Consider the following 57,671-nt stretch of genomic DNA (forward strand, 5'->3'; position numbering starts at 1 on the left):
CGCCTGCGACGGGCTGGTCGCCGGATCCGCCGTGGCCGTAGATGAACTGGTAGTCGGTGGTGGTGGTGCCGTTGGTGAGGTACCAGGTGGAGTTTGTGGGGCGGAACACGCCGATGGTGTCCTTGCCGTCGTTGTTCCAGTCGCCTGCGACGGGCTGGTCGCCGGATCCGCCGTGGCCGTAGATGAACTGGTAGTCGGTGGTGGTGGTGCCGTTGGTGAGGTACCAGGTGGAGTTTGCGGGGCGGAACACGCCGACGGTGTCCTTGCCGTCGTTGTTCCAGTCGCCGGCCACCGGAATGTCACCGGACGGGCCGTGGCCGAACTTGAAGACTCTGGTCGCGGCTCCGCTGTTGGTGTCGCGCAGGTAGAACGTCGATTCGCTCGGGCGGAAGACGCCGACGGTGTCGACACCGTCACCGTTCCAGTCACCCGAGACCGGAACGTCCTCGAGGCGAGCGCCCGCAGAGTTCCAGAGGGCGTCGACGATGATCTGTGCGTCCGGCGCCTGAACCTGGTACCTGCTGGGGTAGGCCGACACCTGCACCTTCTGGCAGACATCGCCGATCGCGGCGGTGGCCCAGGTGCCGTTGGGGTACTTGTCCTCCATCGCGTTGAGGAACGCATTCGTGGCCCAGGTCGGGTTGAGCCGTTGAGCGCGGGTGCCCCACCATTCCTGCTGTTGGAACAGACCAAGACTGGTGTGGTCCACCTCCTCGCTGATGTTCTGCAGATGAGTTTCGACGATCACGGTGGTGACCGCGATGACAGCGGCGCGCGAGGCGAGGCCCCGTGCTCGTACCGCCTCGACGACCTCCCGTGCGCAGGAGACGCGGTAGGCCGTCAGGTTGTTCCGCATATCGGAACTCAGCTGCGGATTCAGCTGGGTGGCGAGGGCCGCATCGGTTGCGGTGGGGCCGTCGGGATCACAAGGGGCCGTCACGTACAGCGCGTTGACCGAGGCGAGGGCCGGCGGCAGGTCCGACTGCTCGCCGACTTCGGCGCCGAGTGCGGGGGACGCTCCCAACAGAGCGGTCGTGGCCAGCGCGACCGTGGCACAGAGGGGCGCTACTTTCAAGAGCGCGTTGTTCACCGGTGGTAATCCATTCGCCGAGGACCTCCAACTACAGACCCGGGTCCCACTGACCGGGCTGGTGTCCTAGAGGCTCGTGCACGCCCCTTACGGGCGGCTGAAGCGGGACTTTCAGGACCGATCCCGTACCTGGCCGGCACAGCCCGCTAGCAGAGACCAGAGGCGGCGGAGCGTGCGCCGCCCGCCCCGATGAGTCAGGATGACCTTCGAGAGGCCGTCGCCGGGCTGCGCCGCGGCTGAGCACGGTCGACGGAAGGAGAACCGTTGTCGTCGTCCACCCTGCTGTCCCGTCGTGACCTGGCGTTCCTGCTCCACGACTGGCTGGAGGTCAGCCGGCTGACCGAGCGACCCCGCTACGCCGAGCACTCGCGGGAGACCTTCGACGCGGTGCTGGACCTCGCCGCGCAGGTCGCCGCCGAGCAGTTCGCCCCGCACAACCGGGCCGCCGACGCCAGCGAACCGACCTTCGACGGGCAGCGGGTCCGCACCATCCCCCAGGTCAAGGCCGCTCTGGACGCGTACGCCCGCACCGGGCTGCTGGCCGCCACCATGGACGAGTCGGTCGGCGGCATGCAACTGCCGCACGCGGTGGCCGCCGCCTGCTCCGCCTGGTTCCAGGCCGCCAACGTGGCCACCGCCGCCTACCCGTTCCTCACCCTCGGCAACGCCAACCTGCTGCTCGCCCACGGCAGCGCCGAGCAGATCGACACCTGGGTCCGGCCGATGGTGCAGGGGCGGTTCTTCGGCACCATGTGCCTGTCCGAACCCCAGGCCGGCAGCTCGCTCGCCGACATCACCACTCGGGCCGAGCCGCAGGACGACGGGACGTACCGGCTGGTCGGCACCAAGATGTGGATCTCCGGCGGGGAGCACGACCTGGCCGAGAACATCGTCCACCTGGTGCTCGCCCGGATCCCCGGCGGGCCGCCCGGCGTGAAGGGCATCTCGCTGTTCATCGTGCCGAAGGTGCTCCTCGACGCCGACGGCGCGCTCGGCCCCCGCAACGACGTGGTGCTGGTCGGCCTCAACCACAAGCTCGGCTACCGGGGCACCACCAACACCCTGCTCAACTTCGGCGAGGGCGTGCACCGCCCGCACGGGCGGCCCGGCGCGGTCGGCTACCTGGTGGGGGAGCCGCACCAGGGGTTGGCGCAGATGTTCCACATGATGAACGAGGCGCGCATCGGGGTGGGCGCCGGCGCCACGGCGCTCGGCTACACCGCCCACCTGAAGTCCGTGGCGTACGCCCGGCAGCGCCCGCAGGGCCGGCCGGCCGGTGACAAGGATCCCACCGCGCCCCAGGTGCCGATCATGGCGCACGCCGACGTCCGCCGGATGCTGCTGGCGCAGAAGAGCTACGTGGAGGGCGCCCTCGCCCTGATCCTCTACTGCGGGCGGCTGCTCGACGAGGAGAAGACCGCCCCGGCCGAGGCCGACCGCAGTCGTGCCCACCTGCTGCTGGACCTGCTCACCCCGGTCGCGAAGAGTTGGCCGTCCCAGTGGTGCCTGGCCGCCAACGACCTGGCCATCCAGGTGCACGGCGGCTACGGCTACACCCGCGACTACGACGTCGAGCAGCACTGGCGGGACAACCGGCTCAACCCCATCCACGAGGGCACCCACGGCATCCAGGCTCTGGACCTGCTGGGCCGCAAGGTCACCATGCGCGACGGCGCCGGCCTGGAGCTGCTGCTGGAGACCATCCGGGCCACCGTGACCCGGGCCTGGAAGACCGACGGCGAGGCGGCTGAACTGGCCGGCCGGCTCGGGGCGGCGGTCGACCGGATCGCCGTGGTCACCCGGCGGCTGCACGGCGCCGGCGATCCCGAGGTGACGTTGGCCAACGCGTCGCTCTACCTGGAGGCCGTCGGGCACGTGGTGATCGCCTGGATGTGGCTGGAGCAGCTGCTCACCGTCGAGGCGCTGGGCTCGCCGGACGGCCCGGAGGGGGACTTCCTCGCCGGCAAGCGGCAGGCGGCGCGGTACTTCTTCCGCTACGAGCTGCCCCGGACCGGGCCGCAGTTCGACCTGCTGGAGAGCCTGGACCGGACCACGCTGGACACCCGGGACAGCTGGTTCTGACCGGGGCCCGGTCCGGTCGCCGGGCAGCCGGCGCCGAGCTGCCTACGACCTGCGGCGAGCGAGCAGGGTGGAGTCGTCGATGTCGACCGTCACGCCGTCCCGGGTGACCGTCCGGGGCCGCTGCTCGACCACAAGGGCCTCGAAGTCGTCCGGCAGCCCGGGCAGCAGGTCCTCGGCGAGGAACATGGCCCTGCGCTGGCTCGCGGTCAGGTGGGTGAACACCTCGTGCGGTGCGTGGCCGACGACCAGCAGGTGGCCGCCCGGCGCGACGGCCTCGGCCAGCCGCCGGGTCACCGCCACCATCCCGCCGTCCGGCGGGTGCAGGAAGTGGCTGGTGACGAGGTCGTAGGACCGGCCGTCCGCCGCGAAGGTCCGCGCGTCGACCTGCCACCAGTCGGTGCGGTCGGCGACCCCGGCCTGCTCGGCGTGCCGGGCGGCCCGGGCCAGGCCGTTGGCGGAGAAGTCGGCGCCGGTGACCCGCCAGCCCTGCCGGGCGAGCCAGATCGCGTCGCCGCCCTCGCCGCAGCCGACGTCGAGCGCCGTGCCGGGGGTCAGCCCGGTCACCTCGGCGACGAGCTGCGCGTTGGGGTTCCCGCTCCAGATCTTCTCCGCGCCGGAGTATCGCTCCTCCCAGGCCGGTGGCTCGAAGATGTCGGCACCGTCCGCCTCGGCGTGCCGGTGTCCGTGTCCACTCATGCGGCGGTGTCCTTCCGCGTCGGGCTCGTTGCTGTCCACGCCACCAGCATCCGGAACGCCGCCTGCGTTGACAAACTTTCTTGCTGTTTCGGCAAACTCCCGCTGTCTGGTGCGGCCGTCCGAGGATGTCGGCGCCGGGGGCCGTGAACACCTCGTGGAGCGGTGGTAGGGCCTTCTCCGCGTCAGCGCGGCTGAGCAGCGGCATGATCGGATCGGGCCACAGCGGTCGGGCGCGGCCGGGGTTCCCCGGGCCAGTCTTGACGTCGAAGGGAGGCCTCGTGATCTCGGCACTCAACCGGCTCGTCGATTTCGTCGAAGAGCACCTGACCGAGGATTTCGACGTCGTCGGACTGGCCAGGACGCTCGGCACGACCGAATATCACCTGCGTCGCATGTTCTCGTCACTGGCCGGCATGCCGCTGTCGGAGTACGTGCGCCGGCGCCGCATGACCGTCGCCGCCGCGGACGTCGTTCGCGGCCGGGACGACCTGCTGAGCATCGCCGTCCGGCACGGATACGGCTCGACGGAGGCGTTCGGGCGTGCGTTCCGGGCGGTCCACGGCGCCGGCCCCGGTGAGGTTCGCCGCGACGGAGGCCCCCTTCGCACGCAACCGCAGCTCAGGTTCCGCCTGAGCGTCGAAGGGAGCAGACCCATGCACACCCGCATCGTTGACCGCCCCGCGTTCCGGCTCGTCGGACACGCGGTGCGGGTCCCGCTGATCCACCACGGCATCAACCCGCACATCCAGCGGCACATCGCCGCACTGCCGATGGAGGAGCACCTCCGGCTGAAGAGCCTCGGCGACGCCGAGCCGCCGGGCCTCCTGCAGGTCTGCGACGACCTCGACCCCGACGGCGCCGAGGGCAGTGAACTGACCTACCTGCACGGGGTCGCTGTCGCACCGGACACGTCGGCCCCGGACGACCTCGACGCCATCGAGGTCCCGGGCGGCAGGTGGGCGGTGTTCCGCACCACCGGGCCGCACCCGCAGGTCCTGCAGGAAACCTGGGCCGCCACCGCGACGGACTGGTTCCCCTCCAACCCGTGGCGTCTCCGGCCCGGACCCTCGATCGTCGCGGTGCTCGACCGCGCGGCCGATTTCAGCACGGCGACCTGCGAACTGTGGCTGCCCGTCGAACCGACGTGACGATCCCTGGGGGCGCCCCGGCCCGCGTGGGACCATGCGTCCATGAACAGCGACGTCGCCATCGAGGTCAGCGCCCTGGCCATCAACGTCACGATCCCCGACGGGCTCCGCTGGACCGACACCCGACGCGGTGAGGAGTTCACGCTGACCACGCTCAACGTCCGGCTCCTGCCGGACGGGCGGCTCGCGGCGAAGGCGTACGGCCGACCGACGGCCGGCGGCCGCGGCACCTACGTCTCGTTCCCGGTGCCCGACCGGTCCGAGCTGGTGGCCCTGGTCAACAGGGCCGCCGGCCGGGCCGGCGAGCTGTGGGCCGCGCACCGCGGCCTCACCTGAGTCGGTACCGCGGCGGGCGCGGGGGCGCACAGGCCGGATGCACGATCGAGGCGCAAGGGTGGATGGTCATGGCAGAGAGCCGGCAGGTCCTGTTCGTGCAGGGCGGCGGCGCGGGCACGCACGACGAATGGGACGACAAGCTGGTCGACAGCCTGCGGCGGGAGCTCGGGGACGGGTACGAGGTCCGCTACCCGCGCATGCCCGACGAGGACGACCCGAGCCACGCCCGGTGGAGTGTGGCCATCCGGCGTGAGCTGGCCGCCCTGGACGACGGTGCGGTCGTCGCCGGCCATTCGGTGGGCGCGACGATCCTCGTCAACGCGCTCGCCGAGCGGCCACCGGAGCGGGAACTCGGCGCGATCGTGCTGATCGCCGCCCCGTTCGTCGGTGCGGGCGGCTGGCCCGGCGAGGAGTTCGAGCTGCCGCACGACCTCGGTGCGAGGCTGCCGCGCGGAGTTCCCGTGCACGTGTTCCACGGGCTTCGGGACGAGACCGCCCCGCCGTCGCACGCCGACCTGTACGCCCGCGCCGTCCCGCAGGCGCGGCTGCACCGGCTGCCCGGGCGCGATCACCAGCTGGACAACGACCTGAGCGAGGTGGCGAGGACGATCCGTTCCGGCGACCTCGGACCCGGCACCCCGGGACAGCCAGGAACCTCGTATCTGTAACACCCGCGCCCGGCCGTACGAAGAAGGGGTGTAACGGCTACGAGAGAGGACGGCCCGGTGCATGATCCTGGCGCAGTGGAGGGTGACCTCTCCGGCATCGGAGCCGATCCGGTGGCCTTCGAGATCTTCTACCGGCGGCACGTGGAGGCGGTGGGCCGGTTCGTGGCCCGGCGGGTCGACGACCCCCACCTCGCCGCCGACCTGACCGCCGACGTGTTCCTGGCGGTGATCGAGTCGTCGGCCGGCTACCGGCCGGACCGGGGCAGCCAGATCGCCTGGCTGTTCGGGGTCGCCCGCAACGTCATCGCCGACGAGCGTCGCCGGGCGGCACAACGGCTGCGGGTGACCGGCCGACTGGCCGGACGACGGGACCTGGACGCCGACGACATCGCCCGCATCGAGGAGCGGATCGACGCCGAGTCGGCGGCGCGCCGCACCTGCCGGGCGCTGAGCGGGCTGCCCGAGCACACCCGGGCGTTGGTCGAGAGCGTCGCCGTCGACGGCCTCACCGTCGCGGAGGCGGCGACCGCGCTCGGGATGTCCCCGGTCGCCGCGCGCGTCCGCCTGCACCGCGCCCGTCGCGTCGTCCGCGCCGTGCTCGCCCGCCCCGCCGCCACCCTCGCCTGATCGAACGGAGACGACGCCATGACGAGGACCGAGCAGTCAGCGCACGGCTTCGAGGAGCAGCTCCTCACGGATCTGAAGGCACACATCGTCCAGCGGTCGGAGCCCGCTCCGGCGGGCCGTCCGGTCGGACGCCGGAGCGGGTTCCGGCGCGGTTGGCGCCTCGCCGGAGCAGTCGGGCTGGCGGTCGCGCTGACCGCCGGTGTCCTGGCGGCCCAGGCCATGGGACTGGGCAGCCAGCGACCGCCCACGGCCAGCGCGTCGGAGATCCTCCGCCTGGCCGCCGACGCCGCCCGGCAGCAGCCGGAGCTCAGCGCCAGACCCGACCAGTACGTCTTCACGGAGGCGCTGGCGACGAGGCGGGATCGGCCGGACAGCGGCCCGTACCTCACCACGCGGGTGCAGATGTGGCAGTCCGCCGGGGGAGTCGCGCACCCGCAGGCGCGGTACCGGCCGGAGGCGGAACCGAACGGGTGGGGCGAGCTGCGCGTGCTCCGACCTCTCGACCCCGCGGATCCCACGAAGGAGCTCGACGAGCTCCCGTCGCCCGCCTACCACGGCGACCTGCCCACCGACCCGGACCGGCTGCTCCGATACCTCCGGGATCACCCCGTCGACCTGCATCTCCCCGAGGGAGCCGACGAGAAGGCCGTGTACGGGGGCGAGAGCATGCCGTACACGACCGCGCGGTCGGTGCTCGACGGCTACGTGCCGCCCCGGGCGCTGGCGGCGCTGTTCGAACTGCTGGCGCGGGAACCCGGAGCGGTCGTCGTCCCGGGCGACGTGGTCGACGCCGCGGGCCGGCACGGCGTGGCGATCCGCATGCCCGGTGTCATCGGGGGCAACATCGACTTCCTCTTCGACCGGGACACCCACGTCTACCTGGGCACCCGCGGGTCGGTGGTGCGCGACGGCAGGGAGTCGCCCGAATCGGCCGTCGCGCGGCTGCGGGTCGCGATCGTCGACCGGCCGGGTCAACTGCCCTGACCGGTGGCGGCCCCGCCCTCAGCCGTCGGCGAGCAGGCGGTCGCGGACCTCGCGGCGGAGGACCTTGCCGATCTGCGAGCGGGGCAGTTCGTCGACCACCACGACGCGGCGCGGCACCTTGTAGCCGGCGAGGTGCTGGCGGCAGGCCGAGCGGACCGAGTCCGGGCCGGCGCCCACCCCCGGGTCCAGCACGACGGCGGCCACCACCTCCTCGCCGTCCCCGGTGGGCAGGCCGACCGCGGCGGCCTCGCGGACGCCGGGGATCCGGAGCAGCGCCTCCTCCACCTCGGACGGGTAGACGTTGAACCCGCCCGTGATGATCAGTTCCTTGATCCGGTCGACGACGGTGACGAAGCCGTCGGCGTCCATGGTGACCACGTCGCCGGTGCGCAGCCAACCGCCGGGCAGCAGGACCCGGGCCGTCTCGTCGGGGCGGTTCCAGTAACCGGCGAACACCTGCGGGCCGCGGACCAGCAGCTCGCCGGCCTCGCCGGGGGCGCGGTCCCGGGTCGGGTCCTCCGGGTCGACGAGGCGCACCTCGGTGGACGGGAACGGCACGCCGACGGTGCCCGGGCGGCGGGTCGGGGCGACCGGGTTGCCCAGCGTGATGGGCGAGGTCTCGGTCATCCCGTAGCCCTCGACCAGCAGCCCGCCGGTCACCGACTCCCAGAGGTCCACGGTGGCCGGCGGGAGGGCCATCGCGCCGGAGATCGCGTACCGGATGGAGGTGAGGTCGACGCCGCGTTCCCGGGCCGCGGTGGCGAGGCGCGCGTAGACCGGCGGGACGGCGGGCAGGAAGGTCGGCGGGCGGCGGCGCGCCGCGTCGAGTACCTGGTCGGGGTCGAAGCGGGGGAAGAGCACCAGGGTGGCGCCGATGCTCACCGCGAAGGTGAGACAGAGGGTCAGGCCGTAGGCGTGGAACAGCGGCAGCACCGCGTACACCGTCTCGGCGCCGTCGCGCAGGCCGGGCACCCAGGCCCGGCCCTGCGCGGCGTTGGCCCGCAGGTTGCGGTGGGTCAGCACGGCGCCCTTGGGCACGCCGGTGGTGCCGCCGGTGTACTGGAGCAGCGCGGTGTCGGTGGGCCGGGGCGCGGGGTGGTCGGCGGCCAGCGGGGTGGCGTCGGCGACCAGCGCCGGCCAGGAGAGCGCGTCGGGGGCCGGGGCGGTCATCGCGGCCCGGGCGGCGCGGACCTTGGGCAGCGGCAGCCGCAGCGCCCAGCGCTTGAGGCGCGGCAGCGCCCCGGGCAGGTCCACGGCCACCACGGTCTCGACCGCGCCGCGGCCGGCGACCAGCGCCGCCACCTTGTCCCACACCACGGCGACCCGGGCGCCGTGGTCGGTGAGCTGGTGGGCCAGCTCGTCGGCCGTGTAGAGCGGGTTGTGCTCGACCACCACGGCGCCGAGGCGCAGCACCGCGTAGAAGGCGACCACGTGCTGCGGGCAGTTCGGCAGCACCAGCGCGACCCGGTCGCCGGGGCCGACGCCGAGCCGGCGCAGCGCCTCGGCGGCCCGGGCCACCTGGTCAGCCAGCTCGGCGTAGGTGGTGGTGGCGCCGTAGAAGTCGAGGGCGACCCGGGGGCCGAACCGGCGGGCGGCGTCGGTGATCAGGTCCACCAGCGAGCCGGCCGGCTCCGCGATCTCGGCCGGTACGCCCGGGGCGTAGCTGCGTGTCCAGGGCCGCTGCGCGGTCGCGTCCATCGCCGTCTCTCCTCGCTGCCGGATGACGGCCCTCAGCCTAACTTAACCACCCGGTAACTTACCCCGCGGTAACTTTGCTGGGTTCGTCACACGGCCGCGCAGCGGCGAGGTGGGGTGCGCCCGATCAGCGGCGGCCGGCGGGCCGGTTCCGCACCCGTCGGGTCTTCACGGCGCCCAGCACGATGACCACGACCAGCGCGACCAGACCGATGATGATCAGCCAGCGGACCGCCTCCAGCAGCAGCCCGAGCAGGATGAGCACGCCGGCCACGACGCCGACGATCCAGAGCAACGCCCGCATGGCACCCTCCCGGGAGTACGGTGGGCCGCCCGCTTTCCCGCTCCGGCTCCCGCCATGCCTGCCCGGGGCCCGTCAGTGCCGGGCCACGTACACGGTGTTCGCGGCCTCCCGGCCCTGCAACGGGTTCGGGAAGCGCACGACGTGCGCCACCGAGGTCGGGAACACCTCGGTCAGCGTCCGCTGGAAGGCCGCGTCGGGCGGGTCGTTCGACCAGAGCGCGAACACCCCGTCCGGGTGCAGCAGCGCGGCCAGCCGGCGCAGCCCGTCCACCGTGTAGAAGTCGGCGTGACTGGGGTGCAGCACCTGGCGTGGGGAGTGGTCCACGTCGAGCAGCACCGCGTGGAACCGGCGCCCCGGCGCCTCCGGATCGAACCCGGCGCCGCCCGCGACCGCCGCGAAGAAGTCCGCCCGGACGAACCGGGTCCGCGCGTCGGCGGCCAGCCCGGCGGCGAACGGGAGCAGGTCCCGGCGGTGCCAGTCGATCACGTCCTCGATCGCCTCCACCACCAGCAGCGAGCGCACCCGGGGATCCTCCAGCGCGGTACGCGCCGTGTAGCCGAGGCCCAGCCCGCCCACCACCACGTCCAGGGCCCCGCCGGCCAGCGGGGCCAGCCCGAGCCGGGCGAGTTCGATCTCCGCGACCGGGAAGAGGCTCGACATCAGGAACTCGTCGTCGAGCTTCACCTCGTACACGTCGACGTCGAGCGACGGGTCGCGGCGCCGGCGCAGACTGATCTCGCCGATCGGCGTCTCCCGCCAAGCCAGTTCCTCGAAGCGTGCGCCCACGGGTGTCCTCTCCACCGGTCCGTGACCGGTCCACCGGTCCGTGACCGGATGCTACCGACCGGTCGGCCGACGGCCCGAGGATACGGGCGGCGCGGCCGTTTTTCCGCGTCGGCCGGCATCGGCGGGCCGGCGACGGGTACGCCGCCGACGACTCCGGCTCGGCGCGGGGGTCGAGGACGCCGGAGAGGGGAGCGGACGTGGCGGAGATGCTGGCCGGACGGCTGCACGTGGCCGATCGGGCCCTGCGGATGGAATCGGTGCCGGTGCCCGAGCCGGGGCGCGGGCAGGTGCGGATCAGGGTCGCCGCCGCCGGCGTGTGCCTGTCGGACGTGCACCTGATCGACGGCACCCTCACCCCGCTGTACCTGGGCGGGGACGCGGTGACCCTCGGCCACGAGGTCGCGGGCACGGTGGATGCCCTCGGTGACGGGGTGACGGGCTGGCAGCCCGGCCAGCGGGTGCTGCTCCAGGCGGGGGAGCGGGACCGGTTCGGCCTGGTCCTCACCCGCGGTGTCGACTACGACGGCGGCTGGGCCGAATACGCCGTGGCCCGCGAGGACACCCTGGTCCCCGTCCCGGACCTGCTCCCGTTCGAGCAGGCCTGCATCATCCCCGACGCGGTCTCCACGCCCTGGGCGGCGGTGACCGAGACCGCCCGGGTCCGGCCGGCGGAGGCGGTCGCCGTGTGGGGCGTCGGTGGCCTCGGCGCGCACGCGGTGCAGTTGCTGCTGCTGGTCGGCGCGGCCCCGGTGATCGCCGTGGACCCGCTGCCCGCGGCCCGGGACCGGGCGGTCGCCCTCGGCGCCGACGTGGCCCTCGACCCGGCGGACGACGGCTTCAAGGACGCGGTGCTCGAACTCGTCGGCACCCGGGGGCTCGACGTGGCGTTCGACTTCGCCGGCGTCAACGCGGTCCGCGAGCAGGCCATGACCGTGCTCGGCCGACACGGCCGGCTGGTGCTCGCCGGCATCGCCAACAAGCCGATCAGCATCCCGTCGGACAGCCGCTTCACCTACAACCGGCAGGCGGTGCTCGGCCACTACGGCTCCGAGGCCGAGCACGTCGGGCAGTTGGTCACCCTCACCGGGCTCGGCCGGCTCGACCTGTCCGCGTCGGTCAGCGACGTGCTGCCGCTGGCGGACGCGCCGGAGGCGGTGCGCAGGGTGCACGAGAAGGAGGGCAACCCGATCCGGCTGATCCTGCGGCCCTGACGGTCGCGGCGCCGGTCAGTCGGGGCGGCTCGCCACGACCACCGTGTCGAGGGCGTCGACGGTGCCGCCGTCGGTGGTGGGCACCGGGCGGCGGGCCGTCTCGGCGCGCCGGATGTGCAGCCCGGCCAACCCGTCGACCACCGCCTCCGGGGTGAGCAGCACGGCCGGGTCCTGCGGCCCGCCGGTGCCGCCGGTCAGGTTCGCCAGGTCGTGGCCGACCACCACGAGGCTCCCGCCGGGGCGCAGCGCCTGCTTGGCCGCGGCCAGCACCCGGGCGAGGTCGCCGGCGGGCAGGTGCAGGTAGCTGATCAGCACGAGGTCGTAGCTGCCCGGCACCGGCCGGTACGCGGTCACGTCGGCGATCCGCCACTCCACCTGGACGTCCCGGCCGGCGGCCAGCTCACGCCCCCGGCCGACGGCGACGGGCGAGAAGTCCACCGCGGTGACCCGCCAGCCCTGCTCCGCCAGCCAGACCGCGTTGCGCCCCTCACCCGCGGCCAGGTCCAGCGCGGCGCCGGGGGTGAGCCCGGTGACCGACTCGACCACGAAGCGGTTCGGCTCAGCGCTCCACACCAGACCCGGCGTGCTCGCGTACCGGGTGTCCCAGGCGCTGCTGTCCACTGTGTCTCCTCCTTCGGCGGCCCCACACCGCCATGGTGACCGTACCGGCTCCGGCAAGCGCTCCCACGACGAGTCCCGTCGTCACCGGCGGTCGCCGGCCGACACGGAGGGTCCCCGGGAGATCGACGGAGCGCTTATCCTGTGCGCCGACGATCCTTCTCGGAAGGGACCCGATGCCGTCCCGGCAGGACCAGCTCCACTCCTACCAGTTCACCGTCCAGCGGGCGGTCGCCGCGCTGGTGATGCGGGAGACCGACCCCGCGCAGTCGCCGTTCCGCCGGCTGGCCGGCGCCGGCCTGGCCAGCGTGCTGGTCGCGGTGATCGCGCTCGGCGGGGTCGCCCTCTACGGCCTGTTCGCCGGCGGCGGCAGCGCCTGGCGCGACGCGGGCGCCGTGATCGTGGAGAAGGAGTCCGGCGCGCGGTTCGTCTATCGGGAGGAGAAGCTGCACCCGGTCCTCAACTACGCCTCGGCACTGCTGGTCATCGGCGCGGAACGGCCGAAGACCGTGCTGGTGTCGCGCCGCTCCATCGAGGGGGTGCCGCGCGGGCTGCCGCTGGGCATCGCCGACGCCCCCGACTCGCTGCCCGCGCCGGGGCGGCTCACCGGCGGGCCGTGGACGGTCTGCTCGGTCACCGCCGCCGAGGCGGGCCGCACCGAGGTCCGTTCGGCGCTGCTGATCGGGCGGGACGCCACCGGCGGCCGGCCCCTCGGCGACCAGGGCCTGCTGCTGCGCCACCCGGACGGCAGCCTGCACCTGCTCTGGCACGAGCGGCGCTACCTGCTCCGCGACACCGACCGGGTGCTCGCCGCGCTGGCCGCCACCCGGGAACGCGCGGTGCCGGTGGCCCCGGCGCTGCTCAACACGGTGCCGGCCGGCGCCGACCTGGCACCGCCCCCGCTGCGCGACCTGGGCGCCCCGTCCGAGCGGGTCACCGGCGCGACCGTCGGCGACGTCTACCTGGTTCGCAACTCCGGCGGCGGCCGGCAGTACGCGGTGGCCGGGCGCACCGGCCTCGCCGGCATCACCGAGTTGCAGGCGGCCCTGCTGCTCGCCCGCACCGGCCAGGGCGAGCCGGAACCGATCACCCTCGGCCGGTTCGCCGCCCTCCCGAAGCTCCGACCTGGTGCCCACCGGGCCGACCGCCCCGCCCGCCGTCCCGCCCGCGCTGGCCACGGTCGAGGCCGGCGCGCTCTGCGCCCGGGCCGGCGACGACACCGGCGTACGCGAGGTCCGGATCGGCGCCACCCCGCCGGACCTCTCCGCCGCCGCACGGACGCCGCCCGGGGGGTGGGCCGACCAGGTGGTGGTCGAGCCGGGGCGGGGCGCGCTCGTCGAGTCGGTCGCCGCCCCCGGCGCCACCGGCGGGGCGGTCTGCGTGGTCACCGACCTGGGCCGGCGCTACGTGCTGGCCGGCGCCGACGTGCCGGGCATGCTGGGCTACGCCGGCGTGCGGCCGGTGCGGCTGCCGGCGGGCCTGGTCAGCCTGGTGCCGGCCGGCAGCCCGCTCGACCCGGCCGCCGCCCGCACGGTCGCCGCCCCGGCCTGACCGGGCCGCCCCGCCGCCCGGCCGGACGGCTCAGGCGGCGGCTGGACGGCTCAGGCGGCCGGCTTGCGGAACACGCTCACCGCGAACTCCGCGTCGTCGTGCCAGGGGCGGAGGTCCCAGGTGGCGAAGCGGTGTTCGAGGCGCAGCCCGGCGGCCACCGCGTCGGCGTCCAGCCCGGTGACCGGGTAGCCGCGGTCGGTGGCGAAGCCGACCACCACGACGCCGTCCGGCCGGACGTGCGCGGCGACGTCGGTCAGCACGGCGCGCTCGGTGCCGGGGGCGACGAACGCCATCACGTTGCCGGCCACCACGGCGGCGTCGAACGGCTCGGGCTCGCCCTGCGCGGCCAGGTCCAGCTCGGCGAGGTCGCCGACCAGGAAGCGCGGGCCGGGGTGGTCGGTGCGGGCGGCGTCGATCAGCACCGGGTCGGCGTCGACGCCCACCGCGGTGTGGCCCCGGGCGGCCAGCGCGGCGGCCACCCGGCCGGTGCCGCAGCCGGCGTCCAGGATCCGCGCGCCCGGCGCGACGAGCGCGTCCAGCAGCCGGGCCTCGCCGGCCAGGTCCGCCCCTTCGGCGGCGAGCCGGCGGAACCGGTCGACGTACCACTGCGAGTGTCCTGGCTTCGTGTCGGTCACCCAGCGGGTCGGCTTGCCCATGCCGCCACGGTAGCTGATCTTGTTCGGCGCGGCTCGGGAACCTCAGCCGAGAGCCAGGAAGGCGCCGATGGCGAGCGGGGCGCCGGTGACCGCGCCGGCCACCACCTGCGGCCAGGTGTGGTCCCGCAGCACCACCCGGGACCAGCCGACCGCCGCCACCAGCAGCCAGCCGACGTGCAGCGCCGGGCCGAACAGCAGCACCAGGACGGCCGTGGTGGCGGCCGCGACCGCGGCGTGGATGCTCAGCTTCCACCAGTGGTTCACCAGGGTGCACGCGGCGCCGACCACGAAGATCACCACGATGACGGCGAACAGTTCGGCGGGCGCGCCCAGCGCGGCCAGCAGGGCCATGCCGACCGCCACCGAGGCCAGGCCGGTCAGCAGGGGACGGGCCCGCTGGGTACGGTCGCCGACGTGCCGGTCGGTGAGCCGGCCGCGGCGTACGCCGTGGACGATCACGCCGAGCGGGATCACCGCGCAGAACAGCAGCGCGGTGCCGCCCCAGAGCAGGAGCTGCTGCGGGGACCGGCTGACCCGGGCGGCCGCCACCAGCGGCAGGGCGGTCACCAGGACGCCCGGTGCGAGCACTTCGGTGATCAGCCGGGCCAGCCGCCCGTTGACCGTCCGTTCCCGGGTCGCCCGCACCGGACCATCCTGCTGGAGCCGTCCGCCATGGTCAACTAACCCTTCTCCGCGCCGCTGGTGAGGCCCTCGGTGAGCAGCCGCTCGCTGGCGAAGAAGAGGATCACGATCGGCAGGGTGAGGATCACCGAGCCGGCCATCAGCACCGTCTTCGGCACCTCGACGCCGTCGGCGAGCAGCGACAGGCCCAGCGAGACGGTCCACCGGTTGGGCCGGTCGACCAGGAAGAGCAGCGCGAAGAGGAACTCGTTCCAGGCGATCATGAAGTCGTAGAGCGCGACCGCCATCACCGACGGCGCGGCGAGCGGCAGGCTGACCCGGCGGATGATGCCGAGCCGGCCGGCCCCGTCGATCGCCGCGGACTCCTCCAGGCTGACCGGGATCGTCTCGAAGTAGTTCTTCAGCATGTAGACCGAGACCGGCAGGGTCTGCGAGATGTAGACCAGCACCAGCCCGACCAGCGACCCGCGCAGCCCGGCCCGGGTGAAGACCACGAAGAGCGGGATCGCGATGACGATCGACGGGAACAGGTAGACCGCCAGGAACAGCGCGCTGACCTGCCGCCGGCCGAAGAACCGCAGCCGGGACACCGCGTACGCGCCGGGGATGGCGATCACCAGGGTGAGCGCGGTGGCGGCCAGCGCCACGATGCCGCTGTTGCGGATGAAGGCGAGGAAGCCCTGCCCGCCGTCCTCCACGGACTTCAGCACCTCGGCGTAGGTGGCGACCGTCAGCTCGCCGAACGGCACGAGCAGCGAGCCGGGGTCGAGCAGCAGCCGCTCGATGGGGCGTACCGAGAGCACCAGCATGTACCAGAACGGCAGCAGGGTGACCACCAGGAAGGCGGCGATCACCAGCCGGCGCAGCCAGCGCAGGCTCACCGTCTCGATCCGGTCCCGGTCCATCACGCCTCCGCCCGTCGGCCGCCGAAGAAACGCAGGTAGATCGCGACGAAGACGATCAGCACGACCGCCAGCACGACCGCCTGCGCCGCCGCCGCGCCGATGTCGGTCCGCGCGGTGAGGAACTGGTAGACCCGGACGCTGACCACCTCGGTGCCGGCCGAGCCCCCGGTGAGCAGGTAGACGTCGTCGAACTTGTTGAAGGTCATGATGAACCGGAGCACGCCGATCAGCGCGATCACCGGCATGAGCTGGGGGAGCAGGATGTGGCGGAAGCGCTGGGTCGGGGTGGCCCCGTCGACCCGGGCGGCCTCCTCCAGCTCGGCCGGCACGGCCTGGAGCCGGGCCAGCAGGAACAGGAAGGCGAACGGGAAGTAGCGCCACGCCTCGAACGCGATGACCGTCCAGAGCGCGGTGGACTCCTGGGACAGGAACGGGACCGGCGCGTCCCAACCGAGGAACCGCCGGCCCCAGTCGTTGACGAAGCCGAGCTGGGGGTCGAGCATCATCTGCCAGACGAACGTCATGGCGACCACCGGCGCCACGTACGGCAGCAGCATCGACGCGCGGACGACGGTGCGGCCCCGGAACGGCCGGCGGACCACCAGCGCCGCCACCAGGCCGACCAGGATGGAGCCGACGGTCCCGCCGGCGCTGTAGACGACGGTGGTCCAGAGCGTGTCGGCGAAGCCGGGGGTGTGCAGCACCCGGTCGACGTTGTCCAGGGTGAATTCGCCGAAGAGGCCGGTCCGGCGCAGGGTCGCCAGGCGTACCCGTTGGAAGGCCAGCACCACGGTCCAGACGATGGGGATGCCGATCACCGCGACCACGACGAGCAGGGTCGGGGTGACCAGCGCGAGCCCGGCACGGGACTCGCGGCGGCGCAGGGTGAGCGGGCGTCGGCCGGGCCGGCGGGGCCGCTCCCCGGTGGGGGAGCGGCCGGCCTCCGGCGCGGTGGTGGTCAATTCACGCCCTTGGCGATCGCGTCGACGTCCTTCTTCGCCCGCTCGGCGGCGGCCCGGGCGTCGGACTTCCCGCCGATCACGTCGGCGAGCGCCTTGGGCACCGGCAGCTCGCCGAGGATCGCCCCGACGAGCTTGCCCTGGCCCTGGGGCAGCCCCCACCGCTGGAAGGTGTCCGGGCTCTTGCGCAGCGTGGCGAGCACGTCGGAGCCGTAGACCGCCGACAGCGGCTGCTTGCGGTCCACCCCGGCCTGGCTGGTGTTCCAGGCGGTGAGGAACTTCTGCTTGTCCTCCGCCGTGCCGGTGCGCACCGGGAAGCGCCCCTCGGGGGACATGCCGAACCAGCGCGGGTAGCCGTCGGAGAGCATGTACTCCACGAAGGACGACGCGGGGTCGCTCGCGCCGTCGAGCACCGCCCACGAGCTGATCTCGCCGTACTGGGCCGGCTCGGCGCCGTTCGGACCCTTGATCGCGGTGACGAAGCCGCTGTTCTTCGCGAGCCAGGCCGGGTCGGACTGGCACTGCGGGCAGGTAGGCTTGGCGTCGTTGCGCAGCCCGGCCAGCTCGTCGAGGATGAACGGCGACCAGATCAGCATGGCCGCCCTGCCGGCGAAGTAGGTGGCCCGGGTGGTGTCCACGTCCTGCGCGCCCTTGACCGAGTTGTTCCGCATCAGGTCGCCGTAGAAGCGGAACGCCTCGACGCACTCGGCGGAGTCCAGCGTGACCTTGCCGGCGTCGTCGGTGAGCTGGCAGTTGTTGGCCAGCGCGAGGTGTTCGAAGGTCTGCTGGGTGAAGACGTCACCGGGGGCGGTCGCGGCGGTGATGCCGGCGACGCCGCCGGTGTTCAGCTTCGCCGCCGCGGCGGCGATCTTCTCGTACGTGTCGGGGGCCGACAGGCCCGCCGCGGCGAACAGGTCCTTGCGGTAGACCAGCAGCTGGCCCCACCCGTCGCTGGGCACGGCGAGCTGCTTGCCGTCCTCGCTGGTCAGCTCCAGGGCGCGCGGGGAGAACGTGTCCCGGCCGAGCTTCTCGACGACCTTCTTGTTGGCGTCCGGCTCGAGCAGGTCGTTGCCGGACAGCGTGCGCACCCCGGCCAGGGAGACCGAGCCGACCACGTCGGGCAGGTCGCCGGCGGCGGCGCTGGAGGCGATGAGGGAGGGGAACTGGTCCTCGTTGACGGTGACCAGGTTGACCTTGACGCCGGTCTTGGCGGTGTAGTCCGCGATGATGGCCTTGGTGGCGTTCACCCGGTCCGCCACGTCTTCCAGGCTCCACACGGTTATCTGAGAACTGTCGGATTTCGGCTCGTCGTCACCGCAGGCCAGCAGGGTTGTCCCGGCAAGTGCCAGGATCAGGGTGGGGGCGAGGATCCGCATCGAGGGTGATGGCATCGGTGGCACTCCTCTCGAAGGGTACATGAGGGATTTAACGCTCTCGATTGATCAATTACAAGACAATTACCAATATTTCGGTTTAGAATTGGCTCCGGCACTTTCCTCGGAGCGACGCCATGGCCAACTGGGTTGTCTCTCTGGCCGGGCCCCGGCGGGTCAGCCTGGAGCCCTGCCCCCCGGACCCGCTCGGCCCGGGCCAGGTCCGCGTCCGCACCTGCTACTCCGGGATCTCCGCCGGCACCGAGCTGACCCTCTACCGGGGCAGCAACCCCCGCCTCAGCAAGGACTGGGACGACGCCACCCGGATGTTCGTGCCCCGGCAGGCCGCGCCCGCGTACCCCGTGGTGGGCTTCGGCTACGAGGAGGTCGGCGAGGTCGTCGAGGTGGCGCCCGACGTCGCCGACCGCCGGCCCGGCCAGGTCGTCTGGGGCATCTGGGGGCACCGCGCCGAGGCCGTGCTGGCCGCCGGCGCGGTCACCCCGCTCGCCCCCGGGCTCGACCCCCTGGTCGCCGTCTTCGCCCGCCCCGGCGCCATCGCCCTGACCGCCGTGCTCGCCGGCGACCTGCACCTCGGCGACTGGGTGGGTGTCTTCGGCCAGGGCGTGATCGGGCTGCTCGGCACCCGGCTCGCCGTCCTCTCCGGAGCCCGGGTGGTGGCCGTCGACCGAGTGCCGGACCGGCTCGCGCACGCCACCCGGCTCGGCGCCCGCCGGGTGGTCGACGCCACCGTCCACTCCGCCGCCGCCGCGCTGCACGCGGCGACCGACGGCCGCGGCGCGGACGTCTGCCTGGAGCTGTCCGGGTCGTACCCGGCACTGCACGAGGCCATCCGCGCCACCACCCACGCCGGCCGCGTCGTGGCCGCCGGCTTCTACCAGGGGTACGCCCACGGGCTGGGACTCGGCGAGGAGTTCCACCACAACCGGATCCAGCTGGTGGCGGCCCAGGTCTCCGGACCCGCCCCGGCACCCGGCACGGCCGGCCGGTGGACCGGGACCAGGATCGCCCACACCTTCATGGACCTGGTGGCCGAGGGCAGCGTCGACCCGCTGCCACTGGTGAGCCACGTCGTCGACGCGGGCGCGGTGGCCGACGCGCTGGCGTTGCTCGACCGCGGTGACGGTGACGCCCTCCAAGTGGTGCTGAGGTTCCCATGACCATCCCCCTCGCCTGCCAGGAGCAGTTGCTCCCCGGCACCGGCCTGTCCGAGAAGTACGCCCTCGCCGTCTCCCTCGGCTACCAGGGCATCGAGCTGCGCGGCCGGGGCGACCTGGGCCTCGCCCGGCGGCTGCCGGAGCTGCGCCGCGCCCGCGCCGAGGGCGTCGTCATGCCGACCGTCTGCGTCGAGATGGACCACTTCATCGGCGACTTCGATCCCGAGCGGTCCCGGGACGCCGTGCGCAACCTGCGCTCCCAGCTCTCGGTGATCGCCGAGCTCGGCGGCCTCGGCGCCATGACCCCGGCCGCCTGGGGGATGTTCTCCCGCCGGCTGCCGCCGTTCGAGCCGCCCCGCCCGCCCGAGGGCGACCGGCAGGTCCTCGTCGACGCGCTGGGCGAGCTGGGCGAGCACGCCCGCGCCGAGGGGGTCACCCTCTTCCTGGAACCCCTCAACCGGTACGAGGACCACATGGTCAACCGGCTCGACGAGGCGGTGGCCCTGTGCCGTGCCGTGGCCCTGCCCTCGGTCCAGGTGGTCGCCGACACCTACCACATGAACATCGAGGAGGACGACGCCTGCGCGGCGCTGCGCGCGGCCGCGCCCTACCTGGGGCACGTGCAGGTCAGCGACTCCAACCGGCACCAGCCGGGCGCCGGGCACCTGGACTGGCCGGCGCTGCTGGCCACCCTGGACGAGATCGGCTACCCCGGCTGGCTGGCCCTGGAGTGCCGGCTGCGCGGCGATCCCGTCGCCGCCCTGCGTCAGGCTGCCACCGTCCTGGGTCAGGCCCGGCCGCGGCGGGTGGCGGCGTGAGCGCCCCCGGCGAGGCCACCGGGGTACGGTTCGGCCGCACCGGCGCAGCCGAGCGCGCCGCCCGGCTGCGCCGGCTGGCGCTGGCCACACTCGACGCCAACTGGGAGCACGACCACACCGTCCCGTCCCGCACCCTCTATCCACACCAGTGGAGCTGGGACTCGGCGTTCATCGCGGTCGGGCTGGCGCACGTCCGTCCCGACCGGGCCTGGCGCGAGTTGCGCAGCCTGTTCGCCGCGCAGTGGGCCGACGGCCGGGTGCCGCACATCGTGTTCAACCCGGCGCTGCGGGTCGGCGCGTACTTTCCCGGGCCCGAGTTCTGGGACTCGGGCCGGGCCGAGGGCGCCCCGGCGGCGGCCACCTCGGGGATCGTCCAGCCGCCGGTGCACGCCCCGGCCGCCTGGCTGGTGCACCGCCGCGCCCCCTCCGAGGCGTCCGTGGCCGCGTTGCGCTGGCTCTATCCGCGGCTGGTCGCCCAGCAGCGCTACCTGACGGGCCGGCGGGACGTCGGCGGGGGCGGGCTGGCCGCCGTGGTGCACCCGTGGGAGTCCGGTCTGGACAACAGCCCCGCCTGGGACGCCCCGCTGGCCGCGGTGCCCGCCGACGAGGCGGTGATGCGGGCGTACCGCCGGCACGACACCGCGCACGCCGACTCGGCGCACCGCCCCACCGACCTGGACTACGCGCGCTACGTCACGCTCGTCGACGCGTACCGGGCGGGCCGCTACCGGGACGACGGGCTGCTCGGGCGGCATCCGTTCCTCGTGGAGTGCCCGCTGGTCAACGCGGCGCTCGGGGTCTCCGAGCAGGCCCTCGCCCGGATCGCCACGGTGGTCGGCGCCGACCCGGGGCCGCACCGGGACCGCGCGGCCGGGATCACACAGGCCCTCGTCGACCGGCTCTACGACCCGGTGACCGGCACGTTCCGCCCGCGCGACGTCCGGGCGGACCGGCTCGTCCCGGCCCGCACCGTGCTGGGGCTCCTGCCGCTGATCCTGCCCGACCTGCCGGCCCACCAGGTGCGGGCGGTGCTCGCCGAGGCGTGCTCGCCCCGGTTCGGCCTGGCCGCCCGGATGGACCGCCCGCTGCCCACGCACGACCGCACCGCGCCGGACTTCGAGCCGCTGCGTTACTGGCGCGGCCCGAGCTGGGTGAACACCGGCTGGCTGGTGTGGCGGGGGCTGCGCGCCCACCACCGCCCCGACCTGGCCGCCGGGCTGCGCGAGTCCCTGCTCGGCCTGGTCGACGGGGCCGGCTGCCACGAGTACTTCCACCCGGACACCGGGGCCGGGCTCGGGTCACCGGCGTTCAGCTGGACGGCCGCGCTCGTGCTAGACGCCCTCGCCGAGGGGTGAGCCGCCGGCTCAGCCGGCCGGCACCGGGGCCGGGTCGGCCGGCGCCGGCACGGCCGCCGCGTCGGCGGGCGGCTCCGGGATCAGCAGCTCGGCCGGCACCGGCTCGACCTCGACGCGGCAGTCGTGGAAGGTCGGCGCCTCGCCCAGGTCCGTGTCGCGCACCGCGGTGACCGCGTTCACCGTGGCCCGCCCGGGGCTGAGCCGCGCCCAGTACGCCTTGTAGGTGAACGCCAGGCCCGGCCGGGTCGCCTCGTCCACGGCGACCGCCGCGAGGAAGGCACCCCGGTCGTTGTGCACCCGCACGGCGTCGCCGTCGGCGAGACCGCGCGCCGCCGCGTCGTCCGGGTGCAGGTGCATCCGGGGCGGCCCGGTGCGCCGGGCGTGCCAGGGCAGTGAGGCGAAGGTGGAGTTCATGAAGAACCGGCCCGCCGGGGCGAGCAGCACCAGCGGGAACCGGCGGGCCAGCTCGGGGTCGGCCGCCTCCACGGGCGGGGTGTGCCCGGGCAGCGGGTCCACCCCGAGCCGGGCCAGCGACGGGTCGTGCAGCCGGGCCCGGCCGTCCGCGGTGGGGAAGCCGCCCGCGGCGAAGGGTGCGGAGCCGACCGGCACCCCGGTGGTCCGGGCGTACGTCTTCTGCCGCAGCTCCTCGAAGCTGACCGGCGTGCCGGCCAGCAGCTGCCGGGCCAGGTCCTCGTCGCTGTCGCGGAACCGGGGGTGGTCGATGCCGAGCGCGGCGGCGATCCGCCGGAAGATCTCGGTGTTCGGCAGCGCCTCGCCGGGCGCCCGGGTGACGGGCAGGTTCAACGTCGTGTAGTGGTGGCCGTAGGACGAGTGCAGGTCCAGGTGCTCGGGCTGCATGGTGGCCGGCAGCACCACGTCGGCGTAGTCGCAGGTGTCGGTCCAGCGCTGCTCCAGCACCACGGTGAACAGGTCGGCGCGGCGCAGGCCGGCGAGCAGCCGGTTCTGGTCCGGTGCGGTGGCGGCCGGGTTGGAGTTGAACACCACCAGCGACGTCACCGGCGGGTCCGCCTCGCCGGTGAGCACGGTCGCCAGCCGGCTCATGTTCAGCTTCCGGGCCGGCGGGGCCGGCATGCCGGGCGGCCGGACCACCCGGCCCTCGTCGATCGGGTGGTGTCCGCTGGTCGACACCAGCGCGCCGCCGCCCGGGTGCCGGAAGTCGCCGGTGACCAGCGGCAGCGCGCAGATGGCCCGGATCGCCTGGCCGGCGCCGTGGTGCCGTTGCAGGCCCAGGCCGACCCGGACGGCGGTGGGCCGGGTGGTGGCGATCCGGTCGCCGAGGCGGCGGACCACCTCGACGGGCAGGCCGCACTCGGCGGCGGCCCGCTGCACCGGCCACTCGTCGAGCCGGGCGGCCAGCTCGGGCCAGCCGACGGTGTGCGCGGCCAGCCACTGCTCGTCGGCGGCACCGGCGTCGCGTACATGCCGCATGAGGCCGAGGGCCAGGGCCGCGTCGGTGCCGGGCAGCGGGGCGACGTGCTCGTCGCTGCGGGCCGCGGTGTCGGTGCGCAGCGGGTCGACGGTGACCACGTACGCGCCGCGCTCCCGGGCCTGCTGCACGAACGGCCACAGGTGCAGGTTGGTGGCGAGCGGGTTGGCGCCCCAGAGCAGGACGAGCTTCGCCGCCACGATCGACTCCGGCTCGAAGCCGACCGAGCCGCCGTAGATCGAGTGCAGCGCCGCCCGGGCCGCGCCCGTGCAGATGGTGGTGTCCAGCCGCGACGCGCCCAGGTGGGCGAAGAGCCGCTGGCCCATGGTCCAGCCCTGCACGTGCCCCATGGTGCCGGCGAAGTAGTAGGGCAACATCGACTCCGGGCCGTCGCGGTCGATGCTCGCGCGCAGCCCGGCGGCCACTCGCTCGACCGCCTCCGCCCAGCTCGCCGGCCGGTAGGCGACCCGCCCGGCGCCCTTCGGGCCGGTGCGCACGTAGGGCGTGGTCAGCCGGTCGGGGCCGTTGACCGCGTCGAGGTAGCGGTTGACCTTGCCGCAGAGCGCGCCCCGGGTGAACGGGTGGTCGCGGTCGCCGCGCAGGGCGACGGCCCGGCCGTCGGAGACCGTGAGCTGCCAGACGCAGGTGTCGGGGCAGTCCAGCGGGCAGGCGCCGGGGTGGGTGGTGCGGGCCATGCGGCGAGCCTACCGAGCGGCGGCGCCCGCCCGGTTCCCGCACGGATGGCCGGCCGGGTCAGACGATCGGCCGCCAGTCCGGCCCGTCGGGCCGTCCGGTCGAGGTGAGCGCGGCGAGCATCACGGCCTCGACCTGCTCGGGCGTCAGGTGCTCCCGGCGGTCGGCGCCCGGCACGTAGGCGCCCCACGCCCGGCCGTCCGGCTCCCGCACGACGGCGCCGACCGGGTCGCGGTGGTCGCTCACGGCGGCGATCACGCCCCACGGCCGGCGGATGTGCACCTGCTGCTGGAGATCCGGGTCGAGTTCCCGCAGCCACCGCCGGACGGCCTCGCGGTCGTCCAACTCGACCGTCTCCGTCCCGGTCCGGAAGAGGCCGTACGTGCTCAGCCGCTCCGCGACGTCCTGCCGTGCCGGATCCGCTCCACCCAGGAGTCTGCTCAGCCACCCCATCCGGATGCTCCGTCCCGCGTCGGTGCCCGGCGTCCCGGGCGTCACGGCGGATGTGCCCCGCCGTGCGACGGCGGCAAACCCAGCACCCTGGCGCGCAGCGCTGATCTCCGCTCAGCGCGTACCGGTGGCCGATCCGCAGTTTGCGGCGGCCGGGCGCGGGTAACCGCGGGCGCGACGCTCCGGAAGTCCGGGCCGGGGCTTGTCGGATACCCGGCAGCGGCCGGCGACGACAGGAGTGCGGCTGTGCGGTTTCCCCGATTCGTCGAGGCGGTGTCCCGCCGGGCCGAGCTGCCCACCGGCCAGGCCGCGACGATCTCGCGGGCGGTGTTGCAGACCCTCGCCGAGCGGATCACCGCCACCGAGTCGGCGGACCTGGCCGCGCAGCTGCCGGACGAGGTCGGCAGCTATCTCGCCGCTCCGGGCGAGGGCGGCACGACGGGGGGCGCGGTCGCCTTCCTGTACCGGGTCGCGGAGCGGGCCGGAGTGGACCCGGCGGTCGCCGAGGTGGGCTCCCGCGCGGTGCTCGCCACCCTGCGCGAGACGGTCACGGTCGGCGAGTTCCAGGACCTCGTGGCGCAGCTTCCCAAGGGATTCGACGCGATGGTCGACCCGATCCCGCGACCACCGTACGATGTGTAGTCAGGTACCCCGAGACGCGTGTTGAGCTGCGGCGACGAGGCCGCTCACGGTGGAAATTCCACGGTCCGGAAGTATTTTCCCCGTAAAATAACTCGTGAGTAGACGCCTACGCGGTAAATCGTCTACGCGCTAGAGGGATGATCGGTCGAATTCCGCCGTCCGAGCTTCCACGGGTCGTCATCCCTTCGGCTTGACCTGCATCGATGCCATCCCCATCGAGAGATTGAGCTTTATTCTGCTCCCAGTGTGAAGTCCTGGGGGGGATCATGATCACATTCACCGAACGCTGCGCGCCTGCCGTCCACGGGGAACAAACAGCCCGCTGACATGGCACAGCCGATGATCATCAATCGTTTCGGCGAGGTCGCGGCGCATCACGGTGATCGGCCGGCCCTTCTCGGTGAGACCCACGAGGTCGACTACGCCGGGTTGGCCGGGATGGCCGGGGGACACGCGGCCGCGCTCGCCGCCGCCGGCGTCCGACCCGGTGACCGCGTCGCCCTGCTCACCGCGCACGGCGCGCCGACCGTCGCGGCGCTGCTCGGCGCCCTCGCCGCGGGATGCGCCTACGTGCCGCTGGACCCGGGCTTCCCGGTCGACCGGCTGCGCCACATGCTCGCCGCCGCCGGGGTCACCGCCCTCGCCTGCGCCGCCGAACACCGCGAGCTGGCCCGGGACCTCGCCGACGGGCGGACCGTCGTGCCGCTGGACGAGGTGCCGCCGGCCCCGCTGCGGCCCGTGCCGGTCGACCCGGACGCGCTGGCGTACGTGCTGTTCACCTCGGGTTCCACCGGGGTGCCCAAGGCCGTCGGGCAGACCCACCGCAACCTGGCGCACGTCGTCGACAACCAGATCGCCGCGCTGGCGATCGGCCCGGCCGACCGGCTCAGCCTGCTCGCCTCGTTCAGCTTCGACGCCGCCATCCCCGACCTCTACCCGGCGCTGCTCACCGGCGCCGCCGTGGTCCCGGTCGACCTGCGCCGGCACGGCCTCGCCCACGCCGTCGGGCAGCTCGACCGGCACCGGGCCACCGTGCTGCACTGCACGCCCACCGTCTACCGCTACCTGCTCGACACCCTCGGCGACCGGCGCCTCGACGCGGTCCGGGTGGTGCTGCTCGGCGGCGAGCAGGCCACGTACGCCGACGCCCTCCGCGGCCGGGACCGGTTCGCCCCCGACTGCCGGCTGGTCAACGGCTACGGCGCCACCGAGATGACGTTCGTGGCCCGGCACGCGCTGCCGCTGTCCACGGTGGACCCGGCCGCCACCGGCCCGCTGCCGATCGGCACCGGGTTCCCCGGCTACCAGGTCGACCTCGCCCCGGACACCGGCGAGCTGGTGGTCCGCAGCCGGCACCTCGCACCGGGCTACCTCAACCAGGACAGCGACCGGTTCACCGTGGACGCCGACGGGCTGCGGGCGTACCGCACCGGCGACCTCGGCCGGCGGCTGCCCGGCGGCGAGCTGGTCTGCCTCGGCCGGCTCGACCGGCAGGTCAAGGTGCGCGGGCACCGGGTCGAGCTGACCGAGATCGAGGCCGTGCTGGCCGCCCAGCCGGGCGTGGCCGGCGTGCGCGCCATCGCCCGGAACGGCGAGCTGCTGGCGTACGCCCGGCCGGCCGGCGACCGCCCCGACCCGGCCGCGCTGCGCGCCGCGCTCGCCGCCGCGCTGCCCGGGTACGCGCTGCCCCGCGCGGTCGTGCTGCTCGACGAGTTCCCGCTCACCGTCACCGGCAAGGTCGACGAGCGGGCGCTGCCCGACCCGGCGGCCGAGGTGCCGGCCGGTGCGGCGCCCGTCACCGACACCGAGCGGGCCGTGCACGACATCTGGTGCGCCGTGCTCGGCCGGCCGGCGGTGGGCCGCACCGACAGCTTCTTCGACGTCGGCGGGCAGTCCCTGCTGCTGGGCCAGGTGCAGCAGCGGCTCGCCGACCGGTTCGGCGTTCGCGTGCCGATGCTGCGCCTCTTCGACCACCCCACGGTCGCCGCCCAGGCGGCGCTGCTCGACGCCCCGCCCGAGGCGGTCCGCGCCCCGGTGCTGCCCGCTCCCGCCTCGCCGGCCGCCGCGGCCCGCGACTACACCGGCGACGAGATCGCCGTGGTCGGCCTCGCCGGCCGCTTCCCGGGCGCGCCGGACGTGGCCACCTTCTGGTGGAACCTGTGCACCGGGGTCGACTCGATCCACGAGCACACCGACGAGGAGCTGGCCGCCCTGGGCGTCGGGCCGGGGCTGCGCGCCGACCCCCGGCACGTGCGGGCCGTCGGCCGGCTCGACGGGGTCGCCGACTTCGACGCCGGGTTCTTCTCCTTCGCCGCCGACGAGGCGGCCCGGACCGACCCGCAGCACCGGCTCTTCCTGGAGACCGCCTGGGAGGCCCTGGAGGACGCCGGGCACGACCCGGAGCGTTTCCCCGGCCTGGTCGGGGTCTACTCGGCCACCTCCGCCAACCGGTACTTCCTGTTCCACCTCATGGACAACCCGGCCGTGGTGGGCGACGTCGACCCGGACGACTGGGAGGCCCGGCTGATCGGCCGGCAGTTCACCGACCACCTGCCCGGGCAGGTCGCCTACCGGCTCGGGCTCACCGGGCCCGCGCTGGCCGTGCAGAGCGCCTGTTCCAGCTCGCTGGTCGCGGTGTGCCTGGCCGCGCAGAGCCTCGCCGACTACCAGTGCGACCTCGCCCTGGCCGGCGGGGTGACCGTCACCTGGCCCCGGCACCGGCACACCCCGGGCGGCCTGGCCTCGCCGGACGGCCGGTGCCGTGCCTTCGACGAGGGCGCCAACGGCTCGGGCTTCGGCTCCGGCGCCGGGGTGGTGGCGCTGCGCCGGCTCGCCGACGCGCAGGCCGACGGCGACCGTATCTACGCCGTCCTGCCCGGCTGGGCGGTCACCAACGACGGGGCCGACCGTGCCGGCTTCGCCGTGCCCGGGCCGGCCGGGCAGGCCGCCGCGGTGGCCAACGCGCTGGCCACCGCCGAGGTAGCCCCCGGTGAGGTCGGCCTCGTCGAGGGGCACGGCAGCGGCACGCCGCTCGGCGACGCCATCGAGGTCGCCGCGCTGCACGAGGTGTACGGCGGTGCCGCGCCCGCCGACAGCTGCGCGCTCGGCTCGGTCAAGACCAACATCGGCCACCTCGACGCGGCCGCCGGGATCGCCGGGCTGATCAAGGCGGTGCTCGCCGTGCGGCACGGGGTGATCCCGCCGAACCTGCACTTCACCCGCCCGCACCCGGAGATCGACCTGGCCGCCGGCCCGTTCTACGTGCCCACCAAGGCGCGGGACTGGCCCGAGGGGCCGCGCCGGGTGGCCGGGGTCAGCGCCTTCGGGCTCGGCGGCACCAACGCGCACGTCGTGGTGGAACAGCCGCCGCCGGCCGACCCGGCCGACCCGCCCGGAGACGGGCCCTGGCTGCTGCCGGTGTCGGCGCGTACCCCGGCGGCGCTGCGGGCCGCGCTGGCCCGGCTGCGGGCCCACCTCGGCGGCGACGCCCCGGCGTTGCCCGAGGTGGCCGCCACCCTGGCGCTCGGCCGGCGGGCCTTCGCCCACCGGGCCGCGGTGGTCGCCGCCGACCTGGCCGGCGCGCTCGCCGGACTGGAGGCGCTGCTGGACACCGACGCCCGGGTCGCGGGCGAGGGTGGCCCGCTGCGCGAGCTGGCGGCCGACTGGGTCGCCGGGCGGGACGTCGACTGGGACGCCCTGCACCCCGAGGGCACGGTCCGGCGCACCGGCCTGCCCACCTATCCGTTCCAGCGCCGGCGGTACTGGATCGACCCCGTCCAGAAAGGACCGCGGTGAACTGGTTCGTCTCCGCCGGAAGCCGACCCCAGGCGCCGGTGCGGTTGTTCTGCCTGCCCTATGCCGGTGCCGGCGCGAGCGCGTTCCGGCGCTGGCAGGAGGGGATCGGCCCGGACGTCGAGGTGCTGCCGGTGCAGCTGCCCGGCCGGGAGAACCGGATCAGCGAGGATCCGCGCTTCGACGTCGCCGAGGTGGCCGACGCCGTGGCGGCCCGGGCCGACCGCCCGTACGCCCTCTACGGCCACTCGATGGGCGGCCGGCTCGGCTACGAGGTGGTCCGCGAACTGCGCCGGACCGGCCGGCCCCTGCCGCTGCGGCTCTACGTCGGCGGCGCCCGCGCCCCGCACGTCAACGCGCCCGGCCCCTTCGACGGGCTGTCCCGGGCCGACGACGACGAGCTGCTGCGCCGCCTCGGCGACGGCGGCGGCCTGCCCGCCGAGCTGTTCGAGCACCCCGAGCTGGTGGAGCTGCTCCTGCCGCTGCTGCGGGCCGACTTCGGCCGGGTGGACGGCTACCGGTACGTGCCCGGCGAGCCCCTGCCGCTGCCGATCGTCGCGTTCAGCGGCCGGGACGACCGGGCCGTCACCCGCGAGCAGCACGCCGCCTGGGCCGAGCACACCGCCGCCGGGTTCACCCTGCACGAGCTGGCCGGCGGCCACTTCTTCCTGCATGACCAGCTCCCCGAGCTGCTCGCGCTGATCCGCGCCGACCTGGCCGCGGCCCTCGGCGCCGAGACCACCCGCACCGGCGCGCCGGCCGCGGGCACGGACCGGGTGCACACCGCCGGCCGCGGGACCGCCGGCGGTGTGCACCGGGTGCCGCTCGGCGACACCGCCTGGTCGGTGTGGCGCGACGCCATCCTGCGCACCACCGGCTTCCCGGCCGACGGCCTGGACCTGTTCGCCGCGCCCCGGGCCGCCGCGGCGGCCGACGAGCTGCTCGCCACCGGCACCGGCGAGGACCGCTACGACAAGGAGTTCGACGAGGCGGTCCGCGCCGGCGCCCAGCGGATCAACGAGCTGGCCGCCGACCCGCTGCTGCGCGAGGCGGTCACCTGGCAGAACCGGGGCGCCCTGGTCGCGCTGGACGGGCTGGCCCGCGGCGGCGCCGACGCGGCCCGCAACGTGCGCCGCCGGGACCGGGAGCGGGCGCTGCTCAAGTACTGGCAGCGCTACGGCGGAAAGAACGAGACGGTCGGCTTCTTCGGCCCGAGCTGCTGGGTGACCGTCGACCCCGACCAGCCGGAGACCGCCCGGATCCGCCCCGGCGCCGGGCTGACCCGGCGGCGCTGGGTGTGGTTCGAGTCCTGGGCGCTGGCCGCGTACGCCGAGCGGATCGGCGCCGACCTGGCCGTCCGCCGGTGGTGGCCGCCGGTGCTGCGCCCGCACCTCGCGGTCCGGGACCGGACCGTGCTGCGCCCCGGCCGGCCCCCGCTGGCGCTGACCCCGGTGGAGGCGGCCCTGCTCGCCGCCGCCGACGGCGACCGCTGCGCCGCCGACCTGGTGGCCGACCCGGCCATCGGCCTGCGCCGCCCCGAGGACGGGTACGCCCTGCTCGACCGGCTGGTGGAGCGGGAGCTGATCAGCTGGGACGCGGCGTTGCCGGTCAGCCCGGACGCCGAGCGGGTGCTGGCCGACCGGATCGCGGCGATCGGCGACGAGGCCGCCCGCAGCGCCGCCCGGGACGGGTTCGACCGGCTCCGCACCGCCCGCGACGAGGTGGCCGGGGCGGCCGGCGATCCGGTGCGCCTGCGCGCCGCGCTGGACACCCTCGACGCCACGTTCACCGAGCTGACCGGCGCCCCGGCCGTCCGCCGGGCCGGCCAGATGTACGCCGGTCGGACCATCTGCTACGAGGACGCCGCCCGCGACCTGGACGTGGTCTTCGGCGCGCCGCTGCTCGCCGAGCTGGCCGCCCCGCTGGACGTGCTGCTGCGCGCCGCCCGGTGGATGGCGAACGCCCTGGCCGACGCGTACGACGAGGTGTTCCGGGGGCTCTACGACGAGCTGCGCACCGAGGCCGGCGGCGGTCCGGTCGCCCTCGCGGACCTGTGGTTCCTGGCCCAGGGCCTGTTCTGGGGTGGGGGCGAGCGGCCGGTCGACGGGGTCGCCGCCGACTTCGCGGCCCGCTGGGCCGGGCTGTTCGGCCTGGACGCGCTGCCGCCCGGCACCACCGATGTGCGGCTGCGGGTGGCCGACCTGGCCGACCGGGTCGACGCGGTCTTCCCGCGCGCCCGGGCGACCTGGTCCAACGCCGTGATGCACAGCCCCGACCTGCAGATCTGCGCCACCGACGCGGCGGCGCTGGCCCGGGGCGAGTACACCGTGGTGCTCGGCGAGCTGCACGCCGCCTGGTCGTCGTTCGACTGCGCGGTCTTCACCCCGTCGCACCCGGACGTGGAGCGGCTGCGCGCCGCGCTGGCCGAGGACATGGGCGCGCGGCGGATCCGGCTGCTCTTCCCCACCGAGTGGCCCCGCCGGACCAGCCGCACCTCCGAGTCGCTGACCGGGCCCACCGACCGGCACCTGGCCTTCCAGGACGCGCCGGGCGGGGAACCTGCCCGGGTGCTGCCCACCGTGGACCTCACCGTCGGCGAGGTCGACGGCCGGCTCGTCGCCACCGCCTCGGACGGGCAGCGGTGGCCGCTCACCGAGGTCTTCGCCGAGCTGTTCAGCGCGCACGCGGTGGACGGCTTCAAGCTGGTCGCCGCCGCGCCGTACACGCCCCGGATCACGCTGGACCGGCTGGTGGTGGCCCGGCAGACCTGGCGGACCACGGTGGGGGAGAGCGGCCTGGCCCAGGCCACCGGCGAGCGGCAGCGCTTCCTGGCCGTGCGGGACTGGCGGCGCCGGCTCGGCCTGCCCGAGCAGGTCTACGTCAAGCTCGGCACCGAGACCAAGCCGTGCTTCGTGGACCTGTCCAGCCCGGCCTTCGCCAACATGTTCTGCGCGATGGTGCGGGCCGCCCGGGTCGACGGCGGCGACGACGCCTCGCTCACCGTCAGCGAGATGCTGCCGACCACGGACCAGGCCTGGGTGCCCGACGGCGCCGGCCGCCGCTACTTCAGCGAGCTGCGCCTGCACATCGTGGACACCGAGGGGACGGAGAACCGATGAGCCACCTGCTGCCGCTGGGGGAGACCGGCTGGTCGGTCTGGCGGGACGTGGTGTTGCGCACCGCCGGGTTCCCGGCGGAGGGGCTCGACCGGTTCGCCGCGCCGGAGGCGGCCGCCGTCGCCGACGCGGTGCTGACCGGTGCGAGCAGCCCAGACCTGCTCGACAAGGTGTTGCGCGAGGCGTTCGCCGACTCGTCCGCCGTCGTGAACGAGCTTGCCGCCGACCCGCTGCTGCGTGAGGCGGTCACCTGGCAGAACCCGGACATGCTCGTCGCGCTCGACGGTCTGCTGCGCACCGATCCCGAGGTGCGCAACGTCCGCCGGCGCAAGCGCGAGCTGAGCCTGCTGCGCTACTGGCAGCGGTACTGCGGCAAGGCCGAGACCATCGGATTCTTCGGGCCGGTCTGCTGGGGGACACTCGATCCGGCGGAGCCGGCTGTCCGGTTGTCACCCGGCCCGTCGCTGGTCCACCGGCGGCACGTGTTCTTCGAGGCGTGGGCGCTGATCGCGTACGCCGACCGGCTGGGTGACGACCTGGCGGTGCGCCGCTGGTGGGCTCCCGCGCTGCAACCGCACCTGACCGTCGAGGGGCGCCAGCTGCGCTGGCCGCTGCATCCGCCGATCGCGCTGACCCCGACCGAGGCCCGGCTGCTCTCCGCCTGCGACGGGCGGACCCCCGCGCGGGAGCTGGCGGAGCGGCTGCACGCCGACGGCGAGGTGCACGGCGTCGACGACGTCTACCTGCTGCTCGACCGGTGGGTCGATCGCGGCCAGCTCATCTGGGGCGCCAACCTGCCGGTCAGCCCGGACGCCGAGAAGGTGCTCGCCGAGCGGATCGCGCTCATCGGCGACGAGGGCGTCCGGGCCGAGGTGGCGGCCAATGTCGACCGGCTCCGCGCGGCCCGGGACGCGGTCGCCGCGGCCACCGGCGACCCGGACCGGCTCGGTGCCGCCCTGGGCGCGCTGAACACCGAGTTCACGGCGGTGACCGGCCGCCCGGCCACCCGCCACAGCGGCCAGATGTACGTCGGCCGCACCGTCTGCTACGAGGAGACCGCCCGGGACCTGGAGTTCACCGTCGGCTCGGCCGTCCTGGACGCGCTGGCCGCCCCGCTGGGGCTGGTGCTCCAGACCGCCCGCTGGTTCACCGGGGAGGTCGCCACGCGGTGCGCCGACCTCTTCGCCGAGCTGCACGGCGAGCTGGCCGCCGACGGCCCGGTGCGGCTGGCCGACCTCTGGTCGCTGGCCCAGGGGACGCTGGTCGCACCGGACGGCCCGATCGGCCGGGCCGGTGCCGCCTTCACCGAGCGGTGGGCGGAGCTGTTCGGCCTGCGCGACCTGCCCGCCGGCCAGGCCGAGCTGCTGCTGCGCGCCGACGACCTGGCCGAGCGGGTCCGGCTGATCTTCCCCGCGGAGCGCCCCGGCTGGCCGTCGGCCCGCCTGCACAACCCGGACGTCCAGCTCAGCGCGGCCTCACCGGAGGCGATCCGGCGGGGCGAGTTCCTGCTCGTCCTCGGCGAGCTGCACCCGGCCCACGTCGCCTACGACAGCGCCGTGTTCAGCCCGTTCCACCCCGACCCGGCGGCGCTGCGGGCCGCCGGTGACGCCGACCTCGGCCCGGCCCGGCTGCGGCTGCTCTGGCCGGACAGCTACCCCCGGCGGACCACCCGCACGACGTACGGGCTGACCGGGCCCGGGGACCGCCAGCTCGGCATCGACACCGCGCACGGCGCGGACCCCGACCAGCTGGTGCCGGCCACCGCGGTCACCGTGGACGGCGCCGCCGGCCAGCTCGTCGCGGTCTTCCCCGACGGCGGGCGCTGGCCGCTCATGGAGGTCTTCGCCGGCCTGCTCGACTCGCTGCTGCTGGACGCCTTCAAGCTGCTCGACCCGGCCCCGCACACGCCCCGGATCACCATCGACCGGCTGGTGGTGGCCCGCCGCACCTGGCGGAGCACGGCGGGTGGGTGCGGCCTCGCCGGGCACGCCGACGAGACCGCCCGTTACCTCGCCGTACGCCGGTGGCGGGCGGCGGCCGGCCTGCCCGAGCGGGTGTTCGTCAAGGTCGGCACCGAGATCAAGCCCTGCTACGTCGACCTGACCGGCCCGCTGTACGCGCAGTCGCTCTGCGCCATGGTCGACGCCGCCCACCGGACCAGCCCGGACGTCCCGATCGTGGTCTCCGAGCTGCTGCCCGCCCCGGCGGAGTCCTGGGTCACCGACGCGCAGGGCCGCGGCTACGTCAGCGAACTCCGCCTCCAGATCACCGACCCAGCCGAGCACCGGGGAGACCACGGGTGACCGACATCCTGACCGTCAGCGCCGCGTACGGGGCGTACCTGCCCTGGCCGGACGCCACCCTGGCCGATCTGATCACTGCGCAGGCCGTCCGCACCCCCGACGCGGTGGCGGTACGCCAGTGGGACACCCGGCTGACCTACCGGCAGCTCGTCGACCGGGCCGCCGGGGTGGCCGCCGCCCTGCGCGAGCGCGGCACCGTTCCCGGCGACCGGGTGGGGGTCTGCGGGGCGCGTACCCCCGACCTGGTGGTCACCGTGGTCGGTGTGCTGCTGGCCGGCGCCGCGTACGTGCCGCTGGAGCCGGGCGGCCCCCGCGAGCGGCTGCGCGAGATCGCCCGGGACGCCGGGATCCGGGTGGTCGTCGGCGACGCCGCGGCGGCCGAGTTCGGCGACGAGCCCGGCGTCGAGGCGGTCGGCCTGCCCGGCCCGGCTCCGCTCGTCCCCTGCCCGGCGCGTCCCGGCGACCCGGCGTACGTGCTGTTCACCTCCGGCTCCACCGGCCGGCCCAAGGGGGTGCTCACCACCCACCGCAACGCCGTCGAGTTCGTCACCGGGGTCGTCGCGCTGACCGGCGCCGACGCCTCGGTACGCAGCCTCGGCATCGCCTCGCTCGGCTTCGACGCGGCCACCATGGACCTGTTCGTGCCGCTGCTGCTCGGCGGCGCGGTGCAACTGCTCGGCGCCGAGGACCGGGCCGACCCGGTCCGGCTCGCCCGGTTCGTCGCCGCGCACGAGGTGACCTGGGGCTTCATCACCCCGACCGTGCTCGCCCTGCTCGACCCGGCGGAGCTGCCCTCCTGGCGGGTGCTGCTCTGCGGCGGCGAGGCGGTCCCGGCCGAGCTGGTCGCCCGCTGGTCGCCCGGCCGGCGGTTCCTCAACGGCTACGGCCCCACCGAGTCCACCGTGCTGGCGGTCAGCGGTGACCTCACCGCCGCCGACACCGACCCGGTGCCCATCGGCCGGCCCCTGCCCAACCACCGGGCGTACGTCGTGGACGCCGACCTGCGGCCGGTGCCGCCGGGGGAGACCGGCGAGCTGCTGATCGGCGGCCCCGGCCTGGCCGACGGCTACCTCAACCGGCCCGCGCTGACCGCCGAGCGGTTCGTCCCCGACCCGTTCGGCGACCGGCCCGGGGAGCGGCTCTACCGCACCGGCGACCTCGTCCGGCAGGCGCCGGACGGCCGGATCGTCTACCTCGGCCGGGCCGACCGGCAGGTCAAGGTGCGCGGCCAGCGGATCGAGCTGGGCGAGGTCGAGGCCGTGCTGGCCGGCCACCCCGGCGTCGACGGGGTGGCCGTGGAGGCCGTGCCCGGCCCGGCCGGCACCGAACTGGTCGCCTTCCTCACCCCCGCCGACGCGCCCGGCGACGAGGCGCTGCGGGCGTACGCCGGGCCCCGGCTGACCACCGCGATGCTGCCGGCCCGGACGGTGCGGCTGGCCGCGCTGCCGGTCAGCCCGACCAGCGGCAAGCTGGACCGGCCGGCGCTGCGCGCGCTCGCCGCGGCCGCCCCGGAGGTGGCCGAGGAGGCCGGCGGCGGTGACCCGGTGGAGGCGGCGGTCCGGCGGCTCTGGATCCGGCTGCTCGGCGCGAACCCGGAGCCGGACAGCGACTTCCTGGCGGCCGGCGGCAACTCCATCGCCGCCATGCGGCTGGTCGCCGCCCTCCGCGCCGAGCTGGGCCGGCGGGTCGACACCCGGGTGCTGTTCACCGACCGCACCTTCGGCGCGCTGATCGACCGGGTGCGGGCCGCCGCGCCCGCCGACGGCGACGGCCTGACCACCGGCAACCCGCCCACGCTGTCCCCGCCGCAGCGGCGGCTCTGGTTCATGGACCAGCTCGCCCCGTCCAGCGCGCCCTACAACATCGCCGTGGCGCACCGGCTGCGCGGGCCGCTGGACACCGCCGCGCTCGGCGCCGCGCTGCGCGCCGTGGCCGAGCGGCACGACGTGCTGCGCTGGCGGATCCCGCAGACCGGCGGGGTGCCGTACGCGGTCCGCGAGGAACCGACCGACGTGGCCGTGCCGGTGGTCGACCTGACCGGCGCCGCCGACGCCGAGGCGGAGCTGGCCACCATGCTCGCGGCCGGGGCCGGGCACTCGTTCGACCTGGCCACCGGGCCGCCCTGGCAGGTGACCGTCTACCGGCTCGCCGCCGACACCCACGTGCTCGCGATCACCGTGCACCACGCGGTCTTCGACGGCTGGTCCGAGGCGCTGCTCTACGACGAGCTGGCCGGCGCGTACGCCCGGGCGGTCGCCGGTGCGCCGCCGGCCCGGCCGGAGCTGCCCGCCACGTACGCCGACTACGCGGTCTGGCGGGCGGAGCGCGACCTCCGCCGGGGCGCGGCCGACCTGGCCTGGTGGACCGACCACCTGGCCGGCGCCCCGACCGTGCTGGACCTGCCCCGCGACCGGCCCCGCCCGGCCGTGCAGACCTACGCCGGCGTGGAGGCCGCGGTGCGGCTCACGGAGGCGGCCGACCGGGCGGTGCGCGACCTGGCCGCCCGGCGCGGCACCACCGTGGCGGCCGTGCTGCTGGCCGGCTTCGGCGAGCTGCTGCGCCGGCTCACCGGCGGCGACGACCACGTGCTCGGCGCGATCGTCGCCGACCGGCGGCTGGCCGCCTTCGACGACGTCATCGGCTTCTTCATCGACACCGTGCCGGTGCGGGTCCGCACCGGCGGGGCGACCTTCGCGGGGCTGGTCGACCGGTGCGCCGCCGAGCTGCACGCGGTCACCGAACATCCCGGCGCGCCGCTGGAACGGATCGTCGAGGCCCTCGGCGTCGGCCGGGACACCGCCCGCGCCCCGCTCGTGCAGGTGCTGTTCAACGTGCTCAACTTCGTGCCGCCCCGGCTCGCGCTGACCGGCCTGGCGGTCGAGCCGGTGCCGGTGCCGAAGCCCGGCTCGCCGTTCGACATCACCGTCTACGTGGTGGAACGCGACGGCCGGGCCGGCGTCGAGGTGGTGCACAACCCGGACCTGTTCGACGCCGACCGGATCGAGGCGCTCCTGGCCGACCTGGCCGCCCTGGTCGGCGCCCTCGCGGCCGACCCGGACGCGCCCGCCGACCGGGTCGCCACCGACCTGCCCCGGCCGGCCGTACGGGTGCCGGCGCTCGGCGCCATGACCGTGGCCGCCGCCGAGCCGGCCCGGGCCCCGCTGCCCACCGGGCCGGACGCGCTCACCGCCACCGAGGAGCTGATCGCCGGCATCTGGCGGGACGTGCTCGGCCGGGACGGCGTCGGCGTCGCCGACAACTTCTTCGACATCGGCGGCCACTCGATGGCCCTCGCCGCGGTGCACGCCCGGCTCACCGAGGCCACCGGCCGCTCCCTCACCATGCTCGACCTGTTCCGCCACCCGACCGTGCGGGCCCTCGCCGCCAGCCTCGACGGGGCCGCCGACCGCCCGGAACTCGCGCGGGCCGCGATGCGGGCCGCCGCCCGCCGTGGTCGCGCCCGCCGTACCCCACCCCGACGACCGAACCAGCCGTGACGCCCTCCCCGATGCACCGCGTGAGCTAAGGAAACCCCGATGCAGAACGACATTCCCACCACCGACGACGGCATCGAACCGATCGCGATCGTCGGGCTCGCCGCCCGCCTACCCGGCGCGGGCGATGTCGACGAGTTCTGGCGCAACCTGGTCGACGGCGTCGAGTCGGTGACCGAGCTGACCCGCGAGGAGCAGATCGCCCGCGGCGCCACCCCCGAGGAGGTCGACGATCCCGGCTGGGTGAACCGCGCCCCGCTGGTCGACGGCTACGACGAGTTCGACGCCGGCCTGTTCGGGATGACCGCCCGCGAGGCCGAGATCACCGACCCGCAGCACCGCCTCTTCCTGGAGACCTGCTTCACCGCGCTGCAGGACGGCGGCTACGACCCGGCCCGCTACGACGGCGCGGTCGGCGTCTACGCCGGCACCGGCGGCAACACCTACCTGCACCGCAACGTGCTGCGCAACAAGCGCGTCGGCGGCAGCCCGCACGGCGCGGTCTCCCTCGCCACCGGCAACTCGCCGAACTACGTGGCCACCAACGTCTCCTACCGGCTCGACCTGCGCGGGCCCAGCCTCACCGTGCACACCGCCTGTTCGACCTCGCTGGTCGCGTTCCACCTGGCCTGTGAGGCGCTGCGCAACGGCGAGTGCGACATGGCCCTGGCCGGCGGGGTCAACATCGAGCTGCCGCACATCGGCTACCTCGGCATGGACGGCTTCACCTCCCCGGACGGCCGCTGCCGCCCGTTCGACGCGGCAGCCAACGGCACGGTCTGGGGCAGCGGCGTGGGGGTCACCCTGCTCAAGCGCCTCTCCGACGCGATCGCCGACGGCGACACCATCCGCGCCGTGGTGCTGGGCAACGCCATCAACAACGACGGGGCCGGCAAGGTCGGCTTCACCGCCCCCAGCATCGACGGCCAGATGGAGGCCGTCGCCCAGGCGGTCGGCCTGGCCGGCATCGACCCGCGCACCATCAGCTACGTCGAGGCGCACGGCACCGGCACGGCGCTCGGCGACCCGATCGAGATCGCCGCCCTCTCGGCGGTGTACACCAAGGACACCGACGACCGGGGCTGGTGCGGCATCGGCTCGGTGAAGTCCAACATCGGCCACCTCAGCCAGCCGTCCGGCATCGTCAGCGTGATCAAGACGGTGCTGGCCATGGAGCACGGCCTCATCCCGCCGACCGTCAACTACGAGAACCCGAACCCGGGCATCGACTTCGCCGACACCCCGTTCTACGTGGCGAACACGCTGACCAAGTGGGACACCGACGGCGGGCCGCGGCGCGCCGGGGTCAGCTCGTTCGGCATCGGCGGCACCAACGCGCACGTGGTGCTGGAGGAGGCGCCGGCCGCGTACCGGACCGAGCGGCGGGTCCGCCCCGCGCACCTGCTCCAGGTTTCGGCGAAGACCCCGACCGCGCTGGACACCGCGGTCAAGAAGCTCGCCGACCACCTGGAGAACGGCACGGCGGGGGGTCCCGAGCTGCTCGCCGACGTCGCGCACACCCTGCGGGTCGGCCGCCAGCCGTACGCGCACCGCGTGGCCGTGGTCGCCACCGACCTGCCGTCCGCGGCGGCCGCCCTGCGGGACAAGCGCAAGGCGCATCGCGGCGCCCTCGACGGTCCCGCCCCGCGGGTGGCCCTCCTGTTCAGCGGCCAGGGCTCCCAGTACGCCGGCATGGGCGTCGAGCTGTACGCCGAGGACCCGGCGTTCGCGGCCACCGTGGACGAGTGCGCCGAGCTGCTCCGCCCCGAGCTGGGCCTGGACATCCGGGACCTGATCCTCGGCCGCGACCCGGAGGCGGGGGACAAGCTCACCGAGACCCGCTACACCCAGCCCGCCCTGTTCACCGTCGAGTACGCCCTCGCCACCGCGTGGCGGCGAGCCGGGGTCGCCCCGGCCGCGATGCTCGGCCACTCCATCGGCGAGTACGTCGCCGCCACCGTGGCCGGCGTGCTCACCCTCCCCGACGCCCTGCGGGTGGTCGCGGCCCGGGGCCGGCTCATGCACTCGCTGCCGGCCGGCTCGATGCTCGCCGTGACGCTGGACGAGTCGGCGGTCGCCGACCGGCTGCCCGAGGGACTGTCGGTGGCCACCGTCAACGGCCCGGGCACGTGCGTGGTGGCCGGCGAGACCGCGCTGGTCGAGGAGTTCGCCGCGAGCCTGGGCGGCAGGAACAAGTCCAAGGTGCTGCGCACCTCGCACGCCTTCCACTCGCCGATGATGGACCCGATCCTCGACGAGTTCACCGCGCTCATGGCGAGCGTGCCGTTGCGCCCGCCGGCCGTGCCGTTCCTGTCCAACGTGACCGGCACCTGGATCACCGAGGCGCAGGCGACGGACCCCGCGTACTGGGCCGCGCACCTGCGCCGGCCCGTCCGCTTCGGCGACTGCGTCGCCACGCTGCTGGCCGAGGGCACCTGGGCGCTGGTCGAGTGCGGTCCGGGCCGGCAGCTCGCCAACCTGGCCCGGATGCAGGTCGCCAAGGCGTCCGAGGCACAGCGGAAGCTGACCCCGCTGGGCAGCCTGCCCGGGCCGGCTGAGCCGACCGGTGACCTGGCCACCCTGCTCGGCACCGCAGGCGCGCTCTGGTGCGCCGGGGTGCCGGTGAGCCTGGCCGTCGACCCCGACGCGCGGCGGGTGCCGCTGCCCACCTACCCGTTCGAGCGGCGCCGCTACTGGGTCGACCCGGACCCGGTGGAGCAGGCCGCCGCGCCGGTCGAGACCGGGCCCCGGCCGCTGCCGGAGTGGTTCGCGGTGCCGGTGTGGCGGCAGGCCGCCCCGGCGCGGACCGTCGTCCCGCTGGGCCGGTGCCTCGTGCTGGCCGACGGCCCGCGCGGGGAGGCGCTCGTCGCCGCGCTGCGCGCCGCCGGCGACGACCCCGTCGAGGTACGCGCCGGCGACGCCTTCGCCGCCACCGCCACCGGCTTCCGGCTGCGCCCCGGCGTCCGCGAGGACCACGAGGCGCTGGTCGCCGCGCTCGGCGCCGACCTGCCCCGCCGGATCGTGCACGCGTACGCCCTGGATGGCGAGCCGGCCGGGACCGACATCGCCGCCGCCTGGGCCGCCCAGGACCGGGGCTTCTTCAGCGCCCTGCACCTGGTGCAGGCCCTCGCCGGCGCCGGGCTGACCGCCGACGAGGAGGGCATCCGCCTCGACCTGGTCACCGCCGGCATCGGCGACGTGCGCGGCGACGACCTGGTCCGGCCCGAGCACGCCACCCTCGCGGGCCTGGCCCGGGTGCTCCCGGTCGAGCTGCCCGGGCTCACCGTCCGGCTGGTCGACGCGGACACCGCCGCGCGAGGGGTCGCCGCGCTCGCCGCGGAGCTGCGCGGCCCGGTCGACCCGGAGCACCCGGAGGTGGCGCTGCGCCGCGACCGGCGCTGGGTGGCCGGCTACGAGCAGGTCACCGTGGACGCCGAGGACGCGCCGGGCGTGCTGCGCGAGGCCGGCCGCTACCTGATCACCGGCGGTCTCGGCGGCATCGGCGTGACCCTGGCCGAGGACTTCGCCCGCCGGGCCCACGCCAAGCTGGTGCTGCTGGCCCGCTCCGGCCTGCCCGAGCGGGACCGGTGGGACGACCACCTGGCGGTGCACGGCGGGGCCGACCGGGCCGGCCGGGCCATCGCGGCGATCCGCCGGATGGAGGCGGCCGGGGCCGAGGTGCTGGTGCTCGCGGCCGACGTCACCGACCCGGACGACCTGGCCCGCGTACGCGACGCTGCGGTCTCCCGGTTCGGCGGCCTGGACGGCATCGTGCACGCCGCCGGCCTGCCCGGCGGCGGCATGGCCGAGGTCAAGGACCGGGCGGAGGCGGAGCGGGTGCTCGCCCCGAAGCTCGCCGGCACCCTCGCCCTGGCCCGGGTCTTCGGCGACCTGCCGCTGGACTTCGTGGCGCTCTGCTCCTCGATCACCGCGGTGATCGGCGGCTTCGGCCAGGTCGACTACTGCGCGGCGAACGCCTTCCTGGACGCGTGGGCGCGCGCCGGCGCCGGCTTCCGCGCCCCCGTGGTCTCGCAGAACTGGGGTGGCTGGGCCGAGGTCGGCATGGCCGTGGAGACGAACGCCCCGGCCGCCTTCCGGGCCGCCGGGCGGGACACCGTCACCGCCCCGGTGGACCACCCGGTGCTCACCACCAGGGTGACCGGACCGGACGGCACCGTCCTGCACGGCCTGGTCTCCGCCGGCACCCACTGGCTGCTGGACGAGCACCGGATCGGCGGGGTGCCCGTGGTGCCGGGCACCGCCCACCTGGAGTCGGTGCGGGCCGCGGTGACCGCCGCGATGCCCGCCCCGGCGCCGGACGCCGCCGTCGAACTGCGGGACGTGGTCTTCCTGGAGCCGTTCTCGGTGCCGGACGGCACCGTCGCCCAGTACCGGGTGGAGCTGACCCCGGCCGAGGACGCGTTCGACTTCACCGTGGCCAGCCTGGCGGCCGGCCAGCTCCGCACCCACGTGCGCGGCGCGGCCGGCTGGACCACCGAGCCCGCCCCGCCGGCCGAGACGCCCGCCGTCGCCGGCCGCCGGGTCGACGACGACGCCTCGTTCGGCCGGGGCCGCACCAGCATGCTCACCTTCGGCCCCCGCTGGGCCGCGCTGGCCGAGCACCACCTGGCCGAGGGGCAGGAGCTGGCCCGGGTCGAGGCGCCCGCCGCGGCGCTGGGCGACCTGCCCTCCTGGGGCCTGCACCCGGCGCTGCTGGACGTGGCGACGGCGTTCGGCCGCGGCCAGGGCTCCGGCACCTACCTGCCGCTGTCGTACGGCCGGATCGTGGTGCGTGGGACGCTGCCGGCGACCTTCCACAGTCACCTGCGGCACCGGCCCAGCGCCACCGAGGAGGTGGTGGCCGCCGACCTGTCGCTGCGCGACACCGAGGGCCGGGAACTGGTCGCGATCAGCGACTTCGTGCTGCGCAAGGTGGACCAGGGCGCGGTGACCGGTGGCCTCGCCGACGCCCCGGCCGCCGCCGAGGTCGCGCCGGCGCCGGTCACCGAGGACATCCGGCCGGTCGACGGGGCCGAGGCGTTCCGCCGCAGCCTCACGGCCGGCCTGGGCGCGCAGGTGGTCATCACCACCCGCACCGTCGCCGACATCCGGCGGCGCTCGGCCCGGGTGACCACGGACAGCCTGGAGGCGGAGACCGACGCCCCGGCCACCGCGGCGAGCGGCACGGGCGGCGGCTCCGCCGCCCCGTCCACCGAGTTGGAGAAGACCATCGCCCAGGTGTGGCGGGACGGCCTCGGCGTGACCGACGTCGGCGTGGACGACGACTTCTTCGCCCTCGGCGGCAACTCGCTGGTCGCGGTGCAGTTGATCGCCGCGATGCGCAAGGCGACCGGCGTCCGGCTGCCCATGCGCAGCCTCTTCGAGACCCCCACGGTCGCCGGGCTGGCCGCCCGGATCGAGGAGCTGCGGGCCAACCAGCCCGCCGACGAACCGGCCGCGCCGGCGGCGATCCCGGCCATCCCGCGGCTGCCCCGCGCCTGACCCCGAGAACAAGGAGACACCGCATCATGAGCGACACGATCGCCACGCTGCCGGTGGTCGTCGAGAACGACGGCCGGGCCCTGACCGACCTGATCGCGGCCCGCCGCGCCGAGCTGCGGGCCACCCTCGTCGAGCACGGCGGGCTGCTGTTCCGCGGCTTCGACGTCGGCGGGGTGGACGGCTTCGACGGGGTGGTCCGCGCCCTGTCCGGCGAGCCGCTGACCTACACCGAGCGTTCCTCGCCCCGGCACTCCATCAAGGGCCGGGTGTACACCTCGACCGACTACCCGCCGGACGAGGAGATCTTCCTGCACAACGAGAACTCGTACCAGGCACGCTGGCCGCTCACCCTGTTCTTCTACTGCATCACCGCGCCGGAGACGCGGGGCGCCACCCCGCTCGCCGACGTCCGCCGGGTCCACGACCTGATCGACCCCGAGGTCCGTGAGGAGTTCGTCCGGCGGCGCTGGATGCTGGTGCGCAACTTCCACGGCGACTTCGGCACCCGCTGGCAGGAGGTGTTCAACACCGAGAACCGGTCCGAGGTCGAGGCGTACGCGGCGGCCAACGGGATCACCGTGGAGTGGGTCGGCAAGGACGGCCTGCGCACCCGGGCGGTGCGGGACGTGGTGCACCACCGGCCCGGCTCGGACACCCCGCGCTGGTTCAACCACGCCACCTTCTTCCACGTGAGCACCCTCCCGAAGGACTACCAGGAGGGGCTGCTGGCCATGTTCGGCGCCGACGGGCTGCCGTCGAACACCTACTACGGCGACGGCGGCGAGATCCCCGCCGACGTCATGGACCACCTGCGCGCCGCCTACCGGGCGGCCACGGTCCGCTTCGACTACCAGCGCGACGACGTGCTGGTGGTGGACAACATGACCGCCGCACACGGCCGGGAGCCGTTCACCGGCCCCCGCAAGATCGCCGTGGCGATGGCCGAGCCGCACACCCCCGACACCCCTGGAGCGAACTGAGATGGCCGAACCCCGATTCCTGGTCGTCCGCAACGACGAGGAGCAGTACTCGATCTGGTCGGCCGACCGGGACCTCCCCGCGGGCTGGCACGACGCCGGCTTCGCCGGCACCCGCGAGGAGTGCCTGGCCCACGTCGACACGGTCTGGACCGACATGCGTCCCCGCTCCGTCCGCGAGGCCCACTCATGACGCAGGAGTGGACGTTCCCGGCCTCCTTCGCGCAGGAGCGGGTGTGGATGGCCAACCAGCTCGACGCCGGCTCGCCGGTGTTCAACGTGTCCATCCCGTGGCGCTTCCCCGCCGACCTCGACGCCGCCGCCGCCGGCGACGTGGTCAACCGGGTGGTGGCCCGGCACGAGGCGCTCCGCACCCACCTGCGGGTCGACGACGGCACGCTGGTGCAGGTGGTCCGGGCGCACGAGCCGGTCCCGCTGCCCACCACCGACCTGAGCCACCTGCCGGAGTCCGAGCGGCTGGCCGCGTGCGAGGCGATCCGGGGCGAGCTGGCCCGCACCCCGATCCCGCTGGACACCCCGCCGCTGTGGCGGGCCCGGCTGGTCCGTCTCGACGACGCCTGGGCGCTGGTCTTCGTGGCCCACCACGCCGTCTTCGACAGCCACTCGGCGGTGCTGTTCCACGCCGAACTCGCCGCGTTCGCCGCGGCCGCGCGGACCGGCGCCGAGCCCGCCGTGCCCGAGCTGCCCATCCAGTACGCCGACTTCGCGGTCTGGCAGCGCGACCAGCTCGCCGGGGCGGAACTGGACCGCCAGCTCGCCTTCTGGACCGGCCACCTGGCCGGCGCACCGCCGGTGACCAACCTGCCGCTGGACCGGCCCCGCCCGGCCCAGCTCGGCTTCGCCGGCGACGAGGTGCGCTTCGACCTGCCCGAGGGGCTGCTCGACCGGGTCGGCAAGCTGGCGGCCGGCTCGGCGGCCACGCCGTACATGGTGCTGCTGGCCGGTTTCGCGGCGCTGCTGTCGCGGATCTCCGGCGACACCGACGTGGTGGTCGGCGTCTCCACGGCGGGCCGCGACACCCCCGAGCTGGCCCCGCTCATCGGCATGTTCGTCAACCCGGTGGCGCTGCGCTGCGACGTCTCCGGCGACCCGTCCTTCGCCGCGCTGCTCGGCCGGGTCCGGGACGGCCTGGTCGACGGCATGGAGCACGGGCAGACCCCGTTCCAGAAGATCGTCGAGGCGGTCGACCCGCAGCGCGACCCGTCGGTGCAGCCGATCTTCCAGACCGCGCTGAACTTCATCCCGGACTCCGGCCTCGACCCGGTGGAGCTGGGCACCACGAAGGACGACCTGGCCTTCGACGTCACCGCCGGGGAGTGCCGCCTGGTCTACCGGACGGCGCTGTTCGACCGGGCCACCGCCGAGACGGTGGTCCGGCGGTACGTCGGGCTGCTCACCGCCGCCGTGGCCGACCCGGAGCGCACCGTCGCCGCGCTGCCGCTGCTCACCGACGCGGAGCGCGACCTGGTGCTGGGCGCCTGGAACGACACGGCGCGCGAGGTGCCGCCGGCCACCGTGGTCGACGAGGTGCAACGGCAGGCCGCAACCAACCCCGGTGCCACCGCGCTGGTCTGCGACGGCGTGCCGCTGACGTACGCCGAGCTGAACACCGCCGCGAACCGGCTGGCCCGGTTGCTGGTGGACCGTGGCGCCGGCCCGGAGACCCGGGTCGCGCTCGCCCTGCCCCGCTCCTGCGAGCTGGTCGTGGCGATGCTCGCCGTGCTCAAGTCCGGCGCCGCGTACGTGCCGGTGGACACCGGCTACCCGGCCGGGCGGATCGCCTACCTGCTGGAGGACGCCGCGCCGGCCCTCGTGGTGGCCACCCCGGACACCGCCGCCCTGGTGCCCGGTGCGGCGCTGGTGCTCGACGGCGAGCTCGGCGCGGACCAGCCCGACGGCGACCTGACCGACGCCGACCGGTCGGCCCCGCTGCGTCCCGAGCACCCGGCCTACGTGCTCTACACCTCCGGCTCGACCGGGCGGCCCAAGGGGGTGGTGGTGGAGCACCGGGCGGTGACCGCCTACCTGGCCTGGGCGCGGGACACCTACCCGGGGCTCGCCGGCACCGCGCTGCTGCACTCGCCGGTCTCCTTCGACCTCACCGTCACCGGCCTGCTCGGCACGCTCACCGCCGGTGGCACGGTCCGGTTCGCCGCGATCGACGAGCCGGCCGCCCGGGCCGGCGGCCGGCCGGCCTTCCTCAAGGTCACCCCGAGCCACCTGCCGCTGCTCGACGGCGAGCTGTCGCCCACCACCGACCTGGTGATCGGCGGCGAGGCGCTCACCGGCGAGCAGCTCGCCGGCTGGCGGGCCGCGCACCCCGACGTGGCGGTCGTCAACGAGTACGGCCCCACCGAGGCCACCGTGGGCTGTGTGGCCGCCCGGATCGCCCCGGGCGAGCCGGTCCCGCCGGGTCCGGTGCCCATCGGCGCGCCCACCTGGAACACCCGGGCGCTGCTGCTCGACGCCGCCCTCCAGCCGGTGCCGCCGGGCGTGGTCGGCGAGCTGTACGTCACCGGCGCGCAGCTCGCCCGCGGCTACCACCGCCGCCCCGGCCTCACCGCCGAGCGCTTCCTGCCCTGCCCCGACGGCCCGCCCGGCGCCCGGATGTACGCCACCGGCGACCTGGCCCGCCGGCGGCCCGACGGCACCCTGGACTACCTGGGCCGCCGGGACGACCAGGTCAAGGTGCGCGGCATGCGGATCGAGCTGGGCGAGGTCGAGGCCGCCCTGCTGGCCCACCCGGACGTCCGGGCGGCCGCCGCGGCGGTGCGCACCGACGGCGGCGAGCCGGCCCTGGTCGGCTACCTGGTCGGCCCCGCGCACGAGGACTCGGTCCGCGCCGAGCTGGCCCGGGAGCTGCCCGCGCACCTGGTGCCGGCGGCCCTCGTCCGGCTCGACGCGCTGCCGCTGACGCCGAACGGCAAGCTGGACCGGGCCGCGCTGCCCGCACCGGCCGCCGCCACCCCGGCCGACGACGCCTACGTGGCGCCGCGCACCGAGGCCGAGTCCCTGGTCGCCGAGGTGTACGCCGAGATCCTCCAGGTGGAGAAGGTCGGCGCCCTGGACGACTTCTTCACCCTCGGCGGCAACTCGCTGCGCGGCATGCGGGCCATGGCCCGGATCCGCGCCGAGGTGGACGTCGACCTGCCCATGCGGGCGCTGTTCAGCAGCCCCGTGGTGGCGGACCTGGCCGCCCAGATCGAGCAGCGGATCGCCGCGGAACTCGACGGGCTCTCCGACAGCGAGGTCGCCGCGCTGCTCGCGGCGGAAGAGGAAAGCAGCTGATGACGGACCTGAAGGATCCGGCCCGCGAGGCGGCCCGGCAGGCGCTGATCGCCAAGCGACTGCGCGCCCGCCAGGCCGCCCCCGCGGCCCGGATCACCGCCCGGCCCCCCGGCGCCGAGGTGCCGCTGTCGTACGCCCAGGAGCGGGTCTGGTTCATGGACCAGCTCGCCCCGGGCGAGGCGGCGTACCACATCGCGGTGCCGCTGCGGGTGCGCGGCCCGCTCGACGTCGAGGCGCTGCGCGCGGCCCTGGCCGCGCTCGCCGCCCGGCACGAGTCGCAGCGCACCCGCTTCCCGGCCGACGCCGACGGCCGCCCCACCGTGGTGGTGGAGGAGTCCGTCGAGGTGCCGCTGACCATCGTGGACGCCCCGGACGAGGCGGGCGCGCAGGCGCTGGTGGACGCTGCCGCCGCCGAACCGTTCGACCTGGCCACCGGGCCACTGCTGCGCGCCCTGCTGATCCGGCTGGCCGCCGACGACCACGTGCTCTTCCTCGGCCAGCACCACATCGTCGGCGACGGCTGGTCGGTGGACGTGCTGCTGCGCGACCTGATCACCCTCTACCGGGGCGGCGAGCCGCCCGCCCTGCCCGTCCAGTACGGCGACTTCGCCGTCTGGGAGGCGGGGGAGCTGGACGGCCCGCAGGCCCGGGCGCACGTCGACTACTGGAAGGAGCGTCTCGCCGGCATCACCCCCCTCGAACTGCCGCTGGACGCGCCCCGCCCGGCCACCCAGACCTACCGGGGCGACTTCGTCGAGTTCCAGCTCGACCCGGCGGCCACCGAGGCGCTCAACGCGCTGACCCGGGCCACCGGCGGCACGCTGTTCATGACGCTGCTGGCCGCCTACCAGGTGCTGCTGGCCCGGCACGCCGGCCAGGACGACTTCGCGGTCGGCGCCTCGGTGGCCGGCCGCTCGGCGCCGGAGCTGGAGAACGTCGTCGGCATGTTCATCAACATGCTGCCGCTCCGGGCCGAACTGGCCGGCGACCCCACCTTCACGGAGCTGCTGGCGCGCACCCGGCGCACCGTGCTCGACGGCTTCGAGCACGCCGAGGTGCCGTTCGCCAAGGTCGTCCACGAGCTGGGGCTGCCCCGCGACGTCAGCCGATCCCCGGTGTTCCAGGCCATGTTCGTGCTGCAGAACTACGAGATGGGCCGGTTCAGCGGGGTGTCCCGCACCGACGAGGTCACCTTCGAGTGGACCCCCATGGAGCTGCGGGCCACCCGGTTCGACTTCGAGCTGCACGCCGTGGAGACCGTCGACGGGCTCTGGGGCAAGCTGGTCTTCAACACCGACCTGTTCACCCGGGACACCGTCGAGCGGATGGCCCGGCGGTGGACCACCCTGCTGGCCGCGATCGTCGCCGCGCCGGACACCCCGGTCTCCCGGCTGGAGCTGCTTCCCGCCGACGAGCGGGCGCTGCTGGCCGGGTGGAACGACACGGCCGCGGACTTCCCCCGCGACGAGACCCTGCACGGCCCGATCGAGGAGCGCGCCGCCGCCACCCCGGACACGGTCGCCGTGACCATCGAGGGGCGCAGCCTCACCTACGCCGAGCTGAACGCGGCGGCCAACCGGATCGCGCACCGGCTGCGCGCCGCCGGCGTCGGCCCGGAGACCCTGGTGGGGGTCTGCGCGGAACGCTCCGTCGAGCTGGTCGCCGGCCTGCTCGGCGTGCTCAAGGCCGGCGGCGCCTACCTGCCGCTGGACCCGGAGTACCCGGCCGACCGGCTCGCCTTCATGGTCACCGACGCGGACGCGCCGGTGGTGCTGGTCCAGGAGCACCTGCGCGACGTGCTGCCGGCCACCGCCGCCACCGTGCTCGCCCTCGACGACGCCACGGTCTGGGCCGACCAGCCGGTCACCGACCCGGCGCCCGCCGCCGGCCCGGAGCACCTGGCGTACGTCATCTACACCTCCGGCTCGACCGGCCGGCCCAAGGGCGTGCCGAACACCCACCGGGGCATCGTCAACCGGCTCGACTGGATGCAGAAGACCTACGGTCTCGGCGCGGACGACGCGGTGCTCCAGAAGACCCCGGCCAGCTTCGACGTCTCGGTGTGGGAGTTCTTCTGGCCGCTGCGCGCCGGCGCCCGGCTGGTGCTCGCCAAGCCCGGCGGCCACAAGGACGCCGGCTACCTGCGGGACCTGCTGGTGGCCGAGCGGATCACCACGGCCCACTTCGTCCCGTCCATGCTGACGGTCTTCCTCGGCGAGGAGGGCATCGAGGCGGCCACCGCGCTGCGCCGGGTGATCTGTTCCGGCGAGGAGCTGCCGCTGGCCTCCGCGCTCGACTTCACGGCCCGGCTGCCCTGGTGCGGCCTGCACAACCTGTACGGCCCGACCGAGGCGGCCATCGACGTCACGGCCTGGCACTGCGACCCGGCCCGGCTGGCCGGGGCGGCGAGCGTGCCGATCGGCGCGCCCATCGCCAACCTGCGGCTGCACGTGCTCGACCCGGCCGGGGCGCAGTGCCCGGTCGGGGTCGCCGGGGAACTGCACATCGGCGGCGTCGGCCTGGCCCGCGGCTACCACCGCCGGCCGGCGCTGACCGCCGAGAAGTTCGTCCCCGACCCCTGGTCCGGCGAGCCGGGTGCCCGGCTCTACCGCACCGGGGACCTGGCCCGCTGGGTCGTCGGCCCGGACGGTGCCGGGGTCATCGAGTTCCTCGGCCGGATCGACCACCAGGTCAAGCTGCGCGGCCTGCGCATCGAGCTGGGCGAGATCGAGAGCGCGCTGCGCGAGCAGCCCGGGGTGACCGAGGCGGCGGTGATCGTCCGCGAGGACAGCCCCGGCGACAAGCGGCTCACCGCGTACCTGGTCGGGCCGGCCGAGCACGCGGCGCTGAAGGCGGCGCTCAAGGAGACCCTGCCGGAATACATGGTGCCGGCCGCGTTCGTCACCCTCGACGCGCTGCCGCTGACCCCGAACGGCAAGCTCGACCGCAGGGCGCTGCCCGCGCCGGTGGTGACCCGCGAGGCGTCGGTGGCGCTGGTCGAGCCCCGCGACGACACCGAGCGGGCGCTCGCCGCCATCTGGTCCGAGGTGCTCGGCGTCCACACCCTCGGCATCGACGACGACTTCTTCGACCTGGGCGGGCACTCCATGCTGGCCACCCAGGTGGTTGCGAAGATCCGCAAGGCGGAGCTGGGCGGTCGCGCGGTCGGCGTCATGGACCTGTTCCAGCAGCGGACCATCCGCGAGCTGGCCGCGTTCGTCTCCGGCGACGCCGCCGAGGCCGGCCCGCGCCGGCTGCTGTACGAGCTGACCAGGCCGATCCCCGCCGCCCAGCGGGTGCTCACCTACGTCTGCGTCCCGTACGGCGGTGGCAGCGCCATCGTCTACCAGCCGCTCGCCGACGCGCTGCCGCCCGGGCACGCGCTGTGGTCCCTGGCCATCCCCGGCCACGACGTGGGTCTCACCGAGGACGCCCTGCCCTTCGACGAGCTGACCACCCGGGTGGCCGACGAGATCCTGGAACGGGTCGAGGGGCCGCTGGCCCTCTACGGCCACTGTGGCGTGGGCAGCGCCATCGTCGCCGAGGTGGCCCGCAAGGTCGAGGCGGCCGGCCGGGACCTCGACGCCGTCTACATCGGCGCGATGTTCCCGTTCGCCCGCCCCAAGGGCTTCTTCGCGGCCGCCCGCAACCGGCTGGAACAGTTGCGCAGCAACAAGCACTACGCGAGCTGGCTCAAGTCGATGGGCGTGGACACCGACGAGCTGGACCCGGAGCAGGCCGACCGGATCATCAGCAACATGCGGGCCGACTCCCGCGCCTCCGAGGAGTACTTCACCCGGCTGCTCGACCAGCGGGCCACGAAGCTGCGCGCCCCGATCATCTCGGTGGTCGGCTCCGAGGACCCGGTCACCGACTACCACCGCGAGCGGTACGCCGAGTGGCAGTTCCTCAGCGACACCCTCGGGCTGGTCGTCCTCGACCAGGCCGGGCACTTCTTCCTGAAGTACCGGGCCGAGGAGCTGGCCGAGATCGTCACCCGGGTGCACCCGGCCGTGGTCGCCGGGGACGTCACGGACCTGGGCCCGCAGGCCCGGGGCGAGGACGCCGGCTGGGCGGTCCTCGACCGGCTCCGGGTCGGCGCCGAGGAGCTGCCGGCGGCCACGACGGTCAAGCCGAGCATGGCCCGCTTCCTGTCGATCACGATCGGGCAGCTCGTGTCGAGCACCGGCTCGGCGCTGACCGCGTTCGCCCTGCCGATCTGGCTGTTCAACCGGACCGGGTCGGTGGCCGACCTGGGCCTGCTCTGGGCGCTCGCGCTGATCTGCGGCGTGCTCATGCTCCCGGTGGCCGGCGCCATCGTCGACCGGGTCAGCCGGCGCCGGATCATGATGCTGGCCAGCTCCGTCGCCGGGTCGATCCAGCTGGTCCTGGCCACCCTGCTGTGGACCGACAACCTGGTGCTCTGGCACATCTACCTGCTGGTCGCGCTCAGCTCGGTGGCCGGGTCGTTCCAGCGGATCGCGTTCCAGTCGGCGGTGCCGCAGCTCGTGCCGAAGCGCTACCTCGGCCACGCCATGGGCATCACCCAGCTCTCCACCGGCACAGCCACCCTGCTCATGCCGGTCTTCGCGGCCGGTCTGCTCGCCGCGATCGAGCTGAAGGGCATCCTGCTCATCGACGTGGCCAGCTACGTGGTCGCCGTACTCGCCCTGGCCCTGGTGCGCTTCCCCGACCTGCTCGGCTGGCGGCCCCGGGAGCGGCTGCTGGTGGCCATCGCCAACGGGATGCGCTACTCCTGGCAGCACCGCGGCTTCCGGCTGATGCTCGGCTACTTCGCGCTGGGCAACATCTTCCTCGCACCCGCATTGGTGCTCGCCACCCCGCTGGTGCTCTCCTTCGGCGGCCCGACCCAGGTGGCCCAGGTGGCCCTCGCCGAGGCGGTCGGCGCGGTGGCCGGCGGCGTGCTCATGTCGCTCTGGGGCGGGCCGCGCCGCCGCCGGATGATCGGCGTGCTGATCGGCAACCTGGGCACGGCGATCGGCTGCGTGCTGATCGGGCTGGACGCGTCGCTCGCGATGATCTGCGTGGGCATGTGCTGGCTGGCCATGGCCATGACCACCGCGCAGTCCATCTACGCGACAATCGTCCAGGTCAAGGTGCCGCAGCGCTTCCACGGCCGGGTGTTCAGCCTGAACCAGACCATCGCCTGGTCCACCCTGCCCATCGGGTTCGCGCTGCTCGCGCCGGGCGCCACCGCCCTGTTCGAGCCGATGCTCGCCCCGGGCGGGGCGCTGGCCGGGTCGGTGGGCGCGGTGATCGGCACCGGCCCGGGCCGCGGCATCGGTCTCGCGTACGTCTGTTTCGGGGTGGTCCTGATCCTGATCACCCTGGGTGGCTTCGCGATCCGCCTGCTGCGCCGCTTCGACCTGGAGGTCGAGGACTCGCTCCCCGACGACCTGATCGGCGCGCAGGAGCGGGAGCGGCGGCTCGCCGCCCGGGCCGCCGAGCGGGAGACGGTCGCCGTCTAGGCCGGTGGGGGCCTCCGGCGGTAACCGGAGGCCCCCACGCTCACCACTGCTCCGGCGGGTCCGCCACCTCGTCCTCGGGCAGCTCCGCCGGCTCGGCCACCCACCCCGAGTAGACCGGCAGCCCGTGCCACGGCCCGCCCGCCTCGTCGGTGGCCACCGCCACCACCGCGTACGGGTGCCCGAACCGCAGCTCCGCGATCCGGGCGATCCCCTCCGGCGGCAGCCCCGCGACCATCCCGAACGCGGTCACCGCGGCGGCCTCGAAGCCGTACCGCCCGAACCGCGCCACCGCCGACTGCACCGCCTCGAACGGCGGCTCCGCCAGCCCGAGCAGCGCGCCCAGCGCCCGGGCGGCCCCGTCGAAGCCGAACCCGGCCGACGTCAGGTCGTGCCGGCTCTCCGCCGACCAGCAGGGCAGCACCGCCCCGGTCCGCTCCTCCCGGCCGTCCCGGGCGAACGTCCGGGTCTCCTCCTCCCGCACCGTCCACTGCGTCGTCTCGCCCAGCGGCAGGTCGAACAGCGACCGCCGGCCCGGCTCCGTCCCGCCCGGGACGGTGGCCGCCGTCGCGGCGAGGTCCTGCGCGGCGGCCAGCACGTCCGCGGCCGGCACGTCCGGCGCGGCGGCCACCGACACCACCAGCAGGCCGGCCCCGCCGTCCGCGGGCCGGGCCGGCGCCACGTGGACCGCCACGTCGCCGGCCCGGTCGGTGGTCGCCACCCAGCAGCGGTGCCCCCGCGGGGGCGTCCGCAGCACCCGTCGCAGCCGGCCGGCCCAGGCGCTGCCGCCGCCCAGCTCGGCGGCCGGCGCCAGCTGGAACGGGTCGGCCCAGGACACCCGGGTGGCCAGCGCGCTGGCCAGGATCAGCAGGGTGTCCGGGGCGACGGCGATCGGGAACCGCTCGATCAGGCCGCCGGTGCGCTCCCGGGCCCAGGCGTCCAGCGTCGCCTGGTCGGGCAGTGGCCCGCGCTCGGTGCGCTCGGGCAGGCCGGCCCGCCAGGCCGCGAGCTGCTCGAACGGGGTCCGCTCCCAGAGTGCGGTGGCCGCGGCGACCAGCGGGTGCGGCTCGGCGAGCAGCGCGCGGGCCGCCGCCGCGGCGTCGTCCGCGTCGGTGCCGAGCGCCTCGGTGAGGGTCGCCCGCGCCTCGCCGGTCGCAGCCGGGCCGGTGAGCGCGAGCAGCAGCCAGGCGCCCAGCGGCGAGGCGACATGGTGGGCGTCGCCGGCGGCGCGGTGCAGCCGTTCGGCGTAGTGGGCCAGGGGTCCGTGGAGAGGGTTCACCGCTCCACTGTGCCGGTCGGCGGCGCGTCCGGCACGCCGGTCAGGACCACAGCTCGAACGGCTCGTCGATCCGCTCGCCGGCCAGGAACGCCGGCAGCAGCTCCGGCAGCCGTCCCGGGTAGCAGCGCGGCTGCTCGGCCACCACGTCGGCCACCGGCCACCAGCGGAACCCGAAGTAGTCCTCCACCTCGTAGTCCAACCGGTCCGCCTCGTTCACGTCCGGTCCCGGCCCGGGCAGCCGTACCGGCACGACCACCTCGTCCTGGAGGTGCCGCCGCTGCCGGTGCCGGAAACTGGCCCGTCGCCGCCAGGTCGGCGCACCCACCTGCGCCGGCGCGACCACGATGCCGGCCTCCTCGCGCAGCTCCCGCACCGCCGCCTCCAGGTAGGTCTCCCCGGGGTCGAGGCCGCCGCCGGGCAGCTCCCACCAGGTGCCCAGCACGGGATGCTCCGGGTCGCGGGTGTGGAACAGCAGCACCCGGTCGGCGGCGTCCAGCACCACCAGCCGGACCGCTTCCCGCTCGAACAACGGCAGGTCGTCGGGCAGCTCCGGGTCCACGGCACTCCCTTTCGTCTTCGGCGACGGCGATCGGCCGGGCCTGCGATGATGGCGGCGATGTCGCAGCTGTTCGGCGAGGTGGCCGGCGCCTACCACGAGGCCCGTCCAGGCTATCCGGCGGAGATCGTCGCGGCGATCCGCGCCTACCACGGCGGCACGCCCGAACTGCTGGCCGAGGTGGGCGCCGGCACCGGCCTGGCCACCGCCACCCTGCTCGGCCTCGGCGCACCGACCGTCTGCGTCGAGCCGGATCCCCGGATGGCAGCGGTGCTGGCCGCACGTTTCCCCCAGGTCGACGTGGTGACGGCCGCCTTCGAGGAGTGGACCCCGCCGGGCGCCGGGCGCCCCGAGGACTGGTTCCCCGCCGACATCGCCGGCAGCGGCCTCTTCACGACGGTCGACGGGTTCGGCGGCACCGTGGTCCTCGACCTGCGCACCACGCTCGTCCTGGCCCGCCGGCGCGCCTGGCCCGCCCCGGTGGGCGTCAGCGAGTGGCCAGGATGGCGCGCCGACCCGGCTGAAGAGCGCTCAGCCGGTCACCGGCCGACCGGTGCGCTGTCGGCGGGAGCCGAGGTGTCCGCCTGCACCGGGCGGCCGTAGGTGACGGCTTCGCGGACGAGCCGAGGCGCCCTCTCGGCGAGCTGCGGATCCGGGCGCGCTCCCAGCGCGTCGTTGACGGTGGAGAACGCGAGCCGGAACGCGATCCAGGTCGTCGCCTCGAAGATCTCCCGATCACGGAGGCCCGCCTCGCGGAGGCGCGCCACGTGGCCCTCGGTCGTGGCGTTCGGATCCTGGACGACCTGACGAGCCCAGGCGGCCAGCGCGTTCTCCCGCTCGGACAGGACACCGTCAGAGCCGCGCAGCACGCTTGCGGCGCTCGCCTCGTCACTGAGTTCGGCCAGCCTGGCACCCCAGGCCAGCGCGCAGTAGGCGTCGCCGAGGGCCGCGGCGGTGGCGGCGACCAGCACGGCCACCTCCCTCGGCGACAGCCCCGAATCGGCCAGGAGGTCGGCACGCAGGGTCTGGAAGGACGCCAGCACGTCGGGACGCCAGCACCAGACCCGAGTGAGGTTGTTGACGTAGCCGTCCGAGGTGAGGTCGTCCTCGTAGGCGGCAGTCACCGCCGGGCTCTGCGGCGGATCGGCGAGGAACGCAGCCGGAGGGTTCATGGGCTCAGTCTGCGGCACCGGGCCACCGCCCCGGAGTCCGATCAACGACAGCTCGGGCGGCGCATTGTTCTCCCGTCGCCCTGCCTCACCCTTCGGGGGCGTGCAGCGACGTCGGGGACAGCAGCGGCTGAAGCGCGGCGTCGTCGATGATCCCCGGCGACCTACGGGCCACCCCCGCGAGGAGGTCGGCGACCTGGACCCGTGGATCGTCACGGGAGTCGACCATCACGAGCCCGGCCAGGGGCGACACTCCGGCGGGCAACGCGCTGGCCCGGTCGGCGCCCGCCGCCGGTGGTCCGCCGTGATCGGCCAGCGCCTGCCGGAGACGGGTCAACCGGTCCGCCGTGAGGGCGCTCTGCTCGTCGTGGATCACCAGCACCTGTCGCTGCCCGCCGCTCCAGGACAGGACCGTTTCCGCCAGCGCCGGCAGCATCGGTTCCAGCGGTGGCGGAATCGACCGGTCGTCGTTGTCGAGCCTCGTCACCACGGCCCACACATGGGCCGGGTCCAGCCCGTCGAGGACGGCGTCGGCCGGTGTGCCGAGGCCCCTCCGCACCAGCGCATCCCGGGCCTCGAAGAACCGCTGCACGGTCCGGCGATCGGGATGCCGCCGTTTGGTCCGGACCAGGTCGACGAAGGCCGCCAGGAAGACATCCCAGTCGCCTCCGGCCGCGCGTCCGGCCCGGTACAGTGCCAGAGCGGCCGGACGGTGATCCCGCGTCAGGCGGGTGCCGGCCGCGTACGACGGCTCGGCCAGCAGCAGGTCGACGATCCGGGTGACGAGGAAGAACTCCTTGTCGACGAGGTGGACGGACGCCCGGCCCCGCAGCGCCCCAAGGAACCACTCCCGCGCCCGGGCAGCGCCCGGGCCGCGAAGGAACTGCCCGGACTTGAACTCGTGCGGCGAGAACCGGAACCCGGCCCGCAGCGCGGTGATCAGCTCGACGGCCTCGTCCACGGCCAGGTCGACACCCGCGTGCGTGATCACCGGGCTGGCCGAATGGAGGAGGTTGGTGCCCGAGAATCCGGACTCGTCGCAGGCGATCTGCACGACGGCGCCGACCACCGCATCGATCGGCGGGAGTCCGCCCTGCAGAGGTGTTCGCACCCTCGATGCACCCATGCCGACCATGGTCGCCCGGGCACCAGCATCGAGCATCCCTATTGTGCGCGGCAGCTCACTCCGGAGACGGCCCGGCTACGGGGAGCAGCGGGCGTTCCCCCGCCTCGCGCCCGGGCGGGGCCGGGATAGGCTGCCCGCCGTGGCAGGTCTGTTGAGGAACGTGGCGTCGCGGCTCGGCCGGATCGCCGGGGGCGCGGCCGCGCCCACCCGTACCGCCGGGCCGATCCCGGCCCAGGTCGCCCGGCGCCGCCAGGTCACCGCGTTGCAGCGGCGCGAGCTGGCGTACGCGCCGGAGCTGGACGGGCAGGCGGACCCGGGGGAGATCGTCTGGACCTGGGTGCCCTACGAGGACGACCCCCGCCAGGGCAAGGACCGCCCGGTGCTGGTGGTCGGCCGGAACAGCCGCACGCTGTTCGGGTTGATGCTGTCGAGCCAGAGCGACCGCGACGGCCAGCGGCACTGGCTGGCGCTGGGCCCGGGGGAGTGGGACCGGGACCAGCGGCCGAGCTGGGTGCGCCTGGACCGGGTGCTCACCATGCGCGAGGACAGCATCCGTCGCGAGGGCGCGGTGCTGGACCGGCGCCGGTTCGACCGGGTGGGCCAGGCGCTGCGGACCGGCTACGGCTGGCGCTGACGGGCACCGCTCAGCAT

General features: G+C 75.0%; 40 protein-coding genes and 1 pseudogene (1 of these 41 only partly in view). 23 read left to right on the forward strand and 18 right to left on the reverse strand.

The window, feature by feature from the left end:
* A partial coding sequence (locus tag ABZS80_RS26315; RefSeq protein WP_355059903.1) for a VCBS repeat-containing protein occupies positions 1-1,090 on the reverse strand: 1,090 nt, incomplete at its 3' end.
* Between the two features lie 264 nt (positions 1,091-1,354).
* Between ABZS80_RS26315 and ABZS80_RS26320 the strand changes: the two genes are divergently transcribed.
* Positions 1,355-3,172, forward strand: coding sequence for an acyl-CoA dehydrogenase (locus ABZS80_RS26320; RefSeq protein ID WP_355059905.1), 1,818 nt, complete (start codon positions 1,355-1,357; stop codon positions 3,170-3,172).
* Between the two features lie 42 nt (positions 3,173-3,214).
* Here ABZS80_RS26320 and ABZS80_RS26325 read toward each other — a convergent pair whose 3' ends face one another.
* Complete coding sequence (locus tag ABZS80_RS26325) at positions 3,215-3,868, reverse strand: class I SAM-dependent methyltransferase (protein ID WP_355059907.1); 654 nt, start codon at positions 3,866-3,868, stop codon at positions 3,215-3,217.
* A 278-nt stretch (positions 3,869-4,146) separates the two neighbouring features.
* Here ABZS80_RS26325 and ABZS80_RS26330 point away from each other — a divergent pair, with 278 nt between their 5' ends.
* The 5 genes from ABZS80_RS26330 to ABZS80_RS26350 all read left to right on the forward strand — a co-directional run bounded on the left by ABZS80_RS26330 (position 4,147) and on the right by ABZS80_RS26350 (position 7,631).
* The gene (locus ABZS80_RS26330) at positions 4,147-5,016 is read left to right on the forward strand and encodes an AraC family transcriptional regulator (protein ID WP_355059909.1); all 870 of its coding nucleotides are present in this window, start codon (positions 4,147-4,149) and stop codon (positions 5,014-5,016) included.
* Between the two features lie 42 nt (positions 5,017-5,058).
* A complete protein-coding gene (locus ABZS80_RS26335) occupies positions 5,059-5,352 on the forward strand; it encodes a hypothetical protein (RefSeq protein ID WP_355059911.1) in 294 nt (97 codons plus the stop codon).
* A gap of 68 nt (positions 5,353-5,420) precedes the next feature.
* Positions 5,421-6,020 (forward strand): alpha/beta fold hydrolase, encoded by a 600-nt coding sequence (locus ABZS80_RS26340; protein ID WP_355059912.1) that lies wholly within the window; start codon positions 5,421-5,423, stop codon positions 6,018-6,020.
* A gap of 57 nt (positions 6,021-6,077) precedes the next feature.
* Positions 6,078-6,647, forward strand: coding sequence for a sigma-70 family RNA polymerase sigma factor (locus tag ABZS80_RS26345; RefSeq protein WP_355059914.1), 570 nt, complete (start codon positions 6,078-6,080; stop codon positions 6,645-6,647).
* 18 nt (positions 6,648-6,665) lie between these two features.
* On the forward strand, positions 6,666-7,631 hold the full coding sequence (locus tag ABZS80_RS26350; protein WP_355059916.1) for a CU044_5270 family protein: 966 nt from the start codon (positions 6,666-6,668) through the stop codon (positions 7,629-7,631).
* A gap of 18 nt (positions 7,632-7,649) precedes the next feature.
* Here ABZS80_RS26350 and ABZS80_RS26355 read toward each other — a convergent pair whose 3' ends face one another.
* The 3 genes from ABZS80_RS26355 to ABZS80_RS26365 all read right to left on the reverse strand — a co-directional run bounded on the left by ABZS80_RS26355 (position 7,650) and on the right by ABZS80_RS26365 (position 10,416).
* Entirely contained in the window at positions 7,650-9,329 is a 1,680-nt protein-coding gene (locus ABZS80_RS26355; RefSeq protein WP_355059918.1) for a long-chain-fatty-acid--CoA ligase, read from the reverse strand.
* Positions 9,330-9,453: 124 nt separating this feature from the next.
* Complete coding sequence (locus ABZS80_RS26360; RefSeq protein WP_355059920.1) at positions 9,454-9,630, reverse strand: hypothetical protein; 177 nt, start codon at positions 9,628-9,630, stop codon at positions 9,454-9,456.
* A gap of 72 nt (positions 9,631-9,702) precedes the next feature.
* The gene (locus ABZS80_RS26365; protein ID WP_355059922.1) at positions 9,703-10,416 is read right to left on the reverse strand and encodes a spermidine synthase; all 714 of its coding nucleotides are present in this window, start codon (positions 10,414-10,416) and stop codon (positions 9,703-9,705) included.
* Positions 10,417-10,622: 206 nt separating this feature from the next.
* On the opposite strand from ABZS80_RS26365, the gene ABZS80_RS26370 reads away from it, so the two are divergent.
* Positions 10,623-11,627 (forward strand): zinc-binding dehydrogenase, encoded by a 1,005-nt coding sequence (locus tag ABZS80_RS26370; RefSeq protein ID WP_355059987.1) that lies wholly within the window; start codon positions 10,623-10,625, stop codon positions 11,625-11,627.
* A 15-nt stretch (positions 11,628-11,642) separates the two neighbouring features.
* On the opposite strand, the gene ABZS80_RS26375 is transcribed toward ABZS80_RS26370, so the two are convergent.
* Complete coding sequence (locus ABZS80_RS26375) at positions 11,643-12,248, reverse strand: class I SAM-dependent methyltransferase (RefSeq protein WP_355059923.1); 606 nt, start codon at positions 12,246-12,248, stop codon at positions 11,643-11,645.
* A 173-nt stretch (positions 12,249-12,421) separates the two neighbouring features.
* On the opposite strand from ABZS80_RS26375, the pseudogene eccB reads away from it, so the two are divergent.
* Positions 12,422-13,796: pseudogene (gene eccB, locus ABZS80_RS26380) on the forward strand (type VII secretion protein EccB).
* A gap of 50 nt (positions 13,797-13,846) precedes the next feature.
* On the opposite strand, the gene ABZS80_RS26385 reads toward eccB, so the two are convergent.
* The 5 genes from ABZS80_RS26385 to ABZS80_RS26405 are packed head-to-tail and all read right to left on the reverse strand — an operon-like array spanning position 13,847 to position 18,349.
* Positions 13,847-14,452, reverse strand: a complete 606-nt coding sequence (locus ABZS80_RS26385) for a class I SAM-dependent methyltransferase (protein WP_355059925.1) — start codon at positions 14,450-14,452, stop codon at positions 13,847-13,849.
* Positions 14,453-14,494: 42 nt separating this feature from the next.
* Positions 14,495-15,097: a phosphatase PAP2 family protein gene (locus ABZS80_RS26390; RefSeq protein WP_355059927.1), complete on the reverse strand. Its 603-nt coding sequence runs from the start codon at positions 15,095-15,097 to the stop codon at positions 14,495-14,497.
* Positions 15,098-15,132: 35 nt separating this feature from the next.
* Positions 15,133-15,999, reverse strand: coding sequence for a carbohydrate ABC transporter permease (locus ABZS80_RS26395; protein WP_355059928.1), 867 nt, complete (start codon positions 15,997-15,999; stop codon positions 15,133-15,135).
* Positions 15,999-16,961, reverse strand: a complete 963-nt coding sequence (locus ABZS80_RS26400) for a sugar ABC transporter permease (protein WP_355059930.1) — start codon at positions 16,959-16,961, stop codon at positions 15,999-16,001. The genes ABZS80_RS26395 and ABZS80_RS26400 overlap by 1 nt, the downstream gene beginning before the upstream one ends.
* Entirely contained in the window at positions 16,958-18,349 is a 1,392-nt protein-coding gene (locus tag ABZS80_RS26405) for an extracellular solute-binding protein (protein ID WP_355059932.1), read from the reverse strand. The genes ABZS80_RS26400 and ABZS80_RS26405 overlap by 4 nt, the downstream gene beginning before the upstream one ends.
* Before the next feature lie 119 nt (positions 18,350-18,468).
* On the opposite strand from ABZS80_RS26405, the gene ABZS80_RS26410 reads away from it, so the two are divergent.
* Genes ABZS80_RS26410 through ABZS80_RS26420 form a run of 3 tightly spaced genes read left to right on the forward strand, consistent with a single transcriptional unit; the run spans position 18,469 to position 21,679 of the window.
* The gene (locus tag ABZS80_RS26410; protein WP_355059934.1) at positions 18,469-19,509 is read left to right on the forward strand and encodes a zinc-binding alcohol dehydrogenase; all 1,041 of its coding nucleotides are present in this window, start codon (positions 18,469-18,471) and stop codon (positions 19,507-19,509) included.
* On the forward strand, positions 19,506-20,324 hold the full coding sequence (locus ABZS80_RS26415) for a sugar phosphate isomerase/epimerase family protein (protein ID WP_355059936.1): 819 nt from the start codon (positions 19,506-19,508) through the stop codon (positions 20,322-20,324). Before ABZS80_RS26410 ends, ABZS80_RS26415 begins: the two co-directional genes overlap by 4 nt.
* Complete coding sequence (locus ABZS80_RS26420; RefSeq protein ID WP_355059938.1) at positions 20,321-21,679, forward strand: hypothetical protein; 1,359 nt, start codon at positions 20,321-20,323, stop codon at positions 21,677-21,679. The genes ABZS80_RS26415 and ABZS80_RS26420 overlap by 4 nt, the downstream gene beginning before the upstream one ends.
* 9 nt (positions 21,680-21,688) lie before the next feature.
* Here the strand turns inward: ABZS80_RS26420 and ABZS80_RS26425 are convergent, their stop codons facing one another.
* Together ABZS80_RS26425 and ABZS80_RS26430 are read right to left on the reverse strand one after the other, a co-directional pair.
* Positions 21,689-23,821, reverse strand: coding sequence for a molybdopterin-dependent oxidoreductase (locus tag ABZS80_RS26425; RefSeq protein WP_355059940.1), 2,133 nt, complete (start codon positions 23,819-23,821; stop codon positions 21,689-21,691).
* A 58-nt stretch (positions 23,822-23,879) separates the two neighbouring features.
* A complete protein-coding gene (locus tag ABZS80_RS26430) occupies positions 23,880-24,272 on the reverse strand; it encodes a hypothetical protein (RefSeq protein ID WP_355059942.1) in 393 nt (130 codons plus the stop codon).
* A gap of 243 nt (positions 24,273-24,515) precedes the next feature.
* On the opposite strand from ABZS80_RS26430, the gene ABZS80_RS26435 reads away from it, so the two are divergent.
* The 10 genes from ABZS80_RS26435 (at position 24,516) to ABZS80_RS26480 (ending at position 52,893) form a co-directional block, all read left to right on the forward strand.
* A complete protein-coding gene (locus ABZS80_RS26435) occupies positions 24,516-24,911 on the forward strand; it encodes a DUF2267 domain-containing protein (RefSeq protein ID WP_151462435.1) in 396 nt (131 codons plus the stop codon).
* 327 nt (positions 24,912-25,238) lie between these two features.
* A complete protein-coding gene (locus ABZS80_RS26440; protein ID WP_355059944.1) occupies positions 25,239-28,706 on the forward strand; it encodes an AMP-binding protein in 3,468 nt (1,155 codons plus the stop codon).
* Positions 28,703-31,822, forward strand: a complete 3,120-nt coding sequence (locus tag ABZS80_RS26445; RefSeq protein ID WP_355059946.1) for a thioesterase domain-containing protein — start codon at positions 28,703-28,705, stop codon at positions 31,820-31,822. The genes ABZS80_RS26440 and ABZS80_RS26445 overlap by 4 nt, the downstream gene beginning before the upstream one ends.
* Positions 31,819-34,122 carry a lantibiotic dehydratase gene (locus tag ABZS80_RS26450; RefSeq protein ID WP_355059948.1) on the forward strand — a complete coding sequence of 768 codons (2,304 nt, stop codon included), beginning with the start codon at positions 31,819-31,821 and terminating at the stop codon, positions 34,120-34,122. Before ABZS80_RS26445 ends, ABZS80_RS26450 begins: the two co-directional genes overlap by 4 nt.
* Positions 34,119-37,619: an amino acid adenylation domain-containing protein gene (locus tag ABZS80_RS26455; protein ID WP_355059950.1), complete on the forward strand. Its 3,501-nt coding sequence runs from the start codon at positions 34,119-34,121 to the stop codon at positions 37,617-37,619. Before ABZS80_RS26450 ends, ABZS80_RS26455 begins: the two co-directional genes overlap by 4 nt.
* A 39-nt stretch (positions 37,620-37,658) precedes the next feature.
* Positions 37,659-43,118, forward strand: a complete 5,460-nt coding sequence (locus tag ABZS80_RS26460) for an SDR family NAD(P)-dependent oxidoreductase (protein WP_355059952.1) — start codon at positions 37,659-37,661, stop codon at positions 43,116-43,118.
* Between the two features lie 26 nt (positions 43,119-43,144).
* The gene (locus ABZS80_RS26465; RefSeq protein WP_355059954.1) at positions 43,145-44,098 is read left to right on the forward strand and encodes a TauD/TfdA family dioxygenase; all 954 of its coding nucleotides are present in this window, start codon (positions 43,145-43,147) and stop codon (positions 44,096-44,098) included.
* A 1-nt stretch (position 44,099) separates the two neighbouring features.
* Complete coding sequence (locus tag ABZS80_RS26470; protein ID WP_091266326.1) at positions 44,100-44,288, forward strand: MbtH family NRPS accessory protein; 189 nt, start codon at positions 44,100-44,102, stop codon at positions 44,286-44,288.
* Positions 44,285-47,404, forward strand: a complete 3,120-nt coding sequence (locus ABZS80_RS26475) for an amino acid adenylation domain-containing protein (RefSeq protein WP_355059956.1) — start codon at positions 44,285-44,287, stop codon at positions 47,402-47,404. The genes ABZS80_RS26470 and ABZS80_RS26475 overlap by 4 nt, the downstream gene beginning before the upstream one ends.
* Positions 47,404-52,893, forward strand: coding sequence for an amino acid adenylation domain-containing protein (locus tag ABZS80_RS26480; protein WP_355059958.1), 5,490 nt, complete (start codon positions 47,404-47,406; stop codon positions 52,891-52,893). Before ABZS80_RS26475 ends, ABZS80_RS26480 begins: the two co-directional genes overlap by 1 nt.
* A gap of 40 nt (positions 52,894-52,933) precedes the next feature.
* Here the strand turns inward: ABZS80_RS26480 and ABZS80_RS26485 are convergent, their stop codons facing one another.
* Both ABZS80_RS26485 and ABZS80_RS26490 read right to left on the reverse strand, forming a co-directional pair.
* The gene (locus ABZS80_RS26485; protein ID WP_355059960.1) at positions 52,934-54,169 is read right to left on the reverse strand and encodes a hypothetical protein; all 1,236 of its coding nucleotides are present in this window, start codon (positions 54,167-54,169) and stop codon (positions 52,934-52,936) included.
* 40 nt (positions 54,170-54,209) lie between these two features.
* A complete protein-coding gene (locus ABZS80_RS26490; RefSeq protein WP_355059962.1) occupies positions 54,210-54,728 on the reverse strand; it encodes an NUDIX domain-containing protein in 519 nt (172 codons plus the stop codon).
* Positions 54,729-54,785: 57 nt separating this feature from the next.
* Between ABZS80_RS26490 and ABZS80_RS26495 the strand changes: the two genes are divergently transcribed.
* Positions 54,786-55,328 (forward strand): hypothetical protein, encoded by a 543-nt coding sequence (locus tag ABZS80_RS26495; RefSeq protein WP_355059964.1) that lies wholly within the window; start codon positions 54,786-54,788, stop codon positions 55,326-55,328.
* Here ABZS80_RS26495 and ABZS80_RS26500 read toward each other — a convergent pair.
* Both ABZS80_RS26500 and ABZS80_RS26505 read right to left on the reverse strand, forming a co-directional pair.
* Positions 55,265-55,897 carry a carboxymuconolactone decarboxylase family protein gene (locus ABZS80_RS26500; protein ID WP_355059966.1) on the reverse strand — a complete coding sequence of 211 codons (633 nt, stop codon included), beginning with the start codon at positions 55,895-55,897 and terminating at the stop codon, positions 55,265-55,267. The genes ABZS80_RS26495 and ABZS80_RS26500 overlap by 64 nt on opposite strands.
* An 85-nt stretch (positions 55,898-55,982) precedes the next feature.
* On the reverse strand, positions 55,983-57,005 hold the full coding sequence (locus tag ABZS80_RS26505) for a DUF3800 domain-containing protein (RefSeq protein ID WP_355059968.1): 1,023 nt from the start codon (positions 57,003-57,005) through the stop codon (positions 55,983-55,985).
* A 154-nt stretch (positions 57,006-57,159) separates the two neighbouring features.
* Between ABZS80_RS26505 and ABZS80_RS26510 the strand changes: the two genes are divergently transcribed.
* Positions 57,160-57,654 (forward strand): type II toxin-antitoxin system PemK/MazF family toxin, encoded by a 495-nt coding sequence (locus tag ABZS80_RS26510; RefSeq protein WP_355059970.1) that lies wholly within the window; start codon positions 57,160-57,162, stop codon positions 57,652-57,654.
* Positions 57,655-57,664: 10 nt separating this feature from the next.
* Here ABZS80_RS26510 and ABZS80_RS26515 read toward each other — a convergent pair whose 3' ends face one another.
* Positions 57,665-57,671 carry the 3' end of a GGDEF domain-containing protein gene (locus ABZS80_RS26515; RefSeq protein ID WP_355059972.1) on the reverse strand. Its footprint extends 629 nt past the window's final position, so 7 of the gene's 636 nt are visible here — the last part of the coding sequence; the start codon falls outside the window, past its right edge; the stop codon is at positions 57,665-57,667.

The organism is Micromonospora sp. NPDC005305 (assembly GCF_040607315.1).
Taxonomy (GTDB): domain Bacteria; phylum Actinomycetota; class Actinomycetes; order Mycobacteriales; family Micromonosporaceae; genus Micromonospora.

Bases quoted from the DNA above. Each gene is read 5' to 3' on its own strand.
- ABZS80_RS26355 (WP_355059918.1), bottom strand. From the start codon at position 9,329: ATGGACGCGACCGCGCAGCGGCCCTGGACACGCAGCTACGCCCCGGGC.
- ABZS80_RS26405 (WP_355059932.1), bottom strand. From the start codon at position 18,349: ATGCCATCACCCTCGATGCGGATCCTCGCCCCCACCCTGATCCTGGCA.
- ABZS80_RS26460 (WP_355059952.1), top strand. From the start codon at position 37,659: ATGCAGAACGACATTCCCACCACCGACGACGGCATCGAACCGATCGCG.
- ABZS80_RS26410 (WP_355059934.1), top strand. From the start codon at position 18,469: ATGGCCAACTGGGTTGTCTCTCTGGCCGGGCCCCGGCGGGTCAGCCTG.
- ABZS80_RS26500 (WP_355059966.1), bottom strand. From the start codon at position 55,897: ATGAACCCTCCGGCTGCGTTCCTCGCCGATCCGCCGCAGAGCCCGGCG.
- ABZS80_RS26395 (WP_355059928.1), bottom strand. From the start codon at position 15,999: ATGGACCGGGACCGGATCGAGACGGTGAGCCTGCGCTGGCTGCGCCGG.
- ABZS80_RS26360 (WP_355059920.1), bottom strand. From the start codon at position 9,630: ATGCGGGCGTTGCTCTGGATCGTCGGCGTCGTGGCCGGCGTGCTCATC.
- ABZS80_RS26335 (WP_355059911.1), top strand. From the start codon at position 5,059: ATGAACAGCGACGTCGCCATCGAGGTCAGCGCCCTGGCCATCAACGTC.
- ABZS80_RS26475 (WP_355059956.1), top strand. From the start codon at position 44,285: ATGACGCAGGAGTGGACGTTCCCGGCCTCCTTCGCGCAGGAGCGGGTG.
- ABZS80_RS26425 (WP_355059940.1), bottom strand. From the start codon at position 23,821: ATGGCCCGCACCACCCACCCCGGCGCCTGCCCGCTGGACTGCCCCGAC.
- ABZS80_RS26325 (WP_355059907.1), bottom strand. From the start codon at position 3,868: ATGAGTGGACACGGACACCGGCACGCCGAGGCGGACGGTGCCGACATC.
- ABZS80_RS26415 (WP_355059936.1), top strand. From the start codon at position 19,506: ATGACCATCCCCCTCGCCTGCCAGGAGCAGTTGCTCCCCGGCACCGGC.
- ABZS80_RS26370 (WP_355059987.1), top strand. From the start codon at position 10,623: ATGCTGGCCGGACGGCTGCACGTGGCCGATCGGGCCCTGCGGATGGAA.
- ABZS80_RS26350 (WP_355059916.1), top strand. From the start codon at position 6,666: ATGACGAGGACCGAGCAGTCAGCGCACGGCTTCGAGGAGCAGCTCCTC.
- ABZS80_RS26385 (WP_355059925.1), bottom strand. From the start codon at position 14,452: ATGGGCAAGCCGACCCGCTGGGTGACCGACACGAAGCCAGGACACTCG.
- ABZS80_RS26430 (WP_355059942.1), bottom strand. From the start codon at position 24,272: ATGGGGTGGCTGAGCAGACTCCTGGGTGGAGCGGATCCGGCACGGCAG.
- ABZS80_RS26450 (WP_355059948.1), top strand. From the start codon at position 31,819: ATGAGCCACCTGCTGCCGCTGGGGGAGACCGGCTGGTCGGTCTGGCGG.
- ABZS80_RS26440 (WP_355059944.1), top strand. From the start codon at position 25,239: ATGGCACAGCCGATGATCATCAATCGTTTCGGCGAGGTCGCGGCGCAT.
- ABZS80_RS26495 (WP_355059964.1), top strand. From the start codon at position 54,786: ATGTCGCAGCTGTTCGGCGAGGTGGCCGGCGCCTACCACGAGGCCCGT.
- ABZS80_RS26340 (WP_355059912.1), top strand. From the start codon at position 5,421: ATGGCAGAGAGCCGGCAGGTCCTGTTCGTGCAGGGCGGCGGCGCGGGC.
- ABZS80_RS26470 (WP_091266326.1), top strand. From the start codon at position 44,100: ATGGCCGAACCCCGATTCCTGGTCGTCCGCAACGACGAGGAGCAGTAC.
- ABZS80_RS26465 (WP_355059954.1), top strand. From the start codon at position 43,145: ATGAGCGACACGATCGCCACGCTGCCGGTGGTCGTCGAGAACGACGGC.
- ABZS80_RS26480 (WP_355059958.1), top strand. From the start codon at position 47,404: ATGACGGACCTGAAGGATCCGGCCCGCGAGGCGGCCCGGCAGGCGCTG.